Annotated in this window: 54 protein-coding genes and 1 tRNA gene (2 of these 55 cut by a window edge); 29 read left to right on the plus strand and 26 right to left on the minus strand. The window is 62.8% G+C overall.

Annotation, left to right across the window (positions count from 1 at the left end; genetic code table 11):
* Positions 1-159 carry the 3' portion of a tRNA guanosine(34) transglycosylase Tgt gene (tgt, locus tag LMTR13_RS19700; protein ID WP_065729273.1) on the plus strand. Its footprint begins 975 nt before the window's first position, so only the last 159 of its 1,134 coding nucleotides appear in the window; its start codon lies off the left edge, out of view; the stop codon is at positions 157-159.
* 6 nt (positions 160-165) lie between these two features.
* Here tgt and LMTR13_RS19705 read toward each other — a convergent pair whose 3' ends face one another.
* The gene (locus LMTR13_RS19705) at positions 166-381 is read right to left on the minus strand and encodes a hypothetical protein (RefSeq protein WP_065729274.1); all 216 of its coding nucleotides are present in this window, start codon (positions 379-381) and stop codon (positions 166-168) included.
* A gap of 233 nt (positions 382-614) precedes the next feature.
* Here LMTR13_RS19705 and cysK point away from each other — a divergent pair, with 233 nt between their 5' ends.
* Both cysK and LMTR13_RS19715 read left to right on the plus strand, forming a co-directional pair.
* A complete protein-coding gene (gene cysK, locus LMTR13_RS19710) occupies positions 615-1,592 on the plus strand; it encodes a cysteine synthase A (protein ID WP_065729275.1) in 978 nt (325 codons plus the stop codon).
* Positions 1,593-1,594: 2 nt separating this feature from the next.
* Positions 1,595-1,834 carry a BrnA antitoxin family protein gene (locus LMTR13_RS19715; RefSeq protein ID WP_065729276.1) on the plus strand — a complete coding sequence of 80 codons (240 nt, stop codon included), beginning with the start codon at positions 1,595-1,597 and terminating at the stop codon, positions 1,832-1,834.
* Between the two features lie 96 nt (positions 1,835-1,930).
* Here the strand turns inward: LMTR13_RS19715 and LMTR13_RS19720 are convergent, their stop codons facing one another.
* Together LMTR13_RS19720 and LMTR13_RS19725 are read right to left on the minus strand one after the other, a co-directional pair.
* The gene (locus tag LMTR13_RS19720; RefSeq protein ID WP_065729277.1) at positions 1,931-3,352 is read right to left on the minus strand and encodes a caspase family protein; all 1,422 of its coding nucleotides are present in this window, start codon (positions 3,350-3,352) and stop codon (positions 1,931-1,933) included.
* Between the two features lie 175 nt (positions 3,353-3,527).
* A complete protein-coding gene (locus LMTR13_RS19725; RefSeq protein WP_065729278.1) occupies positions 3,528-4,403 on the minus strand; it encodes a DMT family transporter in 876 nt (291 codons plus the stop codon).
* Between the two features lie 160 nt (positions 4,404-4,563).
* On the opposite strand from LMTR13_RS19725, the gene LMTR13_RS19730 reads away from it, so the two are divergent.
* Both LMTR13_RS19730 and LMTR13_RS19735 read left to right on the plus strand, forming a co-directional pair.
* Positions 4,564-4,962: a RidA family protein gene (locus LMTR13_RS19730; RefSeq protein WP_065729279.1), complete on the plus strand. Its 399-nt coding sequence runs from the start codon at positions 4,564-4,566 to the stop codon at positions 4,960-4,962.
* 70 nt (positions 4,963-5,032) lie between these two features.
* On the plus strand, positions 5,033-5,233 hold the full coding sequence (locus LMTR13_RS19735; protein WP_065729280.1) for a hypothetical protein: 201 nt from the start codon (positions 5,033-5,035) through the stop codon (positions 5,231-5,233).
* An 81-nt stretch (positions 5,234-5,314) separates the two neighbouring features.
* On the opposite strand, the gene LMTR13_RS19740 is transcribed toward LMTR13_RS19735, so the two are convergent.
* The 4 genes from LMTR13_RS19740 to LMTR13_RS19750 form a co-directional block, all read right to left on the minus strand.
* Entirely contained in the window at positions 5,315-5,746 is a 432-nt protein-coding gene (locus LMTR13_RS19740) for a hypothetical protein (protein WP_065732825.1), read from the minus strand.
* A 70-nt stretch (positions 5,747-5,816) separates the two neighbouring features.
* Complete coding sequence (locus LMTR13_RS39410) at positions 5,817-6,170, minus strand: hypothetical protein (protein ID WP_083219092.1); 354 nt, start codon at positions 6,168-6,170, stop codon at positions 5,817-5,819.
* 193 nt (positions 6,171-6,363) lie between these two features.
* The gene (locus LMTR13_RS19745; protein WP_065729281.1) at positions 6,364-6,963 is read right to left on the minus strand and encodes a formyltransferase family protein; all 600 of its coding nucleotides are present in this window, start codon (positions 6,961-6,963) and stop codon (positions 6,364-6,366) included.
* A gap of 245 nt (positions 6,964-7,208) precedes the next feature.
* Entirely contained in the window at positions 7,209-7,454 is a 246-nt protein-coding gene (locus LMTR13_RS19750) for a hypothetical protein (RefSeq protein ID WP_065729282.1), read from the minus strand.
* A gap of 161 nt (positions 7,455-7,615) precedes the next feature.
* Here LMTR13_RS19750 and LMTR13_RS19755 point away from each other — a divergent pair, with 161 nt between their 5' ends.
* From LMTR13_RS19755 to LMTR13_RS19765, 3 genes are all read left to right on the plus strand, one after another.
* Positions 7,616-8,011, plus strand: coding sequence for a hypothetical protein (locus tag LMTR13_RS19755; protein WP_065729283.1), 396 nt, complete (start codon positions 7,616-7,618; stop codon positions 8,009-8,011).
* A 202-nt stretch (positions 8,012-8,213) separates the two neighbouring features.
* A complete protein-coding gene (locus tag LMTR13_RS19760; RefSeq protein ID WP_065729284.1) occupies positions 8,214-10,547 on the plus strand; it encodes a PAS domain S-box protein in 2,334 nt (777 codons plus the stop codon).
* A 98-nt stretch (positions 10,548-10,645) separates the two neighbouring features.
* Entirely contained in the window at positions 10,646-11,038 is a 393-nt protein-coding gene (locus tag LMTR13_RS19765; protein WP_236843029.1) for a response regulator, read from the plus strand.
* A gap of 21 nt (positions 11,039-11,059) precedes the next feature.
* On the opposite strand, the gene LMTR13_RS19770 is transcribed toward LMTR13_RS19765, so the two are convergent.
* Both LMTR13_RS19770 and LMTR13_RS40865 read right to left on the minus strand, forming a co-directional pair.
* Complete coding sequence (locus tag LMTR13_RS19770; RefSeq protein WP_065729286.1) at positions 11,060-11,452, minus strand: hypothetical protein; 393 nt, start codon at positions 11,450-11,452, stop codon at positions 11,060-11,062.
* 213 nt (positions 11,453-11,665) lie between these two features.
* Entirely contained in the window at positions 11,666-11,965 is a 300-nt protein-coding gene (locus tag LMTR13_RS40865) for a hypothetical protein (protein ID WP_156795683.1), read from the minus strand.
* A 458-nt stretch (positions 11,966-12,423) separates the two neighbouring features.
* Between LMTR13_RS40865 and LMTR13_RS19780 the strand changes: the two genes are divergently transcribed.
* Positions 12,424-12,630 carry a hypothetical protein gene (locus tag LMTR13_RS19780; RefSeq protein ID WP_065729288.1) on the plus strand — a complete coding sequence of 69 codons (207 nt, stop codon included), beginning with the start codon at positions 12,424-12,426 and terminating at the stop codon, positions 12,628-12,630.
* A 1,437-nt stretch (positions 12,631-14,067) separates the two neighbouring features.
* On the opposite strand, the gene LMTR13_RS19785 is transcribed toward LMTR13_RS19780, so the two are convergent.
* From LMTR13_RS19785 to LMTR13_RS19805, 6 genes are all read right to left on the minus strand, one after another.
* A complete protein-coding gene (locus LMTR13_RS19785; protein WP_236843030.1) occupies positions 14,068-14,406 on the minus strand; it encodes a PilZ domain-containing protein in 339 nt (112 codons plus the stop codon).
* A gap of 1,204 nt (positions 14,407-15,610) precedes the next feature.
* Positions 15,611-15,883 carry a DUF3551 domain-containing protein gene (locus LMTR13_RS39415; protein ID WP_335622025.1) on the minus strand — a complete coding sequence of 91 codons (273 nt, stop codon included), beginning with the start codon at positions 15,881-15,883 and terminating at the stop codon, positions 15,611-15,613.
* A gap of 152 nt (positions 15,884-16,035) precedes the next feature.
* Positions 16,036-16,227 (minus strand): hypothetical protein, encoded by a 192-nt coding sequence (locus LMTR13_RS19790; protein WP_065729290.1) that lies wholly within the window; start codon positions 16,225-16,227, stop codon positions 16,036-16,038.
* A 338-nt stretch (positions 16,228-16,565) separates the two neighbouring features.
* Positions 16,566-16,641: transfer RNA gene (locus LMTR13_RS19795), tRNA-Lys, on the minus strand.
* Between the two features lie 146 nt (positions 16,642-16,787).
* A complete protein-coding gene (locus LMTR13_RS19800) occupies positions 16,788-19,466 on the minus strand; it encodes a glycosyltransferase (protein ID WP_065729291.1) in 2,679 nt (892 codons plus the stop codon).
* 214 nt (positions 19,467-19,680) lie between these two features.
* Complete coding sequence (locus LMTR13_RS19805) at positions 19,681-20,256, minus strand: beta-1-3, beta-1-6-glucan biosynthesis protein (protein ID WP_065729292.1); 576 nt, start codon at positions 20,254-20,256, stop codon at positions 19,681-19,683.
* Positions 20,257-20,503: 247 nt separating this feature from the next.
* On the opposite strand from LMTR13_RS19805, the gene LMTR13_RS19810 reads away from it, so the two are divergent.
* A complete protein-coding gene (locus LMTR13_RS19810; RefSeq protein ID WP_197520870.1) occupies positions 20,504-22,129 on the plus strand; it encodes a glycoside hydrolase family 17 protein in 1,626 nt (541 codons plus the stop codon).
* Here LMTR13_RS19810 and LMTR13_RS19815 read toward each other — a convergent pair.
* Positions 22,089-22,469 (minus strand): hypothetical protein, encoded by a 381-nt coding sequence (locus LMTR13_RS19815; protein ID WP_065729294.1) that lies wholly within the window; start codon positions 22,467-22,469, stop codon positions 22,089-22,091. The two genes, LMTR13_RS19810 and LMTR13_RS19815, sit on opposite strands and share 41 nt — an antisense overlap.
* 96 nt (positions 22,470-22,565) lie before the next feature.
* A complete protein-coding gene (locus LMTR13_RS19820) occupies positions 22,566-23,849 on the minus strand; it encodes a hypothetical protein (RefSeq protein ID WP_065732826.1) in 1,284 nt (427 codons plus the stop codon).
* 163 nt (positions 23,850-24,012) lie between these two features.
* Here LMTR13_RS19820 and glmU point away from each other — a divergent pair, with 163 nt between their 5' ends.
* From glmU to LMTR13_RS19850, 7 genes are all read left to right on the plus strand, one after another.
* Positions 24,013-25,371 carry a bifunctional UDP-N-acetylglucosamine diphosphorylase/glucosamine-1-phosphate N-acetyltransferase GlmU gene (glmU, locus tag LMTR13_RS19825; protein ID WP_065729295.1) on the plus strand — a complete coding sequence of 453 codons (1,359 nt, stop codon included), beginning with the start codon at positions 24,013-24,015 and terminating at the stop codon, positions 25,369-25,371.
* 271 nt (positions 25,372-25,642) lie between these two features.
* Positions 25,643-25,984, plus strand: coding sequence for an ArsR/SmtB family transcription factor (locus tag LMTR13_RS19830; protein WP_065732827.1), 342 nt, complete (start codon positions 25,643-25,645; stop codon positions 25,982-25,984).
* Positions 25,985-25,987: 3 nt separating this feature from the next.
* The gene (locus tag LMTR13_RS19835; RefSeq protein ID WP_065729296.1) at positions 25,988-26,491 is read left to right on the plus strand and encodes an SRPBCC family protein; all 504 of its coding nucleotides are present in this window, start codon (positions 25,988-25,990) and stop codon (positions 26,489-26,491) included.
* Positions 26,491-27,156, plus strand: coding sequence for a dihydrofolate reductase family protein (locus LMTR13_RS19840; protein ID WP_065729297.1), 666 nt, complete (start codon positions 26,491-26,493; stop codon positions 27,154-27,156). Before LMTR13_RS19835 ends, LMTR13_RS19840 begins: the two co-directional genes overlap by 1 nt.
* A 406-nt stretch (positions 27,157-27,562) precedes the next feature.
* Positions 27,563-27,697: a hypothetical protein gene (locus LMTR13_RS43165; RefSeq protein WP_257784714.1), complete on the plus strand. Its 135-nt coding sequence runs from the start codon at positions 27,563-27,565 to the stop codon at positions 27,695-27,697.
* A 152-nt stretch (positions 27,698-27,849) separates the two neighbouring features.
* On the plus strand, positions 27,850-28,053 hold the full coding sequence (locus tag LMTR13_RS19845; protein WP_065729298.1) for a hypothetical protein: 204 nt from the start codon (positions 27,850-27,852) through the stop codon (positions 28,051-28,053).
* A gap of 243 nt (positions 28,054-28,296) precedes the next feature.
* Complete coding sequence (locus LMTR13_RS19850) at positions 28,297-28,584, plus strand: hypothetical protein (protein WP_065729299.1); 288 nt, start codon at positions 28,297-28,299, stop codon at positions 28,582-28,584.
* Between the two features lie 739 nt (positions 28,585-29,323).
* On the opposite strand, the gene LMTR13_RS40870 is transcribed toward LMTR13_RS19850, so the two are convergent.
* On the minus strand, positions 29,324-29,596 hold the full coding sequence (locus LMTR13_RS40870) for a hypothetical protein (protein WP_156795684.1): 273 nt from the start codon (positions 29,594-29,596) through the stop codon (positions 29,324-29,326).
* A gap of 20 nt (positions 29,597-29,616) precedes the next feature.
* Between LMTR13_RS40870 and LMTR13_RS19860 the strand changes: the two genes are divergently transcribed.
* From LMTR13_RS19860 to LMTR13_RS19885, 5 genes are all read left to right on the plus strand, one after another.
* The gene (locus tag LMTR13_RS19860) at positions 29,617-30,195 is read left to right on the plus strand and encodes a hypothetical protein (RefSeq protein WP_065729301.1); all 579 of its coding nucleotides are present in this window, start codon (positions 29,617-29,619) and stop codon (positions 30,193-30,195) included.
* A 739-nt stretch (positions 30,196-30,934) separates the two neighbouring features.
* Positions 30,935-31,189, plus strand: coding sequence for a hypothetical protein (locus LMTR13_RS19870; RefSeq protein WP_156795685.1), 255 nt, complete (start codon positions 30,935-30,937; stop codon positions 31,187-31,189).
* 603 nt (positions 31,190-31,792) lie between these two features.
* A complete protein-coding gene (gene glmS, locus LMTR13_RS19875) occupies positions 31,793-33,619 on the plus strand; it encodes a glutamine--fructose-6-phosphate transaminase (isomerizing) (protein WP_065729304.1) in 1,827 nt (608 codons plus the stop codon).
* 161 nt (positions 33,620-33,780) lie between these two features.
* The gene (locus LMTR13_RS19880; protein WP_065729305.1) at positions 33,781-34,566 is read left to right on the plus strand and encodes a DUF502 domain-containing protein; all 786 of its coding nucleotides are present in this window, start codon (positions 33,781-33,783) and stop codon (positions 34,564-34,566) included.
* Between the two features lie 77 nt (positions 34,567-34,643).
* Entirely contained in the window at positions 34,644-35,633 is a 990-nt protein-coding gene (locus LMTR13_RS19885) for a dihydrodipicolinate synthase family protein (RefSeq protein WP_083219094.1), read from the plus strand.
* Here the strand turns inward: LMTR13_RS19885 and recG are convergent.
* Positions 35,585-37,693: an ATP-dependent DNA helicase RecG gene (recG, locus tag LMTR13_RS19890; RefSeq protein WP_065729306.1), complete on the minus strand. Its 2,109-nt coding sequence runs from the start codon at positions 37,691-37,693 to the stop codon at positions 35,585-35,587. The two genes, LMTR13_RS19885 and recG, sit on opposite strands and share 49 nt — an antisense overlap.
* Before the next feature lie 188 nt (positions 37,694-37,881).
* Between recG and LMTR13_RS19895 the strand changes: the two genes are divergently transcribed.
* A complete protein-coding gene (locus tag LMTR13_RS19895) occupies positions 37,882-38,172 on the plus strand; it encodes an FAD assembly factor SdhE (protein ID WP_065729307.1) in 291 nt (96 codons plus the stop codon).
* Complete coding sequence (gene mfd, locus LMTR13_RS19900) at positions 38,169-41,687, plus strand: transcription-repair coupling factor (protein WP_065729308.1); 3,519 nt, start codon at positions 38,169-38,171, stop codon at positions 41,685-41,687. The genes LMTR13_RS19895 and mfd overlap by 4 nt, the downstream gene beginning before the upstream one ends.
* A 179-nt stretch (positions 41,688-41,866) precedes the next feature.
* On the opposite strand, the gene LMTR13_RS19905 is transcribed toward mfd, so the two are convergent.
* The 3 genes from LMTR13_RS19905 to LMTR13_RS19915 all read right to left on the minus strand — a co-directional run bounded on the left by LMTR13_RS19905 (position 41,867) and on the right by LMTR13_RS19915 (position 46,589).
* Complete coding sequence (locus LMTR13_RS19905; protein WP_065729309.1) at positions 41,867-43,123, minus strand: hypothetical protein; 1,257 nt, start codon at positions 43,121-43,123, stop codon at positions 41,867-41,869.
* Positions 43,124-43,211: 88 nt separating this feature from the next.
* The gene (locus LMTR13_RS19910) at positions 43,212-44,717 is read right to left on the minus strand and encodes an AMP-binding protein (RefSeq protein WP_065729310.1); all 1,506 of its coding nucleotides are present in this window, start codon (positions 44,715-44,717) and stop codon (positions 43,212-43,214) included.
* Positions 44,718-44,762: 45 nt separating this feature from the next.
* Positions 44,763-46,589 carry an extracellular solute-binding protein gene (locus LMTR13_RS19915; protein WP_065729311.1) on the minus strand — a complete coding sequence of 609 codons (1,827 nt, stop codon included), beginning with the start codon at positions 46,587-46,589 and terminating at the stop codon, positions 44,763-44,765.
* 261 nt (positions 46,590-46,850) lie between these two features.
* Here LMTR13_RS19915 and LMTR13_RS19920 point away from each other — a divergent pair, with 261 nt between their 5' ends.
* Positions 46,851-47,669, plus strand: coding sequence for an invasion associated locus B family protein (locus LMTR13_RS19920; RefSeq protein WP_065729312.1), 819 nt, complete (start codon positions 46,851-46,853; stop codon positions 47,667-47,669).
* Positions 47,670-47,739: 70 nt separating this feature from the next.
* Here LMTR13_RS19920 and hspQ read toward each other — a convergent pair whose 3' ends face one another.
* A complete protein-coding gene (gene hspQ / locus LMTR13_RS19925) occupies positions 47,740-48,072 on the minus strand; it encodes a heat shock protein HspQ (RefSeq protein WP_028346018.1) in 333 nt (110 codons plus the stop codon).
* Positions 48,073-48,196: 124 nt separating this feature from the next.
* Between hspQ and LMTR13_RS19930 the strand changes: the two genes are divergently transcribed.
* A complete protein-coding gene (locus LMTR13_RS19930) occupies positions 48,197-49,150 on the plus strand; it encodes an AEC family transporter (RefSeq protein ID WP_065729313.1) in 954 nt (317 codons plus the stop codon).
* A 187-nt stretch (positions 49,151-49,337) separates the two neighbouring features.
* Here LMTR13_RS19930 and LMTR13_RS19935 read toward each other — a convergent pair whose 3' ends face one another.
* Positions 49,338-50,528 (minus strand): UbiH/UbiF family hydroxylase, encoded by a 1,191-nt coding sequence (locus tag LMTR13_RS19935; RefSeq protein WP_065729314.1) that lies wholly within the window; start codon positions 50,526-50,528, stop codon positions 49,338-49,340.
* Positions 50,529-50,663: 135 nt separating this feature from the next.
* On the opposite strand from LMTR13_RS19935, the gene pcsA reads away from it, so the two are divergent.
* The 3 genes from pcsA to LMTR13_RS19950 all read left to right on the plus strand — a co-directional run bounded on the left by pcsA (position 50,664) and on the right by LMTR13_RS19950 (position 53,199).
* Positions 50,664-51,398, plus strand: a complete 735-nt coding sequence (gene pcsA, locus LMTR13_RS19940; protein ID WP_156795686.1) for a phosphatidylcholine synthase — start codon at positions 50,664-50,666, stop codon at positions 51,396-51,398.
* Positions 51,395-52,132 (plus strand): TerC family protein, encoded by a 738-nt coding sequence (locus tag LMTR13_RS19945; protein WP_065729316.1) that lies wholly within the window; start codon positions 51,395-51,397, stop codon positions 52,130-52,132. The genes pcsA and LMTR13_RS19945 overlap by 4 nt, the downstream gene beginning before the upstream one ends.
* 92 nt (positions 52,133-52,224) lie before the next feature.
* Positions 52,225-53,199 (plus strand): quinone oxidoreductase family protein, encoded by a 975-nt coding sequence (locus tag LMTR13_RS19950; protein WP_065729317.1) that lies wholly within the window; start codon positions 52,225-52,227, stop codon positions 53,197-53,199.
* Between the two features lie 124 nt (positions 53,200-53,323).
* On the opposite strand, the gene LMTR13_RS19955 is transcribed toward LMTR13_RS19950, so the two are convergent.
* Complete coding sequence (locus tag LMTR13_RS19955; RefSeq protein WP_065729318.1) at positions 53,324-54,520, minus strand: acetylornithine transaminase; 1,197 nt, start codon at positions 54,518-54,520, stop codon at positions 53,324-53,326.
* A 342-nt stretch (positions 54,521-54,862) separates the two neighbouring features.
* Positions 54,863-55,828 carry the 3' portion of a 30S ribosomal protein S12 methylthiotransferase RimO gene (gene rimO, locus LMTR13_RS19960; RefSeq protein ID WP_065729319.1) on the minus strand. 360 nt of this gene lie beyond the right edge of the window, so 966 of the gene's 1,326 nt are visible here — the last part of the coding sequence; its start codon lies off the right edge, out of view; it ends in the stop codon at positions 54,863-54,865.

Below are 55,828 nucleotides of genomic sequence, written 5' to 3' on the forward strand. Positions count from 1 at the left end.
GGAGAAACGCTCGGCGCGATGCTACTGTCGGAGATCAACGTGGCTTATTACCAGTATCTGATGCAGGGCATGCGCGACGCGATCACCGCCGGCACGTTCGAGGCATTCCAAAAACAAACGCGCGCCGGATGGGCGCGCGGTGATATTGCTCCACGATAGTTTGAATCAATTACAGGCGAACCGCTTGACCGAATGCTTGGTCACGAAACCGTAACCGCAGGTGTCGCAGGTCCAGAGATAGCTGATCACGTTGTCGTTGAGGTAGGCTGAAGCTTCCGCAGCCACCATGGTGTCGGCGCACACGGGGCAGGTCGGCAAATCACATCCGCGCGGATCTGGCCCAAGCGCTACGGTCGACCGGATTTCAGCAATAGCTGGCATCGTGACCTCCCTGCGATCTGAACCTCAGGCTCAGCCCACGACCAAAGTATAAACAGAAATCTTTGACGATGTCGCAACATAAATGCGTTGATTTCGCGATATTTAGCGACGTTCTTGTTTTGCAATGCAGCGAATGCTTCGTTCCGGTATTTCTGCCTTGCGCATCGATGTGGCCGCCTCCTAAGTAAGAGAGCGCCTTTTCCCCCGCACATGATCGCTTTGGGAGTGTCGAGATGGATGCATCGTTAGCCGCGGGTGCAGTGCAACGTCCTGGGCGGGGACGGGTCTTCGACTCCATCGTCGATGCGATCGGCGACACACCGATCGTTCGTTTGCGCAAACTGCCGGAGCAGCATGGTGTTAGCGCAACCATCCTGGCCAAGCTGGAATATTTCAATCCCGCCGCGAGCGTCAAAGATCGCATTGGCGCGGCGATGGTGATCGCGATGGAAAAGGCCGGCGTGATCAACGCCGACACCGTGCTGATCGAGCCGACCTCAGGCAATACCGGCATCGCGCTGGCGTTTGTCGCTGCCTCCCGTGGCTACCGGCTGAAGTTGGTGATGCCGGAATCGATGTCGATCGAGCGGCGCAAGATGCTGGCGTTTCTCGGCGCCGAGATCATCCTGACGCCGGCTGCGCAGGGTATGAAGGGTTCGATCGCAACCGCAGAGGAACTGGTGCGGACGACGCCCAACGCGGTGATGCCGCAGCAGTTCAAGAACCTCGCCAATCCCGAAATTCACCGCCGCACGACAGCGGAGGAGATCTGGAACGACACCGGCGGCAATATCGATGTCTTCGTCGCCGGCGTCGGCACCGGCGGTACCATCACCGGCGTCGGCCAGGTGCTGAAACCGCGCAAGCCGTCATTGCGGATCGTCGCCGTCGAGCCGGAGGAAAGCCCGGTGCTCGGCGGCGGTCAGCATACGCCACACAAGATCCAGGGCATCGGCGCCGGCTTCATTCCGGACATTCTGGATCGCTCCGTGATCGATGAGATCGTCAGGGTCAACGGCCCGACGGCGATCGAAACCTCGCGTGCGCTGGCGCGCATGGAGGGTATTCCCGGCGGCATTTCCTCGGGCGCTGCAATCGCGGCGGCGCTTGCGATCGGCAAGCGTCCCGAGAGCGCCGGCAAGACCATTTTGGCCGTCGTGCCGTCATTCTCAGAGCGGTATCTTTCGACGGCATTGTTTGAAGGAATCTAGCGATGGCGGATCAGCCGCGCCGGCCGAGAACCCTGAACGATGCGCGCACCGAAGCCGAGGCCGCATTCAAGCGCGCCACCGCCAAGGTAGCGCAAGCACCGGCCAAACAAGCTGCCGTTCCCGGCGTGCGCGAGCAGGTCACGCTGCGGATCGATCAGGATGTGCTGGAATGGTTTCAGGAGGGGGGTCCGGGCTGGCAGGATCGCATCAATGAGGCGTTGCGAAAAGCCGCGGGCAAGTAACACGGCTTTTGACGCAAATCGGCCTGCGAGGCACAAAATGAAAAAGGCCCGGGATGGATCCCGGGCCTCTTTGGCAGATGGGTCGCTTGCCGTTAGTTAGCGCAGCATGCCGCCGACGACACCGCCGATAAAGCGGCCTGCACCGGCCGGATCCGGGCCGGGGTTGCTGTACTGGCGCTGCGGCGGGGGCTGCTGCGGCTGCGGTTGCGCCTGAACGGTGCTGGGGGCGCGGCGCTTGGGGGCGGGGCGCTCCTCCTCGGAACTCGCAGTCGGTGCCGCCGCCACGATCTCCGTCAGCAGCGCCTTGTGCTGCAGCCTGTTGAGGTAGCCGCTCTTCGGATAGCCGCGCGCCGCCTGCCAGCGCGTGATCACGGCGCGGGTCGGGGCGTCGAACTGGCCGGTGACCCTGGTGTCGAAACCGAGCCCGTTCAGGCGGCGCTGCACGTCGCGCCGCTGGCCTCTGTCGAGGCCGATCTGGTCCTCGGTGGTCTGGTTTGCTTCTTCCTTGAAGGTCGCGGGATCGATGCCCGTGCTCAGGTTACGGGTTGCATCCTTTGCACCGCTCTCCAGCGATGCAATCCGCGACAGCGCCAGCGACCGGAACTGACCGTTGGGATAGTTGGTCAGATAGGCGTTGAACTCTTCCGGCTTGTTGGAATCCTTGATCGAGCGCCAGAACTCCAGTTCGACATCGGACCCCGGCTTTGCACCTGACGCCGGCGCTGCAGCGGCCACCGCACCGGGCGCGGGCGCGCCGTTCAGGTAGACGGCGCCGATCAGGTTGGTGTGACCCCAGGGCAGTTGTCCCTTGTTGGTCTCCTCGTTGACCTGCGCACGGACTTTGGTCATCGCCTGCTGGATCTCGACGCCGGGCTGGGTGAGATTGGCGAGCAGGGCGCGCGTGAACGGGCTGTTGCCGCCTTCCTGGCCATCGAGTGCGGTCTGGCCGGGGCCGGTCGCGAACGCGATCAGCGTGCCTTCGCCGGACTTCATTTCAGCGAGACCCGTCTGCACGTTGACGCTGCGGGTGGCCGAGTTCGACTTGATCTTGGCCGCGAAGGGATTGTCGCGGCAAGCGTCGAGGAACACCAGCTTGACCTTGGCATCGCCCATGGTCTGCTCGAGGGTGAGGTCGATATTGATCGCGGCGCCGAGTTTGACGTCCATTTCGGATTTGATGTCGGCGTCGATGGGCAGCAAATAGTTCGTGCCCGAGATGGCGATGCCGTGGCCGGCATAGAAGAACAGTGCGACGTCGGCGCCTTGGGCCTTCTTGCCGAAGTCGAGCAGACGTTCGGTCATCTTGTCGCGCGTGAGATTGGAACCTTCGACCACCTCGAATCCGACATTGCGCAGCGCAGCGGCCATCGCCTTTGCGTCAACGGAAGGATTCGGAAGCGGTGCCACGTTCTTGTAGGTGCCGTTGCCGACGACGAAAGCGACTCGCCTTTCGGCTTGGGCGGTTCCGGCCGCAAAGACCATGCATATGACGGACAAAATGAGGGTTTGGTAACGCATAGGAAATCCCCCTGCAGAATCGACAAAGGCTTTGGCTTGTAACGTGCCTGGACATTACAAAAGATCGCCCGCTTCGCACCACAAAAAAGCTGGCGAACAGCCAAATCCGGAAGCATCCGTTACCGTTACGACACGCGCCGGGGCGTGATCTAGATCACAGCCCGGGAAATAAAGTTCAGCCTTGCACGCGCGCAGGCGAAGGATTCGGTTTCAGGTTCAACAGATTGCCGGTGAGGATTAGCGCCGCGCCGAGCACGGTGAATGCATCCAGCCGTTCCGAATAGATCAGCCAGCCCGCGGCGGCGCTCAATGGAACCCGCAGAAAATCCATCGGGATCACCACGGTGGCATCCGCGTGCAGCATCGCGCGCGCCATGCAGTAGTGGGAGAACGTGCCGCAAAACGCGATCACCACCACCCAGCCCCAGAGATGGGCGGGCGGCCACGTCCAGACGTAGAGCGCGGGGAAGAGACCGGCCGCCGACTGGATCACCAGCATCCAGAACATGATCGAGAGCGTCTGCTCGGTCCGGGTGAGCGACTTGACCATCGCCACCGAGACGCCGAACCCGACCGCGGCCGCCAGCGCGATCAACTGCCCCGGATCGATCTCGCTGGCAGCGGGCCGAACGATGACCACGACGCCGACGATTCCGAGCATGATCGCAGCGATCTTCCAGAATGTCATGCGCTCGCCCAGAAACGTGGCGGCCAGGATCGCGGTCCAGATCGGCATGGTGAATTCGATCGCCACCACCTGACCGATCGGGATCAGCGTGAGCGCAAAGAACCAGCCGAGCTGCGCGCCATAGTGAATGAGGTTGCGCGCAACGTGCTGCGGCAGGCGTGCCGTCTTCATCATGGCAAATCCGCCCTTGGCGCGGATCAGCGGGTACAGCATCAGGAAGCCGAGGATCGAACGCATCTCCATGAGCTGGAACACGTTGATCTCGCGCGCGGCTTCGCGTCCGGCGATCGCGATGATCAGCATCAGGGTCAGCCAGCCGGCCATCCACAGCGCGGCCAGGGCTTTGGATTGTATGCGGTCCATTCGCGAGGAGATCGGTTGAGGGCAGGCCGGGTATCGGCGAGGGCGCCACAATTTGCAACGCGCAAATGCGCGGGGGCAGCGATGCGCGCCGTCGCAATTTCGCTGTGGGAGCGGCTCCCGGTTCAGTGCTAAGAGCGGCGGTCTCAAGGAGGACTTACACATGCGTATCTTGCAACCGGCCGAATGGTCGAAACCCCGCGGCTTCTCGCATGGTGTCGAGGTCGACGCTTCAGGCAAATGGATCGTGCTCGCCGGCCAGACCGGCGGCGACGAGAAGGGCGACTATGCCCCGGACATGGCCGCGCAGGTCGGCACGGCGCTGAAGCGCATTGTCAAGCTGCTTGGGGAAGCAGGCGCCGGCCCTGAGCACATCGTGCGCCTGACCTGGTACCTGACCAGCCGCAGCGAATATGAGGCCGCAGGCCCCGGCATCGGTGCGGCCTGGAAGGAAACACTCGGGCGCAATTTCCCGCCATCGACGCTGCTCTACATCGACGGGCTGGTCGACGTCAGGGCCAAGGTCGAAATCGAAGTCACCGCCTTCGTGCCCAAGGCGTAATACCACGTGTGCCGGGCGGGCTGTTGCCCGTCAAAGCGCATACCGAAAAGACAAGGGATATCGTGAGCCAATGACCACTCGATCGACCTCTGCGGATTTCGTGACTGCCTTCGCAACCGGCTGGCCCGAGCACCAGCCCGACATCATGGTCCTGTCGTTGACCACGCACCGCGGCGTGCAGGATTTTGCGTTCAACAAGGAGCAGGCCTTGCTGATCGCCAAGACCATCAAGGAGACCGCGGCGAAGCTCGAGAAGCCAAAGACGAGCTAGGGCGATCGCCACACCCTGAACTGTCGTCGCCCGCCAACGGGTCGCGCGAACGCGCGCTCGCGGGCGATGACGTCGGATTGACTACTTCGACAGCGAAATATTGGCGGCCCGGAACTGGCTGTCGGCCCTCAAGGCGATCTGCTGCTTGTTGCCGCTGGTCTTCAAGGCAATGTTGGCGGCGAATCCGGCTGCTTGGGCAACCACCTGGAAGCTGCCGTGGGCACCGCGGCCCTGAATGGTGCCGCCGATATTGCGGCTGGACTCGGTCCAGGTGCCGCTGACTTCACCGCCGGCTGCGGCGACCGCGGCCGCCAGGTTGAATTTGTAAGCGTCGCTGGCGCAGGTGAGGACCATTTCCATGTTGGGTCCGAAAACCTTGTAGGTCGCGCGGCAACGAATCCGTTCGCTCGAACCGTCGTCAAGGGTCACCGTGCCGCCGCCGGACCAGGTGCCGGCCATGCCGGCGAAGGCGCTCGACTGCGCATGGCTGGTCGAGGCCGCTGACGCGGCCATAAAAAAAGCGACGGCTGCGAATGTCAGCCGCCGCTTTTTGGCGAAAAATTCAAAAGAAGCCTGGCTTGCCTTACTGACGGGACGCTTCCCATCGACCGCTACATGCGACACCAGCTGAAGCCCCATTCCATTTCCCCGATCCGGAGTTGCCACTGAGTTGACCGTTCGCATATGCACCATTGATCGAGACCCGCACAAGTCCCCCGCTGCCGACGCTGCCGGAAACCGGACCGCCCGAAATCTTGCCGCCGCTGACATTCACGGTCGAGGTAGTCTGCGCATCGCAATTGCCCGTTTTTGTGACAACGGTGACCTGCCAAAGACCGTCATAGGGGTTCTGGGCGGAGGCGGGAGCGCTGGCGAAGGTGGCGGCGGAAGCAAGCAACGAGACAAACAACAGGTTGTGAATGCGGTTGGAGCGCATGGATCAAGGACCTCGAAATGTGTGTGATGGCGCGCCTTATCTGGTCACAATGTGTCCAAACTTGGGTGCGCCGCAGCACTGTGGAAAGTTCCCGCGATCTCAAACACATCAAGGTGAATCTGGTTCCGGCTTGGGGAACGAAAATTCGCAGTTTCGTCGCGATCGCGCCGGATTGGCGGTATGATGGTAGAGATCAATGCTTGGCGTCGGTCAGGCTCGGTGCCTTGGTGGCAAATTCCTCATCTTGGGGCGTGGCCGGCAGGCTGCCGTGGGTTTTGGCGTGGTAAATGACATCGGCCAACAATTTCTGGCCGAGCGGCGCCAGCGCACGTTCCCAGAGCTCTCGGGCGGTTTCCCCTTTTTTGACGAACACCCATTCCTGTGCGGCGATCGCGCCGGCATCCATCCGGTCGGCGAGATGATAGATGGTACCGCCAGCGATCGGATCGCCTTCCTTGACGGTCCATTCGACTGCGGCGATGCCGCGATGCCGGGGCAGCAACGAGGGGTGATAGCCAATGCCGCCGAGCTTGGCTGTGGCCAGCGCCTCCCTGGTGACGCGGGCATGGCTGTGTGCGGTGACGATCAGGTCCGTCCTTGGTGCGATTTCCGAGGCGATCACGAGCTTCGGATGGGCCTGCACCACGAGGTCAATCCCGGCGGCCTGTGCCGCGGCGGCAAGTCGGTCCTCGCCGTCGTGAACGACGACGCGAACAATATCGACCCCATGTTGGCGTAGGGTGTTCATTGTCGTCACGCCAAAATGGCGGGAACCGACCAGGGTAATCCGCATGTGTTCTTTCCGTCGTTAATCAGGCCGATATGCCGATAGCACACGATGCCGGCCTGTTTCGATGCTCGCCGACCGGCTCGCGGGTTATCAACAGGGCGGGCCGGCTGAGCACAGGCGGGGCGGCAGGCGGCTAGAGCCTTTCGGTTCTGATTCAATCAGAACCGGGCTCTAGATTCTTGTTTTGACGCGTTTTTCTGACGCGAACCGGTGTCCACTTCGCTGGAAAGCGCTCTAATCCTGTCCCGTCACCACGACAGGATTCGCAGTTCTGGCCTGGAATAGGGCGAGGCCGGTGATCGGACCGGCTCGGGCTGTTGTTCAGCCACCCTTTGCAGGCACGCCCGCAAGTCGGCGCTGCACTGCTTCATCTGGTTGCGCAGCTCGCGCCGGGCGAAGGTGGTGAGGGTGGGATCGCCAAGCTGATGCCAGGCAGCGCGCAGCCACTGCTGCAGGGCGCGGATATCGGAATCGAGCACTTCGGGCTGGTTCATGCCGCCGGAATCTCAAGACGTGATCGCGCCTTGATTAGGACTGATTCTCTCGCCGACGCCTACTGCGGAACAGGGCGGACAGCACGAAATGGACTCGCCTGGAAGCTAGGGAACGCGCGTCCCATATGTTCGTTGAGTGGGAGCCTCCTGGAGAGACCTCGATGTCCCGCAATCCGGCGCTTGTTCTCTTCGTGGCGTTCAGCCTGATCGTTCCCGTAAAGGCATTCGCACAACTGACGCCGCCAGCCGGTTCGGCGGGCGCCGGCAATTCGCCGATATCGGGCGTGCCGTTCGGACCGGCCAACCCCAGGGCGCTCTCCGATCCCAGCGGCATCGGCAATGCCGCGAGCGTGCCACCGCTCCGCCCCAACCCCCCGCCGCCGGCCGTCTCCTACGGCTCAGTCGAAGCGCCGCGCGCACGTGTCGTGACGCCGCCATATCCAACCGCCTCGCAGCGGATCATCAGCGCGCGCAAGGCCCGCCCGCGCAAGCCGCCGGTTCGCCCGCGGGGGCGGCCCGAGGTGAGTAGGTTCACCGGGATCTGCCGCGGGTGCTAGCGATCAAATTACGATCCATCCTGCGGGAAACGAAGCGCGCCGGAAGACTGACATTTCCGCTCCCTGCCACGGCCAGGAACAAATTTTCTCTTGCCGGATTTGTCCAAGGTCAAGCGCTCAGCGGTCATGCGTACTGGTTCCTGCATGTGCCGACATCGAGTATCGCGTAACGCGAAATTGCCCTTGGGCAGGGATGGCGAGAATGAACATCCAGCGACGGACGGCCAAAACTTTCTCCCAGCCAGGCCGGTCCGCCTTCCTGGACGTGCCTCATCTGCCTCGCGATGAATGGCGGCAGGCGCACGAAGACAGGCTGGCTGTCACCTACGAACATGTCGGCGTCGGCATCGTCGAGATCGATGAGGCCGGGCGGATGCTGCGCGTCAACCAGAAGGCCTGCGAACTGGTGGGACGAGAAGCGGCCGACTTGCTCGGCGGTTCCATCTTTGACGAGACCTCGCCACAGGACGTCGCGCAGGATCTCGCGCAGTTCCGGCGACAGATCGCCGGCGAAATCGATCGTTACACCATCGAAAAGCGTCTCGCGCGCAAGGACGGTTCGTGCTTCTGGGCGGAGGTGACGTCCTCGAGCGTTCGCGATGCGTCTGGAAATTTCCTTTATGCGGTGCGCGTTCAGCATGACATCAGCGCTCGCAAGGCAGCCGAACAGGCGCTGGCGCGGCGCAGCGAAGAGCAGGCGGCGCTGTTCCGGTTCTCGGAAAGACTGCAATACGCCACATCGTTTCCAGACGTTTACGACGCCGGCCTGGACGCTATCGTCGGCGCGCTTGCCTGCCGGCGCGCTTCCATTCTCCTGTTTGACGACAACGACATGATGCGTTTCGTCGGATGGCGGGGTCTTTCGGACGGGTACCGTCAGGCCATTGAGGGCCACTCGCCATGGGGCAGGGATGAACGAAATCCGCGCCCGGTCTATTTCGAGGATGTCGGCGCTTCAGCCCTTTCGGATACCCTCAAGGAAACGATCGCCCGCGAGCACATCGCAGCCGTGGCCTTCATTCCAATCCTGATCGGCGGCCGGCTCGCCGGAAAATTCACGGCCTATTACGACAGGCCGCATCACTTCATCGAACCGGAGCTCGACGTCGCGCTGACGCTCGCGCGGCAACTCGGGTTTGGCATCGCCAGACTGAGGGCGGAACAGGCGCGATGCGCCGCCGAGGATCGCGCGCAGCAACTTGTGTCCATCGTGGAATCCTCCGACGACGCGATCATCAGCAAGGATCTCGACGGGATCATCAGGACCTGGAATTCAGGCGCCGAGCGGCTGTTCGGCTATAGCGCCGGCGAAGCCATCGGCAAGCCCGTGACGATTCTCTTTCCGTCGGGACGCGAAGACGAGGAACCCGGGATCCTCGCGCGCATACGGCGCGGCGAGCGCATTCACCATTATGAAACGGTTCGCCGCCGGAAGGACGGAAGCCTTCTGGACATCTCGCTGACCGTCTCGCCCGTGCGCGACCGCGCAGGAACTATCGTCGGCGCGTCAAAGATCGCCCGCGACATCACCGATCGCAAGCAAGCCGAACGCAAGCTGCGAGAGAGCGAGCAGCGTCTTTCGGAATTGCTCGCGGCGATTCCCTCCGCGATCTATACGACCGACGCACAAGGGAAAATCACCTATTTCAACCAGGCGGCGATCGACTTTTCGGGGCGGACGCCTGTGCTCGGCAGCGACGAATGGTGTGTCAGCTGGAAGCTGTTCAACCCCGACGGCACGCCGCTTCCGCACGACCAGTGCCCGATGGCAATTGCGCTGAAAGAAGGGCGTGCCGTGCGCGGCGCCGAGGCAGTTGCCGAACGGCCGGACGGGACGCGGGTGCCGTTCATTCCGTTCCCGACACCGCTGCGGGACTCTTCCGGCAAGATCACCGGCGCCATCAACATGCTGGTTGATATCAGCGAGCGGCGGCAAGCGGAGACTCAGCAGCGGCTTCTGCTCGATGAACTCAATCATCGCACGAAGAACAATATACAGATGCTGCAAGCGTTGCTGTTTTCCGCAGCAAGGACTGCGCGCAGCGACGAGGCGCGGAAAGTCCTGAATGAAGCCAGCGCACGGATCGCGGCCATGGCGGCGGCACAGCGTGTGCTGTACGGCCGAAGCGATGCCAGCCGCTTTGCTGCGGAGGAGTTTCTGCCGGCGGTTTGTCAAACCATCCGGCAGTTGCTGCCGCCGGATGCACGAATTGAGTGTAGCGCGGCGCGTGGCGTCCTTTCCAACGATGTGGCTATGCCGCTCGCGCTGATCTTGAATGAGTTGCTGACGAATGCGGTGAAGCACGGCATCAGGGACTATGCGAGCCAGAGCGTCCGGGTCAGCCTGACCGAGCATGACGGACGGCTGGCCCTTTGCGTCGAGGACGACGGCGGGGGGTTCGACCTCGAGGTCGTGCGCAAGACCTCGTCCGGGCTCCAGCTCGTACTCGGCCTCGCACGCCAGCTCCATGGAACGCTTCACGTCACGAAAAACCCATCGCGGGCGTGCCTCGATTTCCCCGCCGCGAAAATCTAAAGCGGCGATCGATGACGCATCCGCAAAGCGCAGGTCATTTTGCGTTGCCATCCGACCCGGATCGGACCTTGTCGCCATCTGTCGAACAGACCCAGCGCATGGAAGACAAGCAGGGTCCGCCGCGGGTTCTTGTCGTCGAGGATGATTTCCTGATCGCCTTGCAAACAGAAGTCGCGCTGACGGCAGCCGGCTTTGAAGTTGTCGGTCCGGCCACGACCGCCGAGGAAGCCGTCGCGCTGGCCAGTGACGCGCAGCCGACGCTTGCCGTGATGGATATTCGCCTGGCCAGCACCCGCGACGGCATCGACGCCGCACGGGAACTGTATCAGGACTTCGCAATTCGCTGCATCTTTGCGACCGCGCACGACGATGTGCGCACGCGGGGGCGCGCCGAGCCCTACGCCCCGCTCGGATGGCTGCCGAAGCCATACACTATGGCGTCGCTGGTATCGGCGGTCGTCGAGGCTCTCGCGCAGTTGCGCCGGCCGTAGCGGGAGCGCAGCGCGCGATGCTCAGTCGTCATCATAATAATAGCGGCGCCGACCTTCATATCCGCCGCCGTAATAGCGCTGGCGACCCACCTGAAACTGCGGCGGGACCGTTCCGGTCGGGTAGCATCGACCGTCTCGGCTATCCTGGTCCGCGCCATGCCCGCACGGAATGGGATAGCGGCCGCCGCCGCGATAATAACGCGGATATTGCCTTCCCGCCTGATCCTGCGGATGCAGATATCCGTTCGGATAGCAGAGGCCGTCGCGCGCGCTCAGATCCCAGCCATGGCCGCATGGCGGGGGATGGGCGGGTACGCGATATTGCACGGCCTGAGGCAAGACAGGTTCAGCAGCGCTCCCGGGCGCTACGCTCAACTGAGCGGCCAGTGCTGCGGCGGCAATGCTGACGATCATTGGTTGGTCTCCGATCAAACCAGAAGCTGCCGGCGCTTCCACGACGCGCTGACCGGTCGCCCGATCACAAGGCTGCTGTTGCAACGATGCAAATATATCGAAACAGGCTCTGAATATCCCATGAACATATTTCAGATATCGGACGTCAAATCCTCGGCAACGGCAGTCCCGGGATAGCCGCGACTCGGCGGACAGACGTTCAGCATCGCCGCACTATCGCATTTCGTAATAGCCGTTACGTCGATAGTGATAGCGCGGGCGGCCGGCCTGGTATTGCCGTGGCACCGTGCCCGTCGGATAGCAGAGCCCATCGCGGATATCGACGTCCGTGCGATGGCCGCACGGTACCGGCCGTCGGCCGCCGCCATACTCCAGGGGGTAATACCGGCCCGATTGAAACCGCGGCGGCACCGTTCCGTTCGGGTAGCACTTGCCGTCCCGCTCATCGAGGTCGTAGCCGTGGCCGCAAGGCGGTGGATGGCCGCGACGGCGGTACCGGATTTCTTGGGCCAAGCTATCTTGGGCCAAGCTTTCTTGGTCCAAGTTTTCATGGGCCAGGATTCCTTGGGCCAAGGGGGTACTTTCGTTCTGCGGGTAGGCAGGCACTCCCAATTGTAGCGCGAGGGCTACGCCGGCAATGCTGGCGAACATCTTTCGGTCCTCCGGTGAACACTGAAGGGCGCCCCTGCGGGCGATCTCCGCTGCTACGGCGGATTGTACCCTCCGGTATCGATTTTGTGGGAGCTGATGAAGCTGCATCTTGCGACAGCGCACGACGATGCACGCGCTACCGAGGCCCACGCCCCGCTCGGGCCGCGCGCCAAATCCAAAAATCCCTCGTTGAGGTGGCCGCCAGGCTGCCGCACTGTTGGGTCCGGCCGTTGCGCCCGGCATCCGCAACCGGGGCAGAGCTATGGAACTTTCCAATTTTTCCCGATTTAACGCAATGGCAAAGATGGAGAGTAGCAGAGATGGCCAAGCGCTGGAGTGACGAGGATATCAGAGATCTCAAGAAACTCGCTTTGCAATATTCAGCCCAAACAATTGCAGAAAAGATGGATCGAACCGTAGCCGGGGTGGTCTTCAAGGCTCAGCAGCTAGGAGTATCTCTAAAGCCACGCTCGCGTCTTACCGGTTCGACGGCCAGTGACCTCCATCGGGGGGCATCAGACGTTTGACAAAGACCGCCGAGGCGCTACGGCGCCAGAGGGGACGTGTCGCCTTCTACGCTCAGGCGCTAGCCGCTGCGATAGGCATCCAGCGCATGGGCGGCGAAGATGCCCACGCTGACCAGGGCGAGGATTGCTGCTGAGAGCTCGATCATTTTTCGGCCTCCCGCTTACCTATTGCAGCGAGAACTCTGTCGCGTGGCTCGTTCCAGACGAGATTGAAAGAGAATTGCACGGTCGCGTCCCTGTTTCTGTTATTAACCAGGTACGCAGCCGTTTGTTTCACGCATGGTCGAGTAATCTTGAACTCGACCGATGGCGAGGGCGCCGGAGCTAAATGGAAAAGGGGAGGGCGTTCGGCCAGCGCTTTTTCATCCCGGCGGCAACCTGGAAGGCCAAGCGATTTTCGGATCGCGTCGATGGGATGAACTTGGCATGCGCTCGACGGGCGGCCGCCTTCTGTCGCCCGCGCTGGCGCCTGACATATCGTTTGGATCGCGTATGCATTTGGCATCGCTCCAAGGTCCCGGCCATGACCCTCTCACTGAATTTGAGACTTGGCAACCAGAGCAGCGCCAGCTTTGGGAGTGCAGCGCACAAACTGTTTTGCTTTTGCGAGGTGCGAATCTAGGCGAGACTTGGCCAGCGACATGTCATTGGGGATGAGCATGGACGTCGTAGAGCTCGTTATTTACGGCTTACTGGCTTTGTGGGGGCCGCCCTTGTTGTTCGCGGCGTACTTGTTACGTCCGATCAAATGAACCGCCTCACCATCAGACAATGAGGGATAGCCGGCCGGCTATCGCGATCACGGCAGCGATGAAGTCCTTCACTCTCAGCCATGGGTGGGACCGATCATCGTTCAAGACGAAGCCGCCAGGCGAAGTAGGATCGCCTGACGGCTTTGCTGGTGTGGGCCCGGACGCTTGGGGGATTGTCCGGCGGCCAATCACTAGGCGTGGCCGCGCCGGGCGGCAACCGATGTCGCAGTTTAACCTAACCAGTCAACCTTACCGAGCGCGATGGCTTCGGTCTCGGAGCGGCCTCCAGACGAGGTTGCTGCTTGAGCTTAAGCTCTGCCATGTGCTCCGACAAATTTCGCGGCGTCCCGCCGTCCCTTCGACTTCTCTTTCACGACGTGGACTTTCTGTCCCATTACCAGTGTCCCCATTCGGAAGATATTGCGTTAACTTTTTCTTAAACATTCGGCTGAGATAATTCAGAGTTTAAGAAATTGCGAATCATCGGGCTGGAGATTTGCCATGCTCACGACGGTTCTCTTGATGGCTTTGGCCGCGCTGGCCGCTTGCACGGCTATTCTCGTAAGCTTCGAATTGTTGGCGCGGAAGCGAAGGGCGTCATAACGGCTTCGGGCGGTAAGCCGATGCCCATTGGGGCGGCGAGGGTAGGGCAGCCGGACATCGGGAGCCGAACGGCTGCATAGAGCTACAGGTCGAAGACTACGCCAAGTCTGTACTCCTTGCGCCACACAACGCGACAAGGGAGCCTTAGCTTGTCGTCCGGCAGGATCAATGTGAACTCATTGGGAATGCGGATCAGCTCGGAAAAGTCCAGCGCCGCGCCCGTGCTGGATATGTCACGAACGATACAAGGATACTTGTCGCCGCCGTAATCGATCTTGGCAGGCTTCATCACGCGAACACGTGGAGCAATCCGAGTTTCCACCATCGCAATAATCCATTTTGAAATGCCGCCTTGGTAGCACTGAACGGTTAAAATCTTCCAAAAGATGGAACGAGCTTGAGCCGCTTCGTGCCTGCTCAAATAGCGGCCTCACATTCGATGCCCGCTTACGGCACGCGCTGCAGACGAACTGAGCCTCAATGCCCGACAGCCGCGCAGGGTCCAGCTAGCGATCGGCGTTGAGAACAGTCGCAGGCGCTGCATTGCGCCAAATTCTGCCAAGAATCGAAATCAGCCTGAACAAGCCATTAGGGGAGTGAGTGCCCTGGCGTGGCATGGCTCTGCGCATGTCGTCCGGCAACGTCGTGCGCAGGGCCTTCAACTGTTGGAAGGCTCCGGCTGGGCGCCCTGTCTCCTCGGCACAAATCCAGTCACTTAGCAACGCCTTTGTCAGTGACCGTACAGACCGTCTCCAACTGGCGGCCTATTCTGCAGGGCCCCTGGCTAAATGCCCCCAAGCCCCTAGCCGGGGGTATTCTCCAAGGTCGGCGGCCCCGGTGCGTTGCGTATTGCCGGGGCCGCCAGAGGGAGCATCAGTTGACAGACGAGTGCATACCCGGTCGGTTCAACGCGGTATGCACATCATGGATTGCCGGCTCCATCGGTGATATGGGCCGCAAGGGGGAGATGGCTGGGATGTGGCCGGGCACACGTTCCGAACGGGCATAGCTTCCTGCCATCCGTCGCGGACGCACGCTCCTTCTGACGTGCTGCGACAACCAACGCCGCATCCGCCCGTAGCCGAGGCTGGCCCAGTGAGAGCGAAAAGAGCTACAAAGAAGGCCCCAAAGCAGGCAAAGCGGATCATCATGGCGGCTCCTCGTTGTCTTGAGTGCACGGGTTAACATTGGCTCCGTGAATACCGTTCCTTTGCTCTGCTCGGATCCAAGCTGCAGCCGGTCTCTGGCGAGCTCATTGCGGCGAGCGGTCCCGGCGCGGATACGCAACGCTGCACCAGGACCGCTAACCCAATGGCTTTAGGCACCCTCGCGGGGCTGGCAGCAAAGGCTACCCGGCAAGCCATCGCTGTCATGTTAGCTTCACACTTGCTACTTTTTCCCGGTCACAGTGTCGCATCATTGCTCCAGTGTCGGCTTTGGAACAGACGCGCCCCATTCCTGATGCTTCAATGTCCCGGTTTCAGCACGTGCAGTTACTTACCGAGTTAGCCCGGCCAGTGGCCGGGCTTTTTTCGTGGGCTACAGCGACCCCAGCGTCTGCCCGACGATACCAGCACCAAGCTACCAGCATGGCGTAAGCGGTCTGGCGGCCAATCCGGTTCACTTTAGTAGATCCGAAGATGCCGCCGATAACCCGCGGGCCCTTGCGCGCCTCCGAAATATGGATTGATGACACACTGTGCCGAGCGGCCCGATGCAGACGCGTTGCATTGAGGCAGCGACGTGTATCGGCACTCGTAATAGCTAGCTGGGCCGTACACTCGCAAGCAAACCGGATAAGCCGGATCGTACATCTGGGCAGCCGCCGGTCCTATTGAGACTGTCCCGATCGCCAAAATCGCCAAGGGCAGAATGCGCATCAGAGCCTCCTTCGGCATTCAAATCCAAGACCTCATACTCGAAGGCCACACCTTCCGGATCGTTCTCCTCGAACCATTTTTCCGCGGCGTCCTCGCTCGCAAACCTTGTCACCAACGTGGTTGCTTGTGCGGACAAGGGGAGGCCGGAGCCTGCAGGAGTGCCTCACCTTTTAGCTGACAATCTCCCTGACCTTGATGCCGCGCAAGGCATCGATGCAGTCAGCCACCAAATGCAAGAACTCTTGCCGCTTTATGCGCTTCACCTGACGCCCTTCCATATTAATTAGAATGAACTTCGCCATGTCGTGGGCGACTTCAAACTGCGATTTGCCGGTAACCTCAACGTCTATTCTCTCAGCCATTTCCCTCTCCGCTAGTTGTCACCGTCGCGATCGACCAGTACGCAGAGAAAGCGCTGGGCAAGCGCGACTACTTTCTCAACAAGCCCTACGGCGTCGGTTAGCGCCGGAATCGTCGCGCGTCGGGCCGCTATTTAGGAACCATGTTGGCTTCGAAGCGTTCGATGCGGTGGCTTCCGGTTTGCGTCGCCATACAGGCTCCCGCCGGAAGTGGACGGCTCTGGCGCATCTCGCTAGGGCCGTTTTGTTCACCCCGGCGGGTCGCATTGACGATTGTGCCCCGGGTGTGCCCCCAGCTTCTAAAAGCAAATCGCGGAAATGCTGTAAGTATCTGATTCCATTGGTGAGCGCGGAGGGACTCGAACCCTCGACCCCATGATTAAAAGTCACGTGCTCTACCGCCTGAGCTACGCGCTCACTCGCCGCGCTGTGTAGGGGGCGGGCCCTTGCGGGTCAATAGCAACCCCGCGGCAAATTCATGTTCGTTTGATCCCAATTCTCTTTAGAGAGCTAAAGGTTAGTTCGGAATCTTCAACTACCCGCGACCAATCAATCCACGGCGGTTAGTTGACCTCGCGGCGAATTTCCGAGGCAACCGGCTGGGACTGGGTGTTGACCGTCGGCAGAGTGACCGGGCGCAGCCCGATCAGTTCCGCTGTCCGCACCGCGCTGTTACGCCAGAAGGCGAAGGAGTTGATACGGGAGTTCTCCAACACCGCGATCGCGACCGCCGCGAGGAACGGCAGGCTCTGCAGCACCAGCACGCCGGCAAAGATGTAGATCTCGCGCACCTCTTTATAGCTGTTGGTGACGATCAGGACGGCGGCGCCGATCAAGAGCAGCACGCCGATCACGGCCTCCCAGAACGCCTGGAATTCGATCGACATCCGCGACAACCCGCCCTTGGAGGTCCGGGCGAAAGCGAGATGCTCGGTGATCAGGCCCTGGGCCACGGCGCGCGACACCGTCCATTGCACGCTCATCGCCGCGATCATGGCGCCCAGCATCTGGCCGGCCTTGATCTTCACCCGCAGGCGGTAGAGCGCGACGAAATGCACCAGCGAGACGACGAAGGAGCCGATGATCGGCAGCGTCAGGATCTTGTCGGGAACGGCGATGTCGGCAAACGCCACGATCGGCACCCAGATCAGGTTGAGGATCGCCACCACCACGCCGAGGCTTTCGGCACCGAGCCAGTTCAGCCAGCCCAGCGAGAATTCGCGGCGCTGGTCCCGCGTCAGCCGGCTGGCGCCGGGCAGGAAACGCCGCCAGTGCTTCTTGACGATCTGGAAGCCGCCATAGGCCCAGCGGTGGCGCTGCTTCTTGAAGGCCTCATAGGTGTCGGGCAGGAGGCCCTCGCCATAGCGGACGTTGGTGTAGTGCGTCAGCCAGCCCTGCTGCTGGATGGTCAGGCCGAGATCGGTGTCCTCGCAGATGGTGTCGCTGGACCAGCCGCCAGCCATGTCCATCGCGGAACGGCGGATCAGGCACATCGTGCCATGCACGATGATCGAGTTGAACTCGTTGCGCTGGACCATGCCGATGTCGAAGAATCCGGCATATTCGCCGTTCATGATGTAGTGCATCAGCGAGCGGTCGCCGTCGCGGTGCTCCTGCGGCGCCTGCACCAGGCCGACGCGCGGGTCGGCGAAAACAGGCACGAGATCCTTCAGCCAGTCCGGATGCACGACATAGTCGGCGTCGATGATGCCGATGATCTCGGCATCCGCCGCGGTGCGCTCCATGGCGATCCGAAGCGCGCCGGCCTTGAAGCCCTGCACCTTCTCGGCGTTGATGAACTTGAAGCGTTCGCCGAGCGCGCGGCAGTGGTCCTGGATCGGCCGCCAGAATTCCGGGTCGGGCGTGTTGTTGATGATGCAGACGCATTCGAAATTCGGGTAGTCGAGCCGCGACACCGCATCCAGCGTCTGCTTCAGCATCTCGACCGGCTCGAAGTAAGCAGGAATGTGGATCGAGACCTTCGGGAAGGCGACGTTCTCGCCGATGGTGGCAGGGGCCAATGTCGCACTTTTGGTAATCAGCCGGCGCGGGCGGTGGCCGAAGGCGATCGCCGCGATTTCGTCGATGCGGGCCATCGCGATCAAGATCAGCGGAACCAGCAGGGTCAGGCCGAGCGTCAGGGCAAAGGCCGAGCCGAACACGAAATAGTGCCCGGCCCAGTAGGCGAACACGGTGGAAACCCAGGCGCCGACGCCGTTGGCGGCCGCCGAGAGCAACAGCGCCTGCATGATTTTCGGCTGCTCGAGCCGCAGGATCGGCAGCGACATCAGGATGCCGACCAGCAGCGCGATCGCAGCCAGCTTCCAGTAGTTCTCGTTCACGATCGGGCCGGTCCAGGCGAATTTCGGTTCGCGATTGGCGTCGAGGATGCCCCAATAGGGGCCGACGCCGCCTTCGAAGAATTTCCAGGGCTGATCGATCGCTTCGACGATGTTGTAGTCGATGCCGATAGCTTCGGCGCGGGTGACGAAATTGCGCAGCACCGAGGCCTGTTCGAACGGGCCAGGCTCGGCGTTCCTCAAATTATATCCGGCGCTCGGCCAGCCGAACTCGGCAATCACGATGCGTTTGCCGGGAAACTGGTCGCGCAGCAGTTGGAACATGGCTACCGCCTGATCGACGGCCTGCTTGTCGGTGAAGTTCTCCCAATAGGGCAGCACGTGCGCGGCGATGAAATCGACGGAGGACGCCAGTTCCGGATTGTCGCGCCAGATGTTCCAGATTTCACCGGTGGTCACGGGAACGTTGACGGATTTCTTGACCTGCTTGATCAGCTCGACCAGGTCGTCGATCTTCTGCTCGCCGCGGAAAATGGTTTCGTTGCCGACGACGATTCCGTTGACGTTGCTGTTGCGCTTGGCGAGGCTGATCGCGGCCTCGATCTCGCGCTTGTTGCGATCGGAATTCTTGTCGATCCAGGCGCCGACGGTGACCTTCAGGCCGAATTCGGCGGCGATCGGCGGCACCAGTTCGACGCCACCGGTCGAGGAGTAGAGACGAATCGCGCGCGTGATCGTCGACAGCTTCTTGAGGTCGGCGCGGATCTTTTCGATCTGCGGAATATTGTCGACGTCGGGATGCGCCGAACCCTCGAACGGCGCATAGGAAACGCTCGGCAAAATGCCCCTGAAATCGGGCGCGGCTTGCTTTTCCTGGAACAGGCCCCACAGCCCGGCGTGAGCTGCGGTGACAAACAGCAGAACGGCAACGACGGCACGCATCGGCGGCTAAACCATACGGGGCTGCAATTTATGGAAAGCGAACCTGTCCCCTAGGTTCGACCGACATGGCGGCATCATCAGGATAGTCCTGCCCTGCGATTTCACAACTGGTATGACGCCATGACTTTTTTAAGGACGCGTTTTCAGGGCGCGACCAATCCAAACGCCGGATAGATAGGATCGTTCCGCTGAACGTATCCTGAATGCCGGACGTCTATTTCGCGGGCGCGGCAGGCGCGGGGCTGGGGGCCGGCGAGGGCGATGCGGCCGGCGCAGGCGTTGCGTTGCCGGCGGTCGCTGGCGCCGGGCTGGCCGCTGCGGCAGCCTGCGGCTGGGCGCCCGGATTGATCCAGCAGACATGAATGCGGCTGTCGAGGGTCTCAGCCACCTTGGGATCGATCTGTCCGCCAAAACGGGTCAGGCAGCGGAAGGTGGCCTGGACATGCCCGCCGGGGCAGCCGAACCGGTCATAGAGATCGAGGTGCCTGAACGCGGTGTCGAGGTCGTCGCGCCACATCAGGCGAACCACCCGACGGCCGAGCCAGACGCATTCGGGATTTCCGGCCGGGCCGTTGATCGCCTGGGCCGCCTCGACGAATTCGTCGGCCTTGCGCTGATTGTCCTTGTTGGCCTCGGCGGTATTGGCGGCCGGCGCCTTGCCTTGCTGATCCTGCGGGGTCGGGCTGCCGCTCTGGGCAAACGCCCCGGCCGATCCGATCAGGAGGGCCAGGCCCACCGCGGCGAAGCGCCTCAAAACCGCAACTCTTGGATCAAGCACCCGTCGACGCATACATTCCCCGATCAGTTTCCCGCCGCGCGTGGCGGCTGATGTCTGGGCTTGTTGCCGCCGAAATAGGACCCCAATGCGGCGGACCGGCCCGGCGATTCAAATGACGGGTATTTCAGATTTTGTCCAGCAAAGTCACAACTTTATCACGGGCGCGGGTAAAACTGCCGCAGGGACGAGCTGGAATAGGGCGATCGTGCATCTTGGCAGAACGCCGATGAACGGGTAATCGACGGTCCCCGCCCGGAGGATGGAACCGATTTCACTTCGTACGCCGCTGGCGCTTTTCCTTTCATCGCTAGGTATGATCGCGGCCCTTTGGTGGTGGCTCGCCACGCCGATTACGCTTGCGCGCGCGCCGATCGATCCCAGTGCCAAGCTGCAATGCGTTTCCTACGCGCCGTTCCGCGGCACGCAGACACCCCTGATACCGACCACGCAGATCCTTCCCGAACAGATCGCGCAGGACCTCGCGCAACTCGCCAAGATCACCGACTGCGTGCGGACCTATTCGATCGAGAACGGGCTCGACCAGGTTCCGGCGCTGGCCGCCAAGGTCGGGCTGAAGGTGATCCAGGGGATCTGGCTATCGAGCAACCGGATCAAGAATCTCGCCCAGATTTCGGTCGCGATCGAACTGACCAAGGAACACCCGGACACGATTACCGCGCTGGTGGTCGGCAACGAGGTGCTGCTGCGCGGCGAGATGACGACATCGGATCTCGCGGCCCATATCCGCTCGGTCAAGTCGCGTGTTACCGTGCCCGTGACCTATGCCGACGTCTGGGAGTTCTGGCTGCGCAACCGCGAAATCTATGACGCAGTCGACTTCGTCACGATCCACATCCTGCCGTACTGGGAAGACATGCCGGTGCGCGCGAAGCACGCCGCCGGCCACGTCGACGATATCCGCAAGCGGATGGCGGTGGCATTTCCGAACAAGGAAATCCTGATCGGCGAAACCGGCTGGCCGAGCGCGGGACGGATGCGCGAGGGCGCGCTGCCGTCGCGCACCAACCAGGCGCGTGTGGTGTCCGAAATCCTCGACCTCGCCAAGCGCGAAAAGTTTCGGGTCAATCTGATCGAGGCCTATGACCAGCCGTGGAAGCGCCAGCTCGAAGGTACCGTCGGCGGCTATTGGGGCATGATCGACGACGCGCAGCGCGCGGTGAAATATCCGCCCGGCGAGCCGATCAGCAATTATCCGTTCTGGAAACTGCAGATGGGAAGCGGGATGGCGCTCAGCGCCTTCGTTTTCCTGGCGGGCTGGCTGACGCTGCGGCGGCGGCCGTGGAAACCGCGGCTGACTGCGTGGGTCGCGGTCGGGACGTCGGCGACGACCGCCGGCATGCTGCTCGGGGTCGCCGCGGACAAGATGTTTTACGAGAGCTACGGGGCAGGCGGCTGGCTGCAATGGGGCGCGCTGCTGGCGGCCGCCATCGCCTCGCCGATGCTGTGCGCGAACGCCGCGATGTCGGGACGGCCGCTGCCGACCTTCCTCGAACTGCTCGGGCCGCGTGACGGCCGCACCAAGTCGGTGCTGTCGGCGCTGCTCGGTCTCGTACTCGTCGTCACCACGCTGATCGCGGCGCAAACCGCGCTCGGCTTTACGTTCGACCCGCGCTACCGCGACTTTCCGTTCGCTTCGCTGACCATGGCGGTGGTGCCGTTCGCGGCCTTGATGCTGCTCAACCGGCCGAAAGAGGGCATTCGCCCGATTGCCGAATCCGCTTTTGCCGGCTTGCTGGTCGCGGCCGCGATCTTCATCGGCTTCAACGAGGGCAACCAGAACTGGCAGGCGATGTCGACGTGCGCGATCTATCTCTTGCTGGCGATTACGCTGTGGCGGGCGCGGGCCGTGCAAATCCCAAAATGAGCAGGCCGATCGCAATTCCCGACAGCGCGATATTGTAGAGCACGATTCCGAATCCCGCCGCGATCAAGCCGCCGGTCAGCAGCACGATCGACGGCCGCATGACGTGAAGCGTCGCAATGATCAACGCGGTGATGCCGAACACTGAATTCTTGAACAGATAGGTGGCGAGCGTCCGCGACTTGCACAGCATGGTCTGCAGGCCGGCGTCGCAGGCCAGCGCCACGGTCGAGAACTCGACCGCGAGGTAGCGCAGATAGAGCGCGTAGCCGACGGTGACGAAGCCGACCACCAACAGGAACTGAACTTGATAGGGCGTGAGCCGGAACGGGGATTTTTTCATCGGCGCAATATGGTCGGGATTGGCTCTTGGGACAAGCGTTCGCCCGCAGTGAAAATGCAGATCAGAATTTTGTCATAACGCCCTGTAGCCAAAAGATTATTGTGAATTTTTCTTGCCGAAGATGGACGACAAGCTCGTCTGCGTTGTCGCCGGCGGCGGTTCGGGCTTCTTCGGCGCTTCCTCAACGACTGTCGCCGCCGACTGCTTGGCGACGCTGCGCCGGCGCGGGCCAGGCTTGGCGGCAGTGGGCGGCGGATCGTTCAACGACAGCCGCTGGCCATCGAAGATGGCGGTTTCGCAGGGCCGGTTGTTTTCAGCCATGATAGCGCAGATCCTGGCAGCGGCGCCGGCGTCGTGCAGCGGACCGGCGACCAGGCGAAGTTGCATGCCGAGCCCGTTGGTGCCTTCCTTCACGACGATGATCGGGCGCAGCGCCGTCAGCGGCGCGTTCGATCTCGATTTCAATAGCCCGCGCCACAGCGCGCGCAGGCCGTTCACCGAATTGGCGCTGCCGAGATCGACCCCGAACTCGGTCCGCTGCAGGGAGACTTTTGGTGCGTTGGCGTCGTCCGCTTCCGCATCAGCCGGCGCCGACGCCACGACATCCGGGATCGGACTCGCGATCACCGGGTTCGGTCCTTTGCCCGGCTCGATCAGTTTGCCGGCGGCGGGATCGGGCGGAGCCATCATCGACTGCGCGGCCCTGAGCGGCGTCGCGGGCGAAGGTTTCGCGGGCTCCGGCGTGACGGTGTCGGCCGTTACCATCTCAGCCTTGGCCGTTTCCGGCTTGGCGCTATCTGCTTTGGCAGCGTCCGTCTTCGCGGCCTCCTTTGCCGTGGACGAAACGGTCGCCGGGGACGGCTCGGCGGTGGCGGTTTTGTCGGTGGCGGGCGCTGCGGCCGGGGCGCTCGCTACCGGTGCGACGCTTGGCGACGGCGGTTTTTGGGCGGCTTGCGATTCCGCAGTTGCAACCGGCGGGGAAGCCTGCACAGAACCCTGGCGGGCGATGGCGCCGGTAACGGAATCGAGCCCCTGTTCCAGGCTGGTGACACGGGAATACAGCCGGTCGCGGTCGCCATTGAGCGTATCGATGGCGGCGGCGAGCCGGCGCGCCTCGTTCTGGGTTTCCCTGGCCACGAGCTGAACTTGCTGCGCCTGCCGGGTGATATCAGCCGCGGCGACCTGCTCACGCTTCAATCCAAGGGATGATTGGTTGGCCATCACGGCCAGAATCACCGCAGCCGTCGCGCCGACGCCCCAGGATCCGATCCGCCACAGCGCGCGGCGGTCGAGTTCATCTTCGTCGGCCAACAGGTTGCTCAGCACGCCGCCGCTGTCATCCGCCTCGAAGTCCGCGAGATGGTCTGGTTTTCTGGCCAAGCGCCCTCGGCCCTCCTCGAGGCCCTGCCGAATCACAGGGCAAACATTAACAGGAAAAGCGCCGACCACTTGAATCCGGACGTTTTCGGGGCGGCGAATCGGTTTGATCTCCGGGGGAAAACAATTAAAGACGGCCGGAAACCTTGTTCGCCTGAGGACCAGAATGACCGCTCGATCCAGCCTGACAGTCGTGCTCGCGGCCGGTGAGGGCACGCGCATGCGATCCTCGCTGCCGAAGGTGCTGCACCCGGTCGCCGGTCAATCGCTGCTGGCGCATGTTCTGGATGCCGCCCCGCATGGCGCGGGCGCCTCGCTCGCGGTCGTGGTCGGGCCGGACCACAAGGCGGTCACTGAGGAGGTCAGGCGCGTCCGCGCCGATGCCGCGACCTTCGTTCAGGCCGAACGGCTCGGCACCGCGCATGCCGTGCTGGCTGCCCGCGAGGCGATTGCGCGCGGCGCCGACGATCTGCTGGTCGCGTTCGGCGATACGCCGCTGATTTCGGCCGAGACCTTTGCGCGGCTGCGCGCGCCGCTGGCGAAGGGCGCGGCGCTGGCCGTGCTCGGCTTCCGCGCCGCCGATCCGACCGGTTACGGCCGGCTGCTGCTTCAGGGCGATCGGCTGATGGCGATCCGCGAACATGCCGACGCGACCGATGAAGAGCGCAAGGTCACGCTGTGCAATGCCGGCGTGATGGCGTTCGACGGTCGCCGCGCGCTGGAAATTCTCGACCGGATCGGCAACGCCAACAGCAAGGGCGAATACTATCTGGTCGATGCCGTCGCCATCGTCAGGAAAATGGGATTGGAGGCCGTCGTGATCGAAACCAGCGAGGACGAAGTGCGCGGCATCAACAACAAGGCGCAGCTTGCGGAGGCCGAAGCGGTGATGCAGGCGCGGCTGCGCCAGGCGGCGCTCGACGCCGGCGTGACGCTGATCGCGCCGGAGACGGTTTATCTCGCCGCCGACACGAAGTTCGGCAGCGACGTCACCATCGAGCCGTTCGTGGTGATCGGCCCCGGCGTCACCATCGCCGACGGCGCGGTGATCCATTCGTTCTCGCACATCGTGCAGACCTCGATCGGCAGACACGCCTCCATCGGTCCCTATGCGCGCCTGCGCCCGGGCACCTCGCTGGGCGAGGGCGTTCGGATCGGCAACTTCGTCGAGACCAAGGCCGCGACGCTGGAGGCCGGCGTCAAGGTCAACCACCTCTCCTATGTCGGCGACGCCCATGTCGGCGCCAATTCCAACCTCGGCGCCGGCACCGTCACCTGCAACTACGACGGCTTTTTCAAGCACAAGACGCTGATCGGCGAGGGCGCGTTCGTCGGCACCAACTCCTCGCTGGTCGCGCCGGTCAAAATCGGCAACGGCGCTTATATCGGCTCGGGCTCCGTCATCACCAAGGACGTGCCGGATGATGCGATGGCGGTCGAGCGTAGCCCGCAGAGCAACCGCGAGGGTGGCGCCGCGCGCTACCGCGAGATGAAGCTGCGGGCCAAGGCGGAGAAACAGGGTTAAGCGCGAGGGGCTGTTAAGCTTTCCGCTTAAGATTTTCTCAATCGGCAATAAGCTTCTCGGTCAAAAATGCCGTGACTATAGCTTGATGACTCTTGGTTAGATCGATTTGGCCGCAGACTTGCTTCACCTCTCACCGGCTTGCACTGGCTGACCGGGCTGCCGCTGGTTGGCCCGCAAATCCTGGTGGTTCTGCTGGCGCCATCGTCATCTGACAAGATCCGCCTGATTTCTCCGCCTTGACATATGCCGATATCGGAATATGTTGGCGCCCATGGCACGAGCAGCAACGACATCGGACGTCTTCAACGCGATCGCCGAGCCGCAGCGCCGGGAGATCCTGGCACTGCTGCGGGCGGGTGAGCGGCCGGTGACCGAGTTGGCGCAGGAACTGGGGATGACTCAGCCGGGGGCGTCCAAACACCTGCGGGTGCTCCGGGATGTCGGGCTGGTGCGGGACCGCAAGGCAGGCAAGCAGCGCCTGTACGGCCTTGATGCCCGCGGGCTGCGACCGGTTCACGAGTGGACCGGAGGTTTCGAGCGGTTCTGGAATGAGAGCTTCGACCGGCTGGACGCGTACGTGCAGGAGCTCAAGCAGGCCAGGAAGGAGGAGTGACCGATGGCAACGACAGGACGGGACGCGGCGCAGTTAGCGACGGCCGACCGCGAGATCGTGATCTCCCGGGCCATCAGTGCCCCACGGGAGCTGGTGTTCGAGGCATTCACCGAAGTCCGGCACCTGTCGCGATGGTGGGGACCGGAGGGGTTCACCACCACCACGCAGGCGTTCGAGTTCCGCGTCGGCGGGGAGTGGGTCTTCGTGATGTACGGACCGGACGGGACGGACTACCAGGAGTGGATCTCCTGGACCGAGATCGCCCCGCCGGAGCGGATCGCACTGCTGCACGGTGAGTCCCGCGGCGACCCGAACGCCTTCGAGTCGGTCCTGACGTTCGAGCCCGACGGTGCGGCGACCCGGATCGAGATGCGCACGGTGTTCCCCACCAAGGAACTGCGCGACGAGGCGGTCGAGAAGTACCACGCGATCGAGGGCGGCCAGCAGACCCTGAGCAAGCTGGCTGTCTACGTCACCGAGATTGTTCGGAAGGGAGTTGAGGACTGATGGCCGGAAAGGTGTTTTTCAGCGTGACGATGTCGCTCGACGGGTTCATGGCGCCGGAGGCCGTGCCCGTCGAGGACGTCTTCTCGCCCGAAGGTCAGAACGACCCGAGGGTCCAGCGCTGGATGAGGAAGTGGTCGGAGCTGCAGGCGTGGGCGTTCCCGCAGCGGTTCTTCCGGGAGAACCTCAAGCTCGGCGAGGGCGGCGAGGAAGGACTAGACAACGACATCGCTTGGGCGACGCACGAGCGCACCGGCGCGAGCGTCATGGGCAAGCGCATGTTCGACGCCGGCGAGCTGGCATGGCCGGAGGAGGCGCCGTTCCACACCCCGGTGTTCGTCGTCACTCACACCAGGCGCGAGCCGTGGGAGCGGCCGGGCGGGACCACCTTCCACTTCGTCAACGACGGCATCGAGGCCGCGCTCGACCAGGCCCGCGAGGCCGCCGGCGACCGCGACGTCCGCATCGCGGGCGGCGCCGAGACGATCCTGGAGTACGTGAACGCCGGCCTGATCGACGAGTTCTCGATCGCGCTGTCGCCCGTGCTGTTCGGCTCCGGAATCCGCCTGTTCGAGGGCGTGGACGCGGACCGCGTGGCCCTGGAGCCGGTCCGCGCGGAGCCGACGCAGTGGGTGACCCACCTAACCTACGCAGTCCGGGAGCGGTAACTGTCTCCACCTCAGCGCTCCCGACAGATCAGAGGGTGGTGATCAGCAAGTCGCGTGACACGCCGATCCACAGGTCTTGACTATTCCTCCGCGGAGCGCCGGGTGAGGGCTCTCTCCACATGGGGAGTGTCAATTGTGGAGACACCCGGCGTGAGGTTTCGCGAGAGTCTGCAATGAGACGGGCTAGAGTCGCAGCACGATTTAGCAATTTGGCTACCAATTGGTGCCAGCATTCCGCCCATTGCGGATAGGTCGCGATCGGCGACTGCGAATTCCGAAAGGCTCTAACCCGACCGGCCTGGAATTACGGTGACTGTGCACTCAATTGCACTTCGCCAGCAGCAGATTGAGTGCACAGTCACCGTAATTCTGGGTTGGCGGTCTCTTTCCTTTGGAGAGGCCCACTATGATCAAAGGCTTTGTAATGGCAGCCTTGATGCTGCTTGGCGCGTCGCAGCTAGACCAGTATCTCACCCATGGTCGGTATACCGACGCCGCCATATCGATGCTGAGGCAGATCAGGCACTCGTTCGGTATTTGACCTGCAACCCGGCTGGCCTTGGCTGAATTGCGACCGCCCGTTAGGCCACCTCGGTTGACGCCGAAGGGAACGCTTAACCTTGATGAATATTCATTCAAGTTCCTTGCAACCATCAGTCTCGTTCGACGTCATGCGTAGGTGCGGAGCGCGATATGGACGACGACAAGGAACAGCGTGAGCTTCAAGAGCGGGTGATGCGCTACCGCGTGATGGAGCGCGAGGTTACCGACCCGCTCGCAATTGGCCTCCTGCACGACATCGTCACAGAACTGGAAGCGGCCCTGGAGCAGCCTGACAGGTACTCATGCAAAAGCCCGGCAGCCATTTCGGACTGCCGGGCGAAACGCAAATATTAGGTGAACTGAATGCCACGCCGCTGCAATGCGGCTATTCTGGTACCGATTTCGGGACCGTCTATCCGGAAGAGTACGGGCGCGCACTTTCTCCCATTGGAACCGAACCCTCGCACCTTTGCGGGGGCCGCTCACTCGAAAGGCGGCATACGCCGCGCTACTTCCGTGCTTCCTTGATTGCCCCAAAGGAACCCTCAGCATTCGTGCCCGTTGCACCGCTAGATCAAGCCCAAGGAGGACTTCCACATGTTGAGGATCGCTCTTTCCGTGGCGGCAGCCGCCGCGCTGCTTACGACTGCCCCGCTCGTCACTCCGGTCAAGGCCCAAGGCGTCGATGTTCAAATCGGCCGGGACCGCGACTACGATAGGGATCGCGACTATCGCTACGACCGTCGCCGACACTACGACCGCGACACCACAGTTGGCATCGGCCCAGGGGGTGTCACCATCGGCAAGCGCTGCCGCATGGTGTCTACCACGATTGAACGGGACGACGGCCGCAGGATCACGCGCAGGGAGCGCCGCTGCGACTAAACGGCGAGTAAACAAGGAAATACTTTGGGGCTCGCTCCGCAATGAGACGAGCCAAGAGGAAAGTCCCAACGCCGGGTGACGTTTTTTCTTGCGCTCGCGAGGGCGACGCCCTTTGCCGCGTCTTCGGTTCGGATCGAATTCGTCAGCCGGGAGCTAAAGGCGGCTGGAAAGGCCAGCCTACGTTCCATTGCAGAGGAGCGGAACGAAGCCGACATTTCGGTCGCGCGTGGGCAAGCTTCGGGGTACCGGGTTCAGCGGTTGCGCGTGTCCTTTGAAGATGGAATGGGCCCGGAACAGAAGCAGCGATGCCGGCCAGAATGGGCTCGCCGAAGGATGTCGCTGCAATCGTGATCATCACTACAGATACGAGGACTACGAGCACATCGGCTATGATGCGCTTGGAATAGTGTTTCGTCATGATTTGAGCCCTCACAACCGAATTGAAGTACGTGCGCAGTTACAATCTAGTTCGTACGTAAAATGGGTATGTGAATGGGTGCTCACCGCGCTTGGCGGATCATCCCTCCAATAGGCTGGCAGCGGGCAATAGTGTAGCAGCGATCCAGACCTAACAAGTTAGTTTGTTCAGTTCAGATGCGTCGAAGCTGATGCGCCCATAGGATGAGGTGCATCATAGACCGGCGCTATAGTTGACGGTTCTGTTTTCGCGCGACATGCGTCGGCCTTAGCACCTATGTCGCGTAGCGACGACGCACTGAGGGCGCGCTTCGTGTTAGAATTACGGTGACAATGCACTCAATTGCACTTCGCCAGCAGCGATTAAGTACACTGTCACCGTAATTTTATTGATCAGAACCGATCCGACCGGCGAGCCTTCGACCAGCAATGCCGGATGGCGGATTGCGGCGCGGTATTGATGGGCGCGACCGACGATCCGGTCCGGATGCGGAACGGCATGATCCAGATCAAGATGGGCGCTCGACAGCCGCCCAAGGAATTCGCCTTGGGCTGGACGCTCCTCGGCTGGGCCACCGCGCTCAGAATCCGCCACCGCTTGTGGAGTGCGTCACAATGAAACGCTGCCTTGCTGCTTTCGCAATCGCCGCCAGCCTGTTCGCACCAGTTGCGCACGCCAACGATGCCTTGGAAGCCAAGGTGCGGGCCTACGTTCCGGTCGTCTCCCTCGCCAAAGTATGTGACCTCAGGATCAATGAGGCCACCTTGGGTGACCACCGCGCCATGCTCGAAGCGGCGAAATCCGACCCGAACGCCAACAAACTCGCCTACCGCGTCCATTACGAAACGCAGACGGCCTACATCAAGGCCCGCGACGGAGGTCAGCGGGTCGCCTTCTGCAGAGACTTCATCGCAGCCAACAGCCAATACGCCAAGGCGCGCTTCACCGCCGTGGTCGAGGACCACATGAGCGACATCAGCACCAGTGTGCAGAAAGCGATTGCCCACAACGTCTGCGGTGCGCCCCCCGTCAAGCTGTCCAAGGCCGACTGGAAACCGTACGCGCTCATCAAAAAGATGCTTCAAACCGAGCAGAAGTTGGCCAGGGAAAACGCCGAAACGAACGGCTGGATCGTCACCGAGGAAACGACGGCGGTCACGGAACAGTTCTGTGCGGCGATAAAAACCCGATGACCGTCATCGCCGCCAAAGTTCGAGCCCCGCTGATACGGTGACAGTGCACTTAACTGCGAGGAAAAGGCAGAGTTACAGCTTTCTCGAAAAAGCGCCGCTTTCTCCGCGCCTTTTCAGAAGGGAAAGCAGATCGGCGGAGATCAGATTCCATGGGAATGGAGCTTAGGGTTTGAGATAGTCGAGTTGATTCCTACATTCAAAATTGAGATTAACAACGAAAACGACGATCAAGTCGAAACCAACAAGGCGGAACTATCAGAGTATCTATTCGGAAAGCTTCGGCCAATATCGGAGTCGAGACGATCTGGTTTATACGCGATGTTCGGGTCTCAACGTGAGATCACGGAATTCGGTCTGTTCATCTACAAGTCCGGGGACGGCATGAATAGATGCCGTCTGCGGGGCAGTGTCAGTTACACATCGGAATGGGACTTCGAGGACATTACAGAACAGGATTCTGTTCAAATGTATGTCTACCTATCAGCAGAGAAATTCGATCAGCTTATGAACTTTGTTAAGTTTCCTAGGCCGACGGGTGCAGAGATTCGATTGACCGGCGTCTCGCGGCACTCGGCTTGAATCCGCGAAGTATTGAATCATTACCGTTCAGTAGGACGAACAGCAAAGCGAGCGTGCCAATTGTCCAAATAACGCCTGCCACCCCGCCCTCCCAAAAGGGCCGTCACTCTGGTGCAAGTCGAGAAGTTCAGCAAGCGGATGAGGGCTGCGTGAGATTATGGTGACAGTGTTTAATTCTGCTTGGCTAGGCCTGCGCGCTCAAGCTAATTTGCTGAACCAAATCAAGCTGATGCTACCCGTCCAGTCGTATCCGAAAAAATATTCCGCTTTTCGCCACAGGCCAAATCACCGCTATCACTTCGCCCATCCACCCCGGCAAGAGGGGCGTATCGCGATCGTCACGGATGCGGGGTTGGATGCGGTGGACGCAGCGGCGTCGGGCGCGATCGTGATCGCAAGGCGGGTTCTCCCGTGAGTGATCTTACGCTTGCGCAGGTGACCGGCGTTTCAAGGCCTTCATCGGGACCTTCGGCCGGCATCTCGTCGATCGGAGTGAAGGTAGAGGGCGCTGCGTACGGAAAAGTCGTGTGGTTCTGGCATCCATGGCTGATGTCAAGCCAGCGGAGACGCGTCGGCCCGACCGGGCTTAAGACAAATCTCAATCCGCTGGCGACGGTGACAAAAAGGAATTCGTCGCCGGGAAGAGCACGTATAAGCCGTAAAGCCATTGCGCAGGGAATGCCGGATTGCCTCCGCTGAACCTGTATGCTCGTGTGCGTTTCCTTCTACCCATTGTACACGAGACCGCGGGTGCAGCGCGCATCCGGCATTCCCTGCTCCCTCTTTCTTTGGAGGGAACCAAGGCCAAGCCTCGGGCAGATCATGCCGCGAGATCGCGGACTCATATTCCATCAGCATGGCGGATGTGACAGGTTAATCCCCGGTTAGGCTACCCATTAAGCTTTCCGCTTAAGGCTGTCTCAATCCGCAATAATTATTGAGTATCTGTCGGACTTCATTTCTCGTTAAGAGACTAGCGGGTTGCGACGCTATTCGTCGATTTGGGGTATTGAACCGCATGTGCGGCATTGTCGGCATTCTTGGGAAAGCTCCGGTCGCGGAGCAGTTGGTGGACTCACTCAAACGGCTTGAATATCGCGGCTATGATTCCGCCGGCGTCGCCACGCTGGAGGGCGATCACCTCGAACGCCGTCGCGCCGAGGGCAAGCTGAAGAACCTCGAGAAGCGGCTGGATGCCGAACCGCTGAAGGGGCACACCGGAATCGGGCACACCCGCTGGGCTACGCACGGCAAGCCGACCGAGAACAACGCGCACCCGCACGCGACCGATCGCGTCGCCGTGGTTCACAACGGCATCATCGAGAACTTCCGCGAGCTGCGCGAAGCGCTGGAGAAGAAGGGTACGGTCTTCAAGACCGAAACCGACACCGAAATCGTTCTCCACCTCGTCGACAGTTTTCTCCAGAAGGGCATCAAGCCGGTCGAGGCGGTGAGGGCGGCGCTGTCGGAACTGCGTGGCGCGTTCGCGCTCGGCTTCATCTTCGCCGGCGACGACGACCTGATGATCGGCGCCCGCAACGGCCCGCCGCTGGCGATAGGCCACGGCGACGGCGAAATGTATCTGGGGTCGGATGCGATCGCGCTCGGGCCGTTCACCGATACGATCAGCTATCTCGAGGACGGCGACTGGGCGGTGCTGACGCGCAAGGGCGCGACCATTTACGACAAGACCAACGCGATCGTGCATCGCGACGCGGTCAAGCACAGCGCCTCGACCTCGCTGGTCGACAAGGCGAACTACCGCCACTTCATGGCCAAGGAAATCCACGAGCAGCCGGAAGTCGTGGGCCACACGCTGGCACGCTACATCGACATGGCGAGCGAGCGCGTCATGCTGCCGGTCAAGCTGCCGTTCGACTTCAAGGATATCCAGCGCATTTCAATCACCGCCTGCGGCACCGCGAGCTATGCCGGCTACGTCGCAAAGTACTGGTTCGAGCGGCTGGCGCGCATTCCGGTCGAGCTCGATGTCGCTTCCGAATTCCGCTATCGCGAGGCGCCCTTGCGCAAGGGCGATCTCGCGATCTTCATTTCGCAATCGGGTGAGACCGCCGACACGCTGGCCGCGCTGCGCTACGCCAAGGCCGAGGGCGTTCACACCCTGTCGGTGGTGAACGTGCCGACCTCGACGATTGCGCGCGAAAGCGAAACCGTGCTGCAGACGCTGGCCGGCCCCGAGATTGGCGTAGCCTCGACCAAGGCCTTCACCTGCCAGTTGATGGTGCTGGCCTCGCTCGCGGTTGCCGCCGGCAAGGCGCGCGGCGAACTGTCGGATGAGGACGAGACCAAACTCGTCCATGGCCTCGTCGAGATTCCGCGGCTGATGGCGGCGGCGCTGACGTTGGAACCGCAGATCGAAAAGCTGGCGCGCGACATCTCGAAATCGAAGGACGTGCTCTATCTCGGCCGCGGCACCAGCTACCCGCTGGCGCTGGAAGGCGCGCTGAAGCTGAAGGAAATTTCCTACATTCACGCCGAGGGCTATGCCGCCGGCGAACTCAAGCACGGTCCGATCGCGCTGATCGACGAAACCATGCCGGTCGTGGTGATCGCGCCGTACGACCGGGTGTTCGAGAAGACCGTCTCCAACATGCAGGAAGTCGCGGCCCGCGGCGGCAACATCATCCTGATGACCGACGCCAAGGGAGCGGCGGAAGCCACCGTCGACTCCCTGGTGACGATCGTGCTGCCCGACATGGCCTCGGCGTTCACCCCGATGGTCTACGCCGTCCCGGTGCAGCTCCTGGCCTATCATACCGCCGTGGTGATGGGGACCGACGTGGATCAGCCGCGAAATCTCGCGAAATCGGTAACCGTCGAATAGTCAAGCGCCTGGATAGTCAAGCCCCTCGGTTGTCACGCTGGCCCTTCAAAAACCTGCTAGGATGGCTTAGCTGGCATAGGCGCGATCAGCAAAAGTGGACCCCGGTTTTGCGTCCGATCGCGCCCGAATGTCGAGTTCGGCCGCCCTGACCTGGAACCACGATGAACCGCGAACAACTGCCCCCGACCGCGTCCCCGGAGGAACCCCTGCCGGAGGCGCACCATGCCGGGCTAATGGCCCGTTTCCGAAACTATTTTCTGACCGGACTGATTGTCGCAGGGCCGGTCGCGATCACGCTCTACCTGACCTGGTGGTTCGTGAACTGGGTCGACAACCTGGTTCGCCCCTTCGTGCCGACGGTCTACCGTCCCGAAACCTACCTGCCGTTCGGCTTGCCGGGGTCGGGACTGATCGTCGCGGTGATCGCGCTGACGCTACTCGGCTTCCTCACCGCCAATTTGATCGGGCGGACGTTGGTCGACCTCGGCGAGCGGCTGCTCGGCCGCATGCCCGTGGTGCGCGCGATCTATCGCGGCCTGAAGCAGGTGTTCGAGACGCTGTTCTCGGGCAAGGGCTCGAGCTTTCGCAAGGTCGGCCTGGTTGAATTTCCCTCGCCGGGCATGTGGTCGATCGTCTTGATCTCGCAGCCGCCGAGCGTGAACATCGCCAGCCAGCTTCCCGACCAGGAAGAGCACATCTCGGTGTTCCTGCCCTGCGCGCCGAACCCGACCACGGGTTTCTTCTTCTACGTGCCCAAGAGCAAGATCATCGAAGTCGACATGAGCACCGAGGACGCCGCGACGCTGATCATGTCGGCCGGCGTGGTGCAGCCCGGCTCTGATCCGCAGAAACGCAACGCCGCGCTCGCCGGCATGGCAAACGCCGCGCGCGTGGCCAATTCGGCTGCCGGTCTGAAGACGGCTCCCGCAAAGGTAAAGGTGGAGTAGGGCGGGCGCCTGATGGCGCGGCCCTTCCAAGTCGCGCTCTGGCGCTGAAAATCTCGAATGCTGGCAGGCCTGACATCATGACGAAGAAGATCGAAGGCATCATTCCCGTGATGATCACGCCGTTTACCGAAAGCGGCCAGATCGACTATCCGGGTCTCGGCCGGCTGGTGGAATGGTACATCGACAACGGATCGGACGCGCTGTTTGCGGTCTGCCAGTCCAGCGAAATGCAGTTTCTGAGTCTCGACGAACGGGTTGCGCTCGCCGCCTTCGTCAAGAAGGCCGCCGCGGGCCGCGTCCCGGTGATCGCTTCCGGTCACGTCAGCGAAAGCCTGGATGACCAACTTGCCGAACTGACCGCGATTGCCGCGACCGGGGTTGACGGCATGGTGCTCGTCACCAACCGGCTCGATGCCAGGCAGGAAGGCGGCAGCCGGTTCATCGACGATCTGACCTGGCTGCTCGATCGGCTGCCGAAGCAAATTCCGCTCGGTCTCTACGAGTGCCCGGCGCCCTATCGCCGCTTGCTCACCGACGACGAACTGACGTTCTGCGCCAATACCGGCCGCTTCGTCATCCTCAAGGACGTGTCCTGCGACCTCGAAACGGTGAAGCGCCGGGTGGCATTGACCAGGGGCACGCCGCTTGCCATCGTCAACGCCAATGCGGCAATTGCATTCGAGGCAATGAAAGCCGGTTCGCGCGGCTTTACCGGCGTGTTCACGAATTTTCATCCCGATCTCTACAAGTGGCTGATGACCGAGAATGCCGACCATCCGGCACTTGCAGACGAACTTTCCGTCTACCTCGCGCTGTCGGCGATGGCCGAACCGATGGGCTACCCGAAGCTCGCCAAGCTCTACCACCGGCGTCTCGGCACGTTTGCCTGCAGCGAGAGCCGTGCCGTCACCTTCGATGTCCACGAAAAGTTCTGGGCGTTGCAGGCGCTGCTCGACAAGATCGTCGACGGCACCGAGCATTACCGGCGCCGCATTGCCGCCGTTGAGGCGAGCAAGACCTATCCCGCGCCGATCAGCGGTACGGCTTCGTCGCGTTCATACAGATAAAGCAGGCAGCGCAGCGCTTCGCCGCGCTCGCCCTTGAGCTTGGGATTGTCCTTCATGATGCGCAGCGCCTCGTCGCGCGCCTGCGTGATGAGCTGGCCGTGCACGTCGGAGCGGGCGATGCGATAGCCGGGCAGGCCGCTCTGGCGAATGCCGAGCACGTCACCTTCGCCACGCAGTTTGAGATCCTCCTCGGCGATCCTGAAGCCGTCGGTGGTCTCCCGGATCACCTTCAGCCGCGCCGCCGACATCTCGCCGAGCGGCTCCTTGTAGAGCAGCAGGCAGGTCGAAGACTCCGACCCACGGCCGATTCGGCCGCGCAGCTGGTGCAATTGCGCGAGCCCAAAACGCTCGGCGTTCTCTATCACCATGATGGTCGCGGCAGGGACGTCGACGCCGACCTCGACCACGGTGGTGGCGACCAGAAGTCCGATTTCGTGGGCGGCGAACTGCGCCATCACGCGGTCCTTCTCCACGCCCTTCATCTGCCCATGCACCAGCCCGACGCGGTCGCCGAAGCGTTTCTGCAGCCGCTCGAACCGTTCGGTGGCGTTGGTGAGGTGCTCGGTCCCCTCGGCCTCGGATTCCTCGACCAGCGGACAGATCCAGTAGACCAGCTTGCCGGCCTTGAGCGCGCGGCCAACGGCATCGACGACTTCATCGAGGCGGCTGGCCGGGACCGCGCGGGTGTCGATCGGCTGGCGGCCGGCCGGTTTCTCACGCAGCTCGGAGACGTCCATGTCGCCGAAATAGGTGAGCACCAGCGTGCGCGGGATCGGCGTTGCGCTCAAGACCAGCACGTCGACCGCTTCGCCCTTGTTGGTGAGCGCCAGCCGCTCGCGCACGCCGAATCGATGCTGTTCGTCGACCACCGTCAGGGCCAGCGCCTTGAAGATCACGTCGTCCTGGATCAGGGCATGGGTGCCGACCAGAAAATCGATCTCGCCGGCTTCGAGCTGCGAAAGGATCGCGCGCCGCTCCTTGCCCTTCTCACGTCCGGTCAGGATTGCCACACGCAGGCCGGCGCGTTCGGCCAGCGGCGCGATGGTCTTGATGTGCTGGCGGGCGAGGATTTCGGTCGGCGCCATCAGCGCAGCCTGCTTGCCGGCCTCCACGACCGCAGCCGCCGCCAACAGCGCCACCACCGTCTTGCCGGAGCCGACATCGCCCTGCAGCAGTCGCAACATCCGCACCGGCTGGAGCAGATCCTCGGTGATAGCGGCGACCGCCGCGCGCTGCGAGGCGGTGAGTGCATAAGGCAGCGCATCGATGATCTTGTGGCGCAGGTGACCATCGCCGGCGTTGCGGTCGCCGGCCGGACGCCGTAATTGCGCGCGCACCAGTGCCAGCGCCAGTTGGCCGGCCAAGAGTTCGTCGAAGGCGAGCCGGGACCAGAACGGGCCGTCGGGCAAAATGTCCGTGAGTTCGACCGGCACATGCACGCGGTTAAGCGCTTCCTGGATCGGTGGAAAGCTGCAGCGGCGAATGACCTCAGGGCTGATCCACTCCGGCAGTTCCGGCAACTTCTGCAGCGCCTGCGCGATCGCCCGGCGCAGCGAGCCGAGCGCCAGACCTTCGGTCAGAGGATAGACCGGATCGATACCGGACAATTTTGAGAATGCCGCCTCGTCCACGACGCGGTCGGGATGCACGATCTGCGGGATGCCATCGTACATCTGCAGCGTGCCCGACACGTAGCGCTTGTCGCCGACCGGCAGCAGTTTTTCGACATAGCCTGGCTTGGCGCGGAAAAACGTCAGCACCACGTCGCCGGTATCGTCGCTGGCATAGACGAGATAGGGCGCGCGGGCATTTCGTGGCGGAGGCGGCCGGTGACGATCCACAGTGACCTCCAGCGTCACCACCGTTCCCGGTACCGCCTCGCGAATCTTCGGCCGCGCCCGGCGGTCGATCACGCTGGCCGGCAGGTGCAGCAGCAAATCGACCAGCCGTGGGGTCTCGTCGCGGTCGAGCAGATAGCGCAACAGCTTGTCCTGCTTCGGCCCGACGCCCGGAAGGCTCGTGACCGACGCAAACAAGGGATTGAGCAGGGTGGGGCGCATCAGGTCTCTCGTCGCTCACGATCCGCGCATCCATCCCTCTTCAAGAGGATGGATTGCCGGGTCAAGCCCGGCAATGACGGCACAGTTGATAAATCGGGAATAGTTAGGGCTGACATCGGCGATCCCGGTCGCTATATCAACCCCGCCCGGCACGTCCGGGCTTTTGGCGTTCGAAATGGAATAGGACAATGACGGGTACGACACGATCGAGCGGTGGCCTCGATGACCGCCGCAAGCGGCTTTTGTTTCGCTGCTGGCATCGCGGCACCCGTGAAATGGACCTGATCCTCGGACGCTTTGCCGATGCCGAGATATCGGGCATGCGCGACGACGAACTAACTGAGCTGGAACGCCTGATCGAGGTGCCCGACCCCGATCTCTATGCAGCCCTGACCGGCGACAAGCCGCTCGATCCGGAATATGCGACCTCGCTGTTCGACCGCATCAAGGCGTTTCGCGCCGTGGGCCACGACGCATGAAGGCCCCCGTCAAATCTCCCGCCGCGCTGCTGGCCCCCGGCCGCGCGCTGACCTTTGCCAATGTTGCCGAGGGTGCGGAGGGGCTTGTCGTCTCCGACCTCGCGCGTGCGGTCGCCGCCAGGCCGAAACCGCCGGCAGTCAGCCTTGCCGTGGTCTGCCGCGACGGTCCGCGCATGCAGCAACTGGCGCGGGCGCTGGAATTCTTCGCCCCCGATCTGCCTGTGATGCAGTTTCCGGCTTGGGACTGCCAACCCTATGACCGGGTATCGCCGCATGGCGGTATCCTGGCGCAGCGCCTGACCACGCTGGCGCGGCTGTCGCGCCTGCAGGGCAGCGACAAGCCGCTGATCGTGCTCACCACCGTCAATGCCATCGTGCAGCGTGTGCCGGCGCGCGAAGTGGTGGCGGCGCAGGCGCTGTCGGTTGCGCCCGGCCATGTCGTGCCGATGGATTCGATCGTCGCCTGGCTCGAGCACAATGGCTACAACCGCTCCTCGACCGTGCGCGAGCCCGGCGAATATGCCGTGCGGGGCGGCATCCTCGATCTGTTTCCGGCCGGGCTCGATCAGCCCGTGCGGTTTGACTTCTTCGGCGACTCCCTTGAATCGATCCGCACCTTCGATGCGGAAACCCAGCGCACGCTGCTCGACATGCGCGCGCTCGATCTGGTGCCGATCTCGGAATTCCAGCTCGTCACCGAAACCATTCGCCGCTTTCGCATGGGCTATGTCGCGACCTTCGGCGCGCCGGAGCGTGACGATCCGCTCTATGAGGCCGTCAGCGAGGGACGCCGCCATCCCGGCATGGAGCATTGGCTGCCGCTGTTCCAGGAGCGGATGGATACGCTGTTCGACTATCTCGACGGCGCGCCAGTCGCGATCGAGCCGCAGGGCGAGGATGCCGCGCGCGAACGCTTCAAGCAGATCGCGGACTATTACGAAGCGCGGCGCGAGGCGCTGGAGCATCCGGGTTCAGGTGCGATCTACAAGCCGTTACCGCCGGATCGGCTCTATCTGACGGAAACGGAGTGGACCACGCGGCTGAGCGACGCCGCGGTGGCGCGGTTGACGCCGTTCGCCGTGCCTGAGGGCACTGGCGATTTGTTCGACGCCGGCGCGCGGCAGGGCCGCAACTTTACGCCTGAGCGCGCCGACACTTCCGTCAACGTGTTCGAAGCCGTGGTGGCGCATGTGCTGGCATTGCAGGCGCAGCGCAAGAAAGTGGTGATCGCGCTGTGGAGCGAAGGCTCGCGCGACCGCATGGCCAGCATGCTGCGGGATCACAAGCTCGCCAATATCACCAGCGTCAACGCCTGGCGCACCGTGCAGGCGACGCCGCGCAACGAGGCCATGCTGGCGGTGGTCGGCATGGAGAGCGGTTTCGAGACCGACGAATTCGCCGTCATCAGCGAGCAGGATATCCTCGGCGACCGTTTGGTGCGTCAGCGCAAATCGAGCCGCAAGCTCGACAACTTCATCTCCGAAGTCACGAGCCTTTCGACGGGCGATCTCGTGGTGCATGTCGAGCACGGCATCGGGCGCTTTGTCGGCTTGCAGACGATCGAAGTCGGCGGCGCGCCGCACGACTGTCTGGAGCTGCATTATGCCGCCGAAACAAAACTGTTCCTGCCGGTCGAGAACATCGAGCTGTTGTCGCGCTACGGCTCCGACCACGCCAACGTGGAGCTGGACCGGCTGGGCGGCGGCGGCTGGCAGGCACGCAAGGCCAAGCTGAAGAACCGGATCCGCGAGATCGCGGGCGAGCTGATCAAGATCGCGGCCGAGCGGCAACTGCACGAGGCGCCGAAAATGCCGGTGCAGCCGCATGTCTATGACGAATTCTGTGCGCGCTTCCCCTATGAAGAGACCGAGGATCAGCTCGGTGCCATCACGTCCACGCTGAAAGACCTTGAAACCGGCCGCCCCATGGACCGGCTGATCTGCGGCGACGTCGGTTTCGGCAAAACCGAGGTGGCGTTGCGCGCGGCGTTTGCTGTGGCGCTCGAAGGCAAGCAGGTCGCGGTGGTCGTGCCGACCACGCTATTGGCGCGGCAGCACAGCAAGAACTTTGCGGAACGCTTCAGAGGTTTCCCAGTCAATGTCGCGCAGGCCTCGCGCCTGATCCCGGCCAAGGAGCTGACGCAGGTCAAGAAAGGGCTGGCCGAAGGCAATGTCGACATCGTCGTCGGCACCCACGCGCTGCTCGGCAAGTCGATCAAGTTCAGGGATCTTGGCTTGCTGATCGTCGACGAAGAGCAGCACTTTGGCGTCAGCCACAAGGAAAAGCTGAAGCAATTGCGGGCGCAGGTACATGTCTTGACGCTGAGCGCGACGCCGATCCCGCGGACGCTGCAGCTTGCGCTGACCGGCGTGCGCGAGCTGTCGATCATCGCATCGCCCCCGGTCGATCGCCTCGCGGTGCGCACCTTCGTGGCGCCGCACGATCCCCTGATGATCCGCGAGGCGCTGCTGCGCGAACGCTACCGCGGCGGGCAGGCGTTCTATGTGGTGCCGCGGATCGAAGACCTTGCCGGCGTCAAGGACTTCCTCGACAAGAACGTGCCGGAGATGAAGGTTGCGGTTGCGCATGGCCAGATGCCGCCGACCGTGATCGAGGATATCATATCGGCCTTCTATGACGGCAAGTACGACATCCTGCTTTCGACCACGATCATCGAATCCGGCCTCGACATTCCGAACGCCAATACGCTGATCGTGCACCGCTCGGATATGTTCGGGCTGGCGCAGCTCTATCAGTTGCGCGGACGGGTCGGGCGCTCGAAGCTTCGCGCCTACGCGCTGTTCACGTTGCCGGCGCAGCAGAAGATCACCGCGCAAGCCGAGCGGCGGCTGAAGGTGCTGCAGTCGCTGGAAACGCTGGGCGCGGGGTTCCAGCTCGCATCGCACGACCTCGATATCCGCGGCGCGGGCAACCTGCTCGGCGAAGAACAATCCGGCCACATCAAGGAAGTCGGTTTCGAGCTCTATCAATCGATGCTGGAGGAGGCGATCCTCAACCTCAAGGCCGGCGTGGCCGAGCCCGCCGCGGATCGCTGGTCGCCGCAGATCACCATCGGCATGCCCGTGCTGATCCCCGAGGATTACGTCAACGATCTCTCGGTGCGGCTGTCGCTGTACCGTCGGCTGGCGGACCTCGACACCGACGAGGAGATCGACAACTTCGCCGCCGAGATGCGCGACCGTTTTGGCGTGCTGCCGGACGAAGTCCGCTATCTCTTCAAGGTCGCGGCCATCAAGGCCTATTGCCGCCGAGCCAACGTCGAGAAAGTCGATGCCGGGCCGAAGGGCGCCGTGATCTCGTTCCGCGACAACAGCTTCGCCCAGCCGGATCGCCTGGTCGCCTTCATCCGTCAGCACGGCCAGGCCGCGAAGGTCCGGCCCGACATGAAGGTGGTATTCCTGCAGACATGGAAGACGCCGGAAGAGCGGCTCATGGGCACGACCGAGATATTGCGGCAGCTCGCCAATCTCGCGGAGAGCAAGAAGGCGGCGTAGCTACTCGTGTCCCGGACGCGGTGTGGCGCCATAAGCGCGTTCACGCGCGTCATCGACGCACTATGGCGCTGCTCCGGAGAGCCGGGATCCAATCCCGTCCGCATACGATGAACCCCGGATCAGCAGCGCACCGCTGGCGCGCTGCGCATCCGGGAACGGCGCGGCTGCTAGTGAGGCGACTACGAAGCCGCCCGCTGCGCATCTTCCTGTAGCCGTGACCGGAGCGATTTCGCGGAATCGTTCGGCAGCAGCGTTGCGACGGTCACCGCCGGCTCCGACCGTGCGTCACGCTGGCCATGGCTGGTATGGCGCATCACGCTCGACAGCCGCCGCGCGATGCTGTGGGCCGTCTTCAGGTCGGCCTCGGCAAAGACCACGACGACCGAACCGTCGTCCTGGGCGGCGCCGAAATCCATTTGCCGCATCAGGCGGCTGATGATCCGCGCGCCGTCGAATTGCGCGCGGGGATGGTCAGGGTCGAACGCAAAGCGCGCGACCGACAATCCGCCGCCGCGTTGCTGCGTCTGGTAGATGGCGCTGGCAAAGTCACGCTCGAAGGCTTCCGGGGTGAGCAGGCCGGTCCGCGCGTCGATCAGGCCATCGGCGTCGATGGCTTTCAGCGTGCGGCTGAGATGCGATTCGAAGGCGTGCTGGCGGATCAGCGGCAGCGCGGTCGCTGCCACGTTGCCGGCGTCGCCGGAGACGATCTCGAGGTTCGGCAAATCATAGGCCGGCACCAGATCGCCTGCCGTCACGACGACGGGAAGATTGCGGAAACGGGCATCCTCCGTCAGCACGGTGAGGAAGGCATCGACAACGCGCAGGCTGAATCCTTCGCCGAGCACAATGCCGTCGATATCTCTGGCGTTCAGATGCTTCGCGGCCGCTTCGATCGAAAGCGCGCCGACCACGCCGGTGCGCTCGCCAAGCGCCACCGACAGCGCCGGATAGGCGCCCCCTCGGCCGATCAGCAGCACGGTAGCGTCGCGCGCCGGATCGATATGCGACAGCGCCATCGGCGTTGCCGGCACCAGCCGGCGCATCACAGTCGCATGCAATGACCGCACGCGCAGCGCGGCGCGCAGGCGGGCGGCCAGCCGGTTGGAGCCGCCTCTGGTTTCCGAGGCGTGCGTTTGCAAAACTGGGCTCTGGAAGAAAGGAATGACATTATCCGGAACAGCAATCTGCGGATCGACCGCGATCAGCGGCAGATAGGGCTGACGCGCCGCGACTCGCACGGCCAGCTCCGCCAATCCGGCTGCATTGGTGCCGGATGTTTCGGCCAGCACGGCCGCCGGTTGCACCTGCTCGACCGCACGCGCCGCATCCGCCCACCCGGTCTCGACTACCGGAAACAGTCGCGCGACATCGAGCGTGGCGGCAAAGGACGGCCGTCTCGCGGTCGACACGACGAGGATCGGACCTTGCTGGGACATCTTAAGAACTCGGATCAGCGAAACTGGAGCCGGCGATCCTAATTTGCCGCGCTTAATGCGGCGTCAACGGTCGCCCGCCCGCCGCTTCTCAGGCGGCGTTGCTCCGATCCCGAAATGCTTCCACCATCAAGGGGTTAAGGCCCAGTTCTGTCAGCGCGTCGCGGGCGCGGGCGTTGTCGAGCGCGCGGCCGGCTAGCCGGTGGCCGCTAAGGCGGTCCGGCAGCGCGGTCAAGAGCGCGCCCTGACCGAGCCGCCGCGCCCACTCCTGGAGGTCCTGCGCCAGGAACCGGTAGCCGCCGACGGCCATCACGCCGGACGGCGGCGCGGTGATATTGACCGCCCCGGTGACGCGGTCGAGCCGCGCCGCGTAGTCCGTATCGACGTAATCGCGCGGCGGCGACGCGATCAGGGAGTCGCTCGGCGGCGGAGGGGGCGCATAGGCCACGACCGGCACCATCGGTCCGCGCAGTCCCAACGTGCCGCGCGGCGTCAGCAGGATATCGCCCGCGATCGACGATCCCGGCAAATCGCGCGGCGCGCCGTGCGGGCCGGGTTTGATCAGAGCCGGCGAGCCATCCTCCGCGACCCGGCGGGCACCGAACAATCCGGCCTCGCCAAACAGATAGACATCCGTCAGCGTCGCCTGTTGCGCGGCCCAGCACGCGCTGGAGCCGACCTGCTCCGGGGTCCGCCACAGGCCGATGACATTGCGCAGGCTTGGCATCCGCGCGCCGAGGTGCAGTTCGTCCAGCCGCAGCGCCAGTTGGCCAGGAGCGATCAGCGTGTCGCAGGCCTGTTCATTGATCTGCTGCTCCAGCACCTCGTCGTCGAACGGATGGTGTAGCACCAGTGTTCCACCTGACAGCAGCCAGATCGCCAGCGACGAGGCGAGGCCGGCAAACGACATCGGCGAGAAGGCTGACAGAATGGTTGCACCCTGCGGCACGTCGCTTTCGAGCGACATGGCAAGGCCACCGGCGATCAGGCCGAGATGGGCGCGCGGCACCGGCCGAAAGCCGTCCGCGGTGACGTCAAAGGAAATCAGCGCCGCCTTGCGGCCATCCTGGATCACGGCGCGCGTGGTCGGGGATTCCCGGAAGATGGCGTTGTCGAGCGAGGCCATGCCCTCCGGCAGGTCGCCGCCGAAGCCGCAGACATGGCGGATCGAGAACGCCTCGGCGGCGGCGTTCATGGCGAGATCCGAGTAGATCACGCCATCGATTCTGCCCGAGGTCACGATCGCCCGCGCGGCGGTGCGGTTGAGCGCCATGGTCAATTCCGACTGCCGCCAGAGCAGCGGCAGCACCGCCACGACGAGGCCCGCGCGGAAGGCGGCCAGCACGGTGAGCGCGAATTCGATGGTGTTGGGCAGTTGAACCGCGATCACCGAATTGGACGGCAAGCCGGATTCGATGAAGTGCGCAGCCAGCGACGAGATCATGCGGTCGGCCTGCGCGAAGGTGAGACGCTTCGGCGGCTGGCCGGTGATGCGCGGCTTGTTGGGGGGATCGACCAGCGCCAGCGCGTCGGGCTGCCGTGCCAGGTTCCGTTTGAACAACGTATCGAGCGTTGGCGAAGCGGTGGGCTGGGTCACGGCGTTACTTCGGCTCTGTCGCGGGGGTTGGATCGGTTGGCAAGTTCACTTCGTTTCCGGCTTCTGCCACCAGGTTTCCGGCAGGTAGCCCGTCAACGCGGTCGCTGTAGGTTGTTCTACCCGATTCCACCGCGCAATCCATTGCTCCTGCACGTTGAACACCGGAATTGCGTAGAAGCCCGCCATCAGGACGCGATCGAGCGCCCGCACCGCCGAGACGAAGGCCGGGCGCTCGCGCGCCTCGAGCAGCGCCGCAATCAGGGCGTCGATGGCGGGCTCCTTGGCCCCCATGTAATTCCGGGTGCCGGGAATGTCGGCGGCCTGGCTGCCAAAATAGAAGGACTGCTCGTTGCCGGGGGACAGCGACTGGTCCCAGCGGTTCTGCAGCATGTCGAACTCGTAGCCGAGCCGGCGCTGGTCGAATTGCACGGGATCGACCGCGCGGACGCTGGCCTCGATGCCGGCGCGCTTGAGGTCGCGCTGATAGGCCAGCGCGATCCGCTCCTGGTCGCGCGTGGTCACCAGGATTTCGAAGGTGAGTGGCGTCCCGGTCGAACGCTGCCGCAGCACGCTTCCATCGAGATGGTAACCGGCCTCTGACAACAATTTGAGCGCGCTGCGCAGCGTCGTGCGATCGCGCCCCGATCCGTCGGTGACGGGCAGGCGGTAACTGCCGTCGAGAATATCCGGCCGGATTCGCTCGGCGAACGGTTTCAACAGTTCGCGCTCACGATCGTCGGCCGGGCGGGCATAGGCGGATAGTTCGGACCCAGCGAAAAAGCCTGCCGCGCGCGCATAAAGTCCGAAAAAGTAATTGCGGTTGATCCACTCGAAATCGAACAGCAGCGTCAGCGCCTGTCGCACGCGGATGTCTGAAAACACCGGACGCCGCGTGTTGAACACCAGGAACTCCGACGGCTGCGGCATCCCCGTCTTGATGGTGTCGCGGATCAATTCGCCGCTCCGGGCGGCCGGAAAATCATAGCCGTCGTGCCAGCGCAGCGGTTCGTGCTCGACGCGAAAGTCATAGAGGCCGCGCTTGAAGGCCTCGAACTGGCCGTTGGAGTCGCGATAGAAGTCGAGCCTGATCTCGTCGAAGTTCCATAGCCCGCGATTCACCGGCAGGTCGCGGCCCCAATAGTCGGGATTGCGGGTCAGCGTGATGCTGGCCCCCGGCCTGACGGCGGTGACGCGATAGGGGCCGGAACCGACCGGTCCGGTCATCGTGGTTTCCTCGAAGGTCGCCGGATCGACCGCATGCCGCGGCAAGACCGGCATCAGACCCAGGATCAATGGAAGTTCGCGGTCGTTGGCGCCGCCGAAATCGAACCGCACGGTGAGCGGACCGGGCGCCTCCGCCTTTGCGACTTTGGAATAGTACTGGCGGTGATTGGGGCGGCCCTTGTCACGCAGCAAGGCCCACGAAAACAGGACGTCTTCTGCCGTAACCGCCTTGCCGTCAGCGAAGCGCGCTTTGGGGTCGAGGCGGAAGGTAACGTAACTGCGCGCGTCGTCGGTTTCGACGGTTTTGGCTAGCAAGCCATAGAGCGTGAAAGCCTCGTCATTGCCGCGCGCCATCAGGCTCTCGACCACAAAGCCCCTGATCTGCTGAACCGCGAGTCCGCGGACGATCAGGGGATTGAGGCTGTCGAAGGTTCCGAGGGCGCCCCAGACCAGCCGCCCGCCCTTCGGCGCGTCCGGATTGGCGTAGGGCAGATTCGTGAAACCGGCAGGAAGAGCAGGCGCGCCGTGCATCGCCAGCGCGTGGCTTTCGGCCGCCTTGGCTTCGTGGACCGGCGCGAGCGGCGTCACACCCAGCGCGAGGGCAATGCCGGCCAGCACACGCAGGCGGATACGCCCGGAGACGGTCATAGGGAGACGGTGATTTGATTCGAAAATGCGCACGAAGAAAGCTTTACCATAGGCTTTGGCCTCGGCCTGCGGGGAACGCCAAAGACGCTTGTTGGCATTGATCTTTTCGTCTGCCGCTGTATTGAAGGCGGGCAGTTGATGACCGCGGGAACGCCCGTCACGTATCCGCCTCAATTGCCAACGAGACAGCCGCCCCAGCGCGGCTTGGTGTCGGTGCCTGTAGCGGTTTCGGGCGCTCCGGTTCAGAAAGGGTTTTCCGCAATGAATTTCCGTATCTTGGCCGCGTCGATTCGGCCGCGTGGGCAGGTCTTGGCCCTGTTGGCGGCCTCGGCAATGTCGGCAACGTTGATCGCGTCGGGCGCGCAAGCCCAGCAGCCTGCGCCGGCGCCCGGGGCCCCGAAGGCCCCCGCGCCTGCCGCTCCGAAAGCGCCTCCGAAGGCTGCTCCCAAGGCTCCTGGCGGCGCTCCCGCGGCACAGGCCCCTCCGGCTGGCGCTCCCGCCGGCACCCCTCCGCCACAGGAGCAGCAGGTCCAGCTGATCTACGCGCCCTGGACCAAGTTCTGCCTCAAGGGTCAGGAAGCCGGCGCCAAGCAGGTTTGCTTCACCGGCAAGGACGGCCGCATCGAGTCGGGTCAACCTGTCATCGCCGCCGTCATCATCGAGCCGGAAGGCGAGCCCAAGAAGCTCCTGCGCGTGACCTTGCCGCTCGGCATGCAGCTCGTGCACGGAACCCGGATCATCATTGATAACAATCCGCCGCAGCAGGGCCCCTATGTCATCTGTTTCCAGAACGGTTGCATGTCGGATTACGAAGCAACGCCCGAGCTGATTGCCAACTTGAAGAAGGGCCAAAATCTCGTTGTTCAGGCGATCAATTCCAACGGCGCGCCGCTGACGCTGCCGCTGCCGCTCACCGGTGAATTCGCCAAGGCCTATGACGGTCCGCCGACCGATCCGAAGCAGTTCGAGGAAAACCAGAAGAAACTGCAGGAAGAGCTGCAGAAGCGTGCTGAAGAGCAGCGCAAGAAGCTGGAGGCAGCCCAGCCGGGCGGCGCCACGGCAAATCCGGCGGCGAAATAACAGCCGCACCATTCGGCAACAACAAAAGGCGCCCGACCGGGGCGCCTTTTTCCTTGCGGGAAGGAGAAAGCTAGTTGAGTGACGGATTGCGCGGGCGGTAGCCGCCGGACTTGTCCTTCACAAAGATCTCGGCCACCTGCGAGTGCCGGATCGGTTCGCCGGAATCGTCAGGCAAGAGATTCTGCTCGGAGACGTAGGCGACGTATTCGGACTCCGAATTTTCCGCGAGTAGGTGATAGAACGGCTGATCCTTGTCAGGCCGAACCTCCTCGGGGATCGACAACCACCATTCCTCGGTATTGTTGAATTCCGGATCGATATCGAAAATCACGCCCCGGAATGAAAACACCCGGTGGCGGACGATCTGCCCGATCTGAAATTTGGCGGTGCGCGCTTTAATCATGTCCCGTCGAATAGACCATGATTGTGGCCGATGCTAGGGGCAATAGGACGAATTAACCTTTACGCGTGGTGGCCATATCCGGCGCCATCTCCCCAAAATCACTGACGAAAAGACGTTTTACGAGATGGTCGACATCCTCAACCTCGCGCTTCCCTATTTCGGCCTGATCTTCATCGGCTTTGCCTGCGGCAAGGCCAAAGGGCTGCCGGAATCGGGCCTCGCCTGGATGAACTTCTTCCTGCTCTACGTCTCGCTGCCGGCCCTGCTATTCCGTATCATGTCGGAGACGCCGTTTTCCGAACTGAACAACCCGCCTTTTCTGATCGCAACCACGCTTGCGACCGTGAGTGCCTTCGTGCTTGCCATGGTCGCAGGCCGCATCATCGGCGAACTGTCGCTGCGCAAGGCGACGATGGCGGGCCTTGCCGGCGCTTACGGCAATATCGGCTATATGGGCCCCGGGCTGGCCCTGGCGGTGCTCGGAGCCAAGGCGGCGGCGCCGACCGCGCTGATCTTCTGCTGCGACAGCATCTTCCTGTTCACGATCGTGCCGCTGCTGATGGCATTGAGCGATCGCAAGCACCCGTCGTTCCTGCACGCCATTGGCATCGCCGCGCGGCAGATCGTGCTCAATCCACTGATCATGTCCGCAGCCGCGGGGGCGCTTGTCGCGGCGTTGCACATTCAAGTGCCGGTCGCCGTCGACAGGACCTTGCTATTTCTCCAGAACGCGGCGGCACCGACGGCGCTGTTCGTGCTGGGCGTTACCGTGGCGCTGCGCCCGTTCGACCGGGTGCCCTGGGAAGTGCCCGGCGTGATCGCGATCAAGCTCGTGATCCATCCGCTTATCGTGTTCGGGCTGATGCTGCTGTTCGGCCCGTTCGCGCAGCCCTGGGCCGCGACCGCCGTCCTGATGGCCGCGCTGCCGCCGGCGCTGAACGTGTTCGTGATCGCCCGGCAGAACAGCACCTGGATCGAGCCGGCGTCCGTCGCCGTCCTGATCGGAACCTTCGCCTCCGTGGTCACGCTGACCAGCGTGATGTGGTTCATCCAGAGCGGACGGCTGGTGTTTCCGTAAGTGGGCGCGGAAATACAAAATCGCGAAAACAACCCCATGCAAAGTAGAGTTGGGCTAAAGCGCGATGAGATTTGGATGAATCGTCATCGCGCTTTAGATCTTTGTTTGAGCATGATCTTTTCGGAAAACCGCTTCACACTTTTCCGGATCATGCCCTAGGCCGCAGCCCTCACGCTGGTGTCCGGAGCTAGCTGACGCGCTTCCAGGTCGGCGCCAGCCCCTCGCGCATCGCAAGCCGCCGCAGCGGGCCGAACGAGCCGAGCAGGTGCATGCCTGCAGCACGCAGCGATTGCATGGGCAGGAAATCGCTGAGTAAAGAGCGGTTGGCGACATCGATCGCGATCAACCGGCTCGCGACGTCGGCGCGGCGGGCGGACTGATAGCGCGCCAGCACGGCCGGCGACCCCGGATCCTCGCCGAGCGAGATCGCACTGCCTGCGATGTCGGCGATATCGGCCGCATCGCGCAATCCCATGTTGAGGCCCTGGGCGCCGATCGGCGGCACGACGTGGGCGGATTCACCGACCAGCGCGACGCGATGGCTGGCGAATTGCTCGGGACGCTCGATCGTCAGCGGAAACAGATTGCGCCCGGCTTCGACCTGGACACGGCCGAGAATGGAATGGGACTGCCTTTCCGCGCCTTCCGACAATTCCTCATCGCTGAGCGACATCAGCCGCTCGGCTTCTTTGGTCGCCGAAACCCAGACCACGCTGCAGCGGTTGCCGGGCAGGGGCACGAATACGCATGGTCCTTGCGCGGTGTGAAACTCGGTGGAGATTGCGTTATGCGGCCGAGAATGGGAGATGTTGAAGGTCAGCGCCGACTGATGAAGGTCGCGGCGGCTGGTCCTGATGCCGGCCGCCTCGCGGGACGGTGATTGCCGCCCGTCTGCGCCGATCACGAGCCGCGCGGAAAGTTGCTCACCCTTGCCGGTACGAATGGCGACTATCGCATCCTGCGGGTCGATCGTGGCGGCCTCGTCGGCATATCGAGTCAAATTGGAAAGTTCGGCGGCGCGCTCTTCGAGGGCAACCATTAACGATCGGTTGTCGATGTTGTAGCCGAACTGTTCGAGACCGATCTCCTCCGAGGAAAACCGCACCTCGGGAGCGCGGATCAGCCGGCCGGTGTCGTCGACGAGGCGCATGGTCCGCAACGCGGCGGCCTTGTCGCGGCAGCGCGGCCAGACCTCGATACGTTCGAGCAGCTCGGTGGAAGCCCCCAACAGCGCGGTGGTGCGGTTGTCGCCGTAAGGGACGCGCCGCGCGAGCAGGGCGGTTTTCGCGCCGGTGGCAGCCAGCGCGATCGCTGCGGTCAACCCCGCCGGCCCGCCGCCGATCACGGCGGCGTCATAAACTTGAGATGCATCATTCATATCGAGACAATTGACGCTCGGGCGGGCATTTTCAAGCCATCAACCGGCCGAAATGTTTCCGCCCAATCGCGCGGCGGAACGCCGCAAAGCGCCGATATGCAAATCGAGGCGATTCCTGATAGCACTGCCGGAGCAATGGACCAGACCACAGAGCCAGATTCCGCTCCCACGACCAGCCGAATGCGGATCGCAGCATTCGCCGTCCACGTCTTCACGGCGTTGGGCGCGGGCATCGCGCTGCTGGCGATGCTAGAGGCCGTTCGCGAACATTGGGCCAATATGTTCGGCTGGCTTGGCGTTGCCCTGATCATCGATGCCATCGACGGGCCGCTGGCACGAAAGCTGGATGTGGTGCGGCTGCAGCCGAACTGGTCGGGCGACGTGCTCGATCTCGTCGTCGATTTCGTGACCTATGTCTTCGTGCCTGCCTATGCGATCACCGCGAGCGGGTTGCTGTTGCCTGTGGCGGCGCCGCTGCTCGGCATCGGCATTATGGTTTCCGGTGCGCTCTATTTCGCCGACCGGCGCATGAAGGCGTCCGACAATCACTTCCGCGGCTTTCCAGCGCTGTGGAACGCGGCGGCGTTTTATTTGTTCTTGCTGCACCTGCCGCCGGTCCTGTCGACTCTCGGAATAGCAACCCTGATCGCGCTCACATTCGCCCCGTTTCATGTGCTGCATCCGATCCGGGTGGTGCGGCTACGCTGGCTGACCCTGTGGCTGATGGCCATTGGAGCCGTGCTGGCGATCTATACGCTTATCTGCGATTTCAACGTGGGGGCTCCCATCGTCGCCGCGCTTTGCGCCATTGCGGCTTACGTAATAGGAAGTGACGCCGTGATCCGGCAAATCAAGTCGTTCAGGGCATGATGGAATTATTGACGAGCCCGGAAGCCTGGGCGGCGCTGTTGACATTGACGGCGCTGGAAATCGTGCTCGGCATCGACAACGTCATTTTCATCTCCGTGATCGTCTCGCGCATCCCACCGGTGCAGGCCAAACGCGCCCGTCAGATCGGCTTGCTGCTGGCGCTGGTGTTCCGCATCGTGCTGCTCACCTTGCTGGTGTGGCTGATCGGCCTGACTGAGCCCGTCATCACGGTAAAGAATGTCGAACTGTCCTGGCGGGACATCATCCTGATTGCCGGCGGAGCCTTCCTGATTGCGAAGGCGACGCATGAAATTCATGGCGAGGTCGAGGCGAGCGATGGCGAGCCCAATGCCGAACCCAGGGCCAGCGCATTTTTCTGGGTGATCCTGCAGATCATCGTCATCGACATCGTGTTCTCGCTGGACTCGATCATCACCGCGATCGGCATGGCGCAGGATCTGGAGATCATGGTTACAGCCGTCGTGATCGCATGCGTCGTCATGTACGTCTCGTCGGGGCCGGTGGCCCGGTTCGTTGCCAATCACCCCACCACCAAGATGCTGGCACTGGCATTCCTGGTGCTGATCGGCGTGGCGCTGGTGGCGGACGGATTCAAATTCCACATTCCGCGCGGCTATATCTACTTTGCGATGTTGTTCTCGGCCGCCGTCGAACTGTTCAACGTGCTCGCCAGGCGCAATCGCAGGAAGGCCGCCAGACCACCGGTCAGTTGACAAGCCGGCGGCGATGGCTTTCGTTGCGCTCTGATGGCTTTCGTTGCGCGCTCAAGTTGGGCGCTTGAGCAAACACCGAGGGAGAGACTGTCATGACCAAGGCCGTGCGCGTGCACAAGGTGGGGGGACCGGAAGCCCTGGTGTATGAGGACGTCGAGGTCCCGGCACCGGGCCCGGGCGAGGTTCGCATCCGTCAGCATGCCGTCGGGCTGAACTTCATCGACGTCTATTTCCGCACCGGCCTCTACAAGGCACCGGGGCTGCCGTTCATTGCCGGCAATGAGGCCGCCGGCGAGGTTGTGGCCGTAGGCCCAGGCGTTACCAATTTTCATCCCGGCGATCGCGTCGCCTATTATTACACGCTCGGCGGCTACGCCGGCGAGCGGGTGATCCCGGCCGACAAGCTGGTCAAGCTGCCCGACCACATCACCTATGAGCAGGGCGCCGTCCTGATGCTCAAGGGCCTGACGGTCTGGTACCTCCTGCACAAGACCTTCAAGGTCGAACCTGGCCATCGCGTGCTGATCCATGCCGCCGCAGGCGGCATCGGTCTCTTGGCCTGCCAATGGGCCAAGGCGCTCGGGGCGCACGTGATCGGCACCGTCGGCTCCAAGGCCAAGGCCGACCTCGCGCTCGCCAACGGCTGCGATCACGTCATCCTCTATAACGAAGAGGACTTCGTGGCTCGCGTCAAACAGATCAGCCGTAACGAGCTCTGCGACGTCGTCTATGACGGCGTCGGCAAGACCACCTTCCCGGGCTCGCTGTCGTGCTTGCGGCCACGCGGCCTGTTCGTGAGCTTCGGCAATGCCTCCGGTCCGGTGCCGCCGTTCCCGCTCGCCGAACTCAACAATCACGGCTCGCTGTTTGCGACCCGGCCGAAGCTCAATGACTATGTCAGCACCCGCAAGGACCTGCTCGAAGGCGCCGACACGCTGTTTGCCGCCGTCATCAACGGCAAGCTCCACGTGCCGATCAATCATGCCTACGCGCTGAAGGACGCGGCGAAGGCGCATACCGAGTTGGAGAGCCGGGCGACGACGGGAGCGGCGATCTTAAGGCCGTAGATCCCTCCGCCGTCATTCCGGGATGGTGCGTAAGCACCAGACCCGGAATCTCGAGATTCTCCGATGCGCAATTGCGCATCGTAGTTCGATGCTGCGCATCGCCTCGGTATGACGATCGAAAGATTCAAGCCACCCTTCGTGCTGCCCCAGCCTTGACCAGGATCGCATCAAGGCAGTCGACCATCAGCGATATCTCCTCGCGCGTGACGTTGAGCGCGGGCATGAAGCGCAGCGCATCGGGCTGCGGCGAGTTGATGAGGACGCCGTCCGCAAGCGCCTCGGCCACGATCGCGGCACCGATCGGCAGTTTTAGATCGAGCGCGAGCAACAGCCCGCGGCCGCGCACCTCGCCGAGGCCGTGACGCGCGGACAGTTTCTGCAATTCGCTTTCCAGGAACAGGCCGGCATCCGCTGCCGCTTTCAGAAATTCCGGCTTCGAAACCTCCTCGAGCACTGCAAGCCCTGCGGCGCACATCAACGGGTTGCCGTTGAACGTGCCGCCCTGGTCGCCGTGCTCGAAGCAGGAGACGTGTTCGGTGGCGAGCAGGGCCGCCAACGGCACACCGCCGCCGATGCCTTTGCCGAGCGTCATGATGTCGGGCTCGATGCCGGCGTGTTCGTAGTGGAAGAGTTTTCCGGTCCGGCCCATGCCGGTCTGGATCTCGTCGACGATCAGCAGCAGGCCATGCTCTTGGGTGAGTGCCCGCAACTCCCTTAGGAATTGATCGGTTGCCGGCCAGACGCCGGCTTCCCCCTGGATCGGCTCCAGCATCACGGCGACCGTGTTGTCCGAGATCAGCGCCTTCACTGAATCGAGATCGTTGAGCTTAGCTTTGCGGAAGCCTGATACCTTTGGCTCGAATAGCGGCTCGAACGCCTTCTTGCCCGATGCCGACATGGTCGCGAGCGTGCGGCCGTGAAATCCGCCTTCGAAGGTGATGATTTCGAATGCGCCGTTCTTGTATTTAGCGCCGTATTTCCGGGCGAGCTTGATGGCGCCTTCGTTGGCTTCCGCGCCGGAATTGGCGAAGAACACCTGATCGAAGCAACTCTTTTCCACGAGCGCCTGCGCCAGCTTCAGGCTGGGGCCATTGTAGAAGGCGGGACTTGGCGTGAGCAGCAATTTGGCCTGCGCGGCAAGTGCTTCGGCTACCACCGTCGGCGAATGGCCGAGGCAGTTGACGGCCCAACCCTGCATGAAGTCGAGATAGCGCTTGCCGGCATCATCCCAGAGATACGCGCCTTCGCCGCGAACGAACACGGCCTGCGGGCGGGCGGTGATGTTCATCAGCGCGTCGAACGGATGGGCAGCATGGGTCATGTCGATCTCCAGGTGGTCTTGAGGGGAAAGGGCAGGCCGAAACGCAAGAAGGCCGCACTTTTGAGGGTGCGGCCTTCTCGAAAACGTGGCTGAAACTAGCTGATCAGCGTTGTCGTCGGACATGGCGCGCCCCATCATCGTCGCGGGAGCGACGACGCAGGCAGGCGCGGCGGTTGGTCCGGTTCAGTTTCATGCGATGGCCCATACAGCCGAACGGTGCGCCATGTCAAGCGGCGGCTTCGCCTGAGGGTCGTGAGATCAAATCGATCCGCAATGGCGGAATTAGTCGGCGATGAACAACGGGCAGGGTCTTCGGAGCGGGAGAATGATTGTTCGATCCCGTCAAAATCCGGCGACGCTGCCGTGCAAGTCGTATTGATCGGCGCGCTCGATCTTCGCGGTCACGATCTCGCCGACCTTCAGCGGGCGGCGGCTGGAGAGATAGACTGCGCCATCGATCTGCGGCGCGTCGGCCTTTGAACGACCCTTTGCGACCGTCGGCCCGACTTCGTCGACGATGATCTGCTGCCTGGTGCCGACCTTGCGCTTGAGACGACGGGCGGAGATCTTCTGCTGCCGCGCCATCAGCGCGTTCCAGCGCTCCTGCTTCACCTCATCAGGCACGGCATTTCCGATCGCATTCGATGCAGCACCCGCGACTGGCTCGTATTTGAAGCAGCCGAGGCGATCGATCTCGGCCTCTTCAAGCCAGTCGAGCAAATAAGCAAAATCGGAATCGGTCTCGCCGGGGAAACCGACGATGAAGGTGGAGCGCAGCGTCAGGTCAGGACATTCCTCGCGCCACTTCTGGATCCGCGCCAGCGTCTTCTCCTGCGCGGCGGGACGCTTCATGGCTTTCAGGACGTCCGGGCTCGCATGCTGGAAGGGAATATCGAGATAGGGCAGGATCTTGCCCTCCGTCATCAGGCCGATGACTTCGTCGACATGCGGGTAGGGGTAGACATATTGCAGCCGCACCCAGGCGCCGAGTTCGCCGAGTTCCTTGGCGAGGTCGAAGAATTTGGCGCGGACCTGACGGTCCTTCCACGAACTCTCCGCGTACTTCACGTCCACGCCATACGCCGACGTGTCCTGCGAGATAACGAGCAACTCCTTAACGCCGGCTGCGACAAGCCTTTCTGCCTCGCGCAGCACGTCGTTGGCCGGACGCGACACCAGGTCGCCGCGCAGTCTTGGGATGATGCAGAAGCTGCAGCGATTGTTGCAGCCTTCGGAAATTTTCAAATAGGCGTAGTGGCGCGGCGTCAGCTTGACGCCCTGTGGCGGCACCAGATCGAGGTGCGGATT

This window comes from Bradyrhizobium icense (genome assembly GCF_001693385.1).
Classification (GTDB): Bacteria; Pseudomonadota; Alphaproteobacteria; order Rhizobiales; family Xanthobacteraceae; genus Bradyrhizobium; species Bradyrhizobium icense.

Excerpts from the sequence above, each read along its gene's own strand:
- LMTR13_RS19845 (WP_065729298.1), top strand. The coding sequence starts at position 27,850 with ATGGACGACGACAAGGAACAGCGTGAGCTTCAAGAGCGGGTGATGCGC.
- LMTR13_RS19705 (WP_065729274.1), bottom strand. The coding sequence starts at position 381 with ATGCCAGCTATTGCTGAAATCCGGTCGACCGTAGCGCTTGGGCCAGAT.
- LMTR13_RS19905 (WP_065729309.1), bottom strand. The coding sequence starts at position 43,123 with ATGTCCCAGCAAGGTCCGATCCTCGTCGTGTCGACCGCGAGACGGCCG.
- LMTR13_RS19715 (WP_065729276.1), top strand. The coding sequence starts at position 1,595 with ATGGCGGATCAGCCGCGCCGGCCGAGAACCCTGAACGATGCGCGCACC.
- LMTR13_RS19880 (WP_065729305.1), top strand. The coding sequence starts at position 33,781 with ATGAACCGCGAACAACTGCCCCCGACCGCGTCCCCGGAGGAACCCCTG.
- LMTR13_RS19725 (WP_065729278.1), bottom strand. The coding sequence starts at position 4,403 with ATGGACCGCATACAATCCAAAGCCCTGGCCGCGCTGTGGATGGCCGGC.
- LMTR13_RS19885 (WP_083219094.1), top strand. The coding sequence starts at position 34,644 with ATGACGAAGAAGATCGAAGGCATCATTCCCGTGATGATCACGCCGTTT.
- LMTR13_RS19765 (WP_236843029.1), top strand. The coding sequence starts at position 10,646 with ATGGAAGACAAGCAGGGTCCGCCGCGGGTTCTTGTCGTCGAGGATGAT.
- LMTR13_RS19895 (WP_065729307.1), top strand. The coding sequence starts at position 37,882 with ATGACGGGTACGACACGATCGAGCGGTGGCCTCGATGACCGCCGCAAG.
- LMTR13_RS19840 (WP_065729297.1), top strand. The coding sequence starts at position 26,491 with ATGGCCGGAAAGGTGTTTTTCAGCGTGACGATGTCGCTCGACGGGTTC.
- LMTR13_RS19850 (WP_065729299.1), top strand. The coding sequence starts at position 28,297 with ATGTTGAGGATCGCTCTTTCCGTGGCGGCAGCCGCCGCGCTGCTTACG.
- LMTR13_RS19920 (WP_065729312.1), top strand. The coding sequence starts at position 46,851 with ATGAATTTCCGTATCTTGGCCGCGTCGATTCGGCCGCGTGGGCAGGTC.
- LMTR13_RS19830 (WP_065732827.1), top strand. The coding sequence starts at position 25,643 with ATGGCACGAGCAGCAACGACATCGGACGTCTTCAACGCGATCGCCGAG.
- hspQ (WP_028346018.1), bottom strand. The coding sequence starts at position 48,072 with ATGATTAAAGCGCGCACCGCCAAATTTCAGATCGGGCAGATCGTCCGC.
- LMTR13_RS19755 (WP_065729283.1), top strand. The coding sequence starts at position 7,616 with ATGTCCCGCAATCCGGCGCTTGTTCTCTTCGTGGCGTTCAGCCTGATC.
- LMTR13_RS19935 (WP_065729314.1), bottom strand. The coding sequence starts at position 50,528 with ATGAATGATGCATCTCAAGTTTATGACGCCGCCGTGATCGGCGGCGGG.
- LMTR13_RS19915 (WP_065729311.1), bottom strand. The coding sequence starts at position 46,589 with ATGACCGTCTCCGGGCGTATCCGCCTGCGTGTGCTGGCCGGCATTGCC.
- LMTR13_RS39410 (WP_083219092.1), bottom strand. The coding sequence starts at position 6,170 with ATGCGCTCCAACCGCATTCACAACCTGTTGTTTGTCTCGTTGCTTGCT.
- LMTR13_RS19835 (WP_065729296.1), top strand. The coding sequence starts at position 25,988 with ATGGCAACGACAGGACGGGACGCGGCGCAGTTAGCGACGGCCGACCGC.
- pcsA (WP_156795686.1), top strand. The coding sequence starts at position 50,664 with ATGGACCAGACCACAGAGCCAGATTCCGCTCCCACGACCAGCCGAATG.
- LMTR13_RS19720 (WP_065729277.1), bottom strand. The coding sequence starts at position 3,352 with ATGCGTTACCAAACCCTCATTTTGTCCGTCATATGCATGGTCTTTGCG.
- LMTR13_RS43165 (WP_257784714.1), top strand. The coding sequence starts at position 27,563 with ATGATCAAAGGCTTTGTAATGGCAGCCTTGATGCTGCTTGGCGCGTCG.
- LMTR13_RS19930 (WP_065729313.1), top strand. The coding sequence starts at position 48,197 with ATGGTCGACATCCTCAACCTCGCGCTTCCCTATTTCGGCCTGATCTTC.
- LMTR13_RS19945 (WP_065729316.1), top strand. The coding sequence starts at position 51,395 with ATGATGGAATTATTGACGAGCCCGGAAGCCTGGGCGGCGCTGTTGACA.
- LMTR13_RS19800 (WP_065729291.1), bottom strand. The coding sequence starts at position 19,466 with ATGCGTGCCGTCGTTGCCGTTCTGCTGTTTGTCACCGCAGCTCACGCC.
- LMTR13_RS19735 (WP_065729280.1), top strand. The coding sequence starts at position 5,033 with ATGACCACTCGATCGACCTCTGCGGATTTCGTGACTGCCTTCGCAACC.
- glmU (WP_065729295.1), top strand. The coding sequence starts at position 24,013 with ATGACCGCTCGATCCAGCCTGACAGTCGTGCTCGCGGCCGGTGAGGGC.
- LMTR13_RS19860 (WP_065729301.1), top strand. The coding sequence starts at position 29,617 with ATGAAACGCTGCCTTGCTGCTTTCGCAATCGCCGCCAGCCTGTTCGCA.
- recG (WP_065729306.1), bottom strand. The coding sequence starts at position 37,693 with ATGCGCCCCACCCTGCTCAATCCCTTGTTTGCGTCGGTCACGAGCCTT.
- LMTR13_RS19815 (WP_065729294.1), bottom strand. The coding sequence starts at position 22,469 with ATGAAAAAATCCCCGTTCCGGCTCACGCCCTATCAAGTTCAGTTCCTG.
- LMTR13_RS19745 (WP_065729281.1), bottom strand. The coding sequence starts at position 6,963 with ATGCGGATTACCCTGGTCGGTTCCCGCCATTTTGGCGTGACGACAATG.
- LMTR13_RS19770 (WP_065729286.1), bottom strand. The coding sequence starts at position 11,452 with ATGATCGTCAGCATTGCCGCCGCAGCACTGGCCGCTCAGTTGAGCGTA.
- LMTR13_RS19780 (WP_065729288.1), top strand. The coding sequence starts at position 12,424 with ATGGCCAAGCGCTGGAGTGACGAGGATATCAGAGATCTCAAGAAACTC.
- LMTR13_RS19730 (WP_065729279.1), top strand. The coding sequence starts at position 4,564 with ATGCGTATCTTGCAACCGGCCGAATGGTCGAAACCCCGCGGCTTCTCG.
- glmS (WP_065729304.1), top strand. The coding sequence starts at position 31,793 with ATGTGCGGCATTGTCGGCATTCTTGGGAAAGCTCCGGTCGCGGAGCAG.
- cysK (WP_065729275.1), top strand. The coding sequence starts at position 615 with ATGGATGCATCGTTAGCCGCGGGTGCAGTGCAACGTCCTGGGCGGGGA.
- LMTR13_RS19810 (WP_197520870.1), top strand. The coding sequence starts at position 20,504 with ATGGAACCGATTTCACTTCGTACGCCGCTGGCGCTTTTCCTTTCATCG.
- LMTR13_RS19750 (WP_065729282.1), bottom strand. The coding sequence starts at position 7,454 with ATGAACCAGCCCGAAGTGCTCGATTCCGATATCCGCGCCCTGCAGCAG.
- LMTR13_RS19740 (WP_065732825.1), bottom strand. The coding sequence starts at position 5,746 with ATGGCCGCGTCAGCGGCCTCGACCAGCCATGCGCAGTCGAGCGCCTTC.
- LMTR13_RS19805 (WP_065729292.1), bottom strand. The coding sequence starts at position 20,256 with ATGCGTCGACGGGTGCTTGATCCAAGAGTTGCGGTTTTGAGGCGCTTC.
- LMTR13_RS19955 (WP_065729318.1), bottom strand. The coding sequence starts at position 54,520 with ATGACCCATGCTGCCCATCCGTTCGACGCGCTGATGAACATCACCGCC.
- LMTR13_RS19950 (WP_065729317.1), top strand. The coding sequence starts at position 52,225 with ATGACCAAGGCCGTGCGCGTGCACAAGGTGGGGGGACCGGAAGCCCTG.
- LMTR13_RS39415 (WP_335622025.1), bottom strand. The coding sequence starts at position 15,883 with ATGCCGAAGGAGGCTCTGATGCGCATTCTGCCCTTGGCGATTTTGGCG.
- LMTR13_RS19760 (WP_065729284.1), top strand. The coding sequence starts at position 8,214 with ATGAACATCCAGCGACGGACGGCCAAAACTTTCTCCCAGCCAGGCCGG.
- mfd (WP_065729308.1), top strand. The coding sequence starts at position 38,169 with ATGAAGGCCCCCGTCAAATCTCCCGCCGCGCTGCTGGCCCCCGGCCGC.
- LMTR13_RS19790 (WP_065729290.1), bottom strand. The coding sequence starts at position 16,227 with ATGGCTGAGAGAATAGACGTTGAGGTTACCGGCAAATCGCAGTTTGAA.